Consider the following 44,496-nt stretch of genomic DNA (forward strand, 5'->3'; position numbering starts at 1 on the left):
ACAGGCTCGGGTGGCGCGTTGACAGATAGTGAATCGATCACGGTTAATGTCGCGCCCAAACCCGATGTGCCAACGTTAGTGTTGAATACGGCTCAAACCGCTTCCGTTGGAGGGAGCATATCAGCGGTTATTCCTTTGCTGGGCTTGGCTGCAGCGTTGACTGATCCATCAGAAACATTGTCAGTGGAAATCCGAAATATTCCCGCTTCGCTCGCGTTTGTGGATGCAGAAGGCAATTCTGTCGGTACAGGGCCTACGGGCGGTGTACTGACGATCACGCCTGCCGAGTTGGCACAGCTCTATGTGACAGGCAACGCCGCCGTTACAGCGTCTGTCGAAGTGGTTGCAATTTCAACTACCACCTTGGGTGAAATCGCGCAATCTTCACCCGTCACGTTGGCAATAAACGTGACCAATCCAGCTGATGGGCCGATATCGGCGCAAGATACCAGTGAAGAAAACATCGTGATTTCAGGCGAAGAGGGTGCAACGCTGCAAGGTGGTGCAAACGATGACACCTTGATTGGCGGTTTAGGCGAAGACATTCTCACCGGAGGGGCGGGCAACGATACCCTTTGGGGAGGAACACAAGGTGGCAGCGACAGTAACCTCGACAGGTTTACGTGGTCGAGCGCTGATTTGGGTTCGGTTGGTAATCCTGCTGTCGATACCATTGGAGACTTTAACCCTTCAACGGATGTGATCGATCTCAGTGCGGCATTGAGCGTCAATCATCTTGCGAATGTTGACGATCTCACACAACAGCTATCGCTGACAGAAACCAACGGAAACGCACAACTTAATGTGTTAAATAGTGGCGACGTGCTTCAGGAAATTGTGTTAACCGGCGTAAATTTGGACGCATTGGTTAATGGGTCATCTTCAGGTATGTCACAGTCAGATATGCTCACAGCAGTGATTAATAGCGGGGCGCTGTATCTAGGGGACAACGTCGGCACTAGCGCTGATGATAACCTTGTCACACAATCTTCGGGTGAAAGCCTGTTTGGAATGGACGGCAATGACACGCTGCAAGCGGGTCAGGGCAACGATATTCTTACTGGTGGTGAAGGGAATGACCTTTTTGTGTGGCTTGAAGCTTCACTCAGTTCGCCTGCCAATACCGACACAGTGACAGATTTGACCTTAGGTCAAGACAAGCTCGATTTAAGCCAATTACTGCCTGATTTTGGATCGTCACCGACCAGTAATGACCTGCTTCCTTACTTTGATCAAGCATCAGTTGAAAGCGATGGCACGATCAATCTTTCTGTGATTTCTGGTAGTGACACACAGAATATTGTTTTACAGAACATGGACATTTCTAGCTCTGGATTAGACCTCGTATCAGGAGCGCAAACCAGTGAGATAGTGTCTGCACTTTACGCGCAGCAAGTGTTCAAATTGGAATAGCATTGGTGGCAATTGGTTAAAATTGCTGCAAATAATTTCACCTATTGAGTCGATTGTTTTTATATTGAGACTATGCTGATAGAGAACCTTGTCTATTTGGCCTCTAAATGCATCGAGATTTGGCATGAGCACAGAACACAAAACATCAATCTTGACTGAAAGCGGTACCAATGAGCTTGAAATTATCGAATTTCGACTCGAGAAAACCTTGCCTGATGGCACAAAGAAAGTGTGTTACTACGGGATAAATGTCGCCAAGGTTCGCGAAGTCATTCGTGTTCCCGATACGACGGATTATCCAAACGCACAACCTAATGTCCTTGGCGTATTTTCGCTGCGCGGAAAGTTAATCCCTTTGGTTGATTTAGCTGGATGGCTAGGTGTACCGACGAAAGACGAAATCGACACCAAAGTCGTGATCGTGACGGATTTCAATCGCATGTCGAATGGTTTTCTCGTCGACAGTGTCAGCCGTATTCATCGAATATCTTGGGAAGAGGTGGAATCGCCTAGTTCTTTCTTAGAAGCGTCAGACCAAGATTGTGTGGTTGCCGTGGTTCGACAGGACAGCAACCTCATCATGATTTTGGATTTCGAGAAAATCATTGCTGATATCAACCCAGAGCTCAGCATGGAAAAATACGATGTCACGCAAGACAAGCGCGTGGTTATCGATGACGCCATGGTTGCCAAACGCGAAGCTAAGACCATCATGGTGGTTGATGATTCCGCATTTATCCGTCGCTTGATCGAAAATACTCTTCGTTCAGCGGGTTACAACGTGATCACCGCAAAAGACGGGCAAGAAGCGCTGGACTCGATGATCGAATTCGTCCGCTTGTGTACTGAAGAAAACTTGCCAATCACCGAGTTTGTTGATGGCGTGGTCAGTGATGTTGAAATGCCAAAAATGGATGGCATGTATCTCGTCAAAAAATTGCGGGAAATCGAAGAATACAAGGCCATGCCGATTGTCATGTTCTCTTCACTGATGAGTGATGATAACCGCAAGAAAGCGATGGACCTTGGCGCGAACGACACCATTACCAAACCTGAAATCGGACGTATGGTTGGTTTGATGGACAGTTTTGTTTTGAAAGAATGAATCTTCGCTCTGTCAAACACGCGCGATAAGACAATAAGTACGTACTGAAATGGCGAATGACGAGAAAAATCGATAATAAACAAAGAGAAAAGCGCCTTTCCAGGCGCTTTTTTTATTTCTGTTTGACTGATTACATGGTGTCAGTCGCGCTATGCTTCGCGATGAATTAGGGGTTAGCTAGCGGATTGAAAGGATATTTTCGGTAGGTGTAAAACACCATGGCGAAGAACACGAATGCGCTAGCAAGACGAATAACGACATCAAGCCCTGGCCACATCATTAAACCGCCTAAAGCAAAAGCAACGGCACGCAAAGGCCAATTAATCGGCCCTTCCAAATAGCCTTCTAGCCCTGCTACCAACGCCCATGTTCCAATTACCGCAAACAAGGTGACTTCAAATACTTGTTGAAGATCGCCAGAAACGAGCGGTGTGTAGGCCATTAAGAGTGGCACCAAGTAAAGCCCTTTGGCGATTTTCCACGCTTTGAAGCCTGTCGCCATGGGTGGGGTTTTGGCGATGGTTGCCGCGGCAAACGCAGTCAAACACACTGGCGGTGTAACGTTACTGTCTTGAGATAACCAGAAAATGATCAAGTGCGCTGCCAACAATGACATACCTACCGTTGCTGCACCTAAGCCTTGTTCGAGCAAAGTGTCTTTGAAGTCATCCGGTACTTTGCCAAGTAACTCAATAGCGGCCTCAAAAGACATGGGAGCGCCCAACGCGGCAAGCTGCTCTGGTGCAATCAGCATGAAAATGGTTTTCGCTTCTTCGGGTAACTGACCGGTGGTCAGAAGCGCCATTAATTGTTGTTCCGCAATCAAACCATAAATGGCAGGTGCAGAAAGGGTGCCAAGAACAATATACGAGGCCGTCACAGGTAAACCCATGCCGAGTATCAGCGATGCAAGTGCCACCAATACCAGCATCATAAACAAGCTACCGTTGGCCCAGTCGTTAATCATGATTGAGAAGGTATTGCCGATCCCTGTGGTGCTGATGACGTTCACCACCAAGCCAATGCCCGTCAGTAATACCGCTGTGGTGGCCATGTTTCGTGCGCCTTGCGCTAACGCATCAAAAATATCTGCAAGACCCATACGATTCGGAGAAAGCCAAGAAGCAACCACCACTGAAATGATCGAAATACCTGCCGCATAAGTTGGCGTGAAATCTTGAACTAAGAGCGCGACCAACACCACCAAGGGGATCAGATAATGCCAGCCTGAGGCCAGCACTGACAACATAGATTGGGTTTCCGTTTCGACATGATGTACGCCTGAACGCTTGGCTTCAACGCGCACAAAGAAAGCGACCGAGAGAAAGTAAATCAGCGCAGGTGCAAACGACACAGCAATGATTTCCACGTACGGTATTTGTGTGTAAGACGCCATAATAAAAGCGCCTGCACCCATCACCGGAGGCATCAATTGCCCACCCGTGGAAGCTGCTGCTTCAACCCCAGCGGCGAACTTTGGCGGAAACCCCGCTTTCTTCATGAGAGGTATGGTGATGACACCTGTTGATACTGTGTTTGCCACACTCGACCCTGATACAGAACCCATTAATCCTGAGCCGAGTACAGCGACGAAACCGGGACCCCCAATGATTTTCCCTGCCGCTGCACGGGAAATATTGATGATGTAGTCGCCTGCACCTGATTTTACTAAAAACGCGCCAAATAGAATGAACATGAAGACATAACTCCATGATATTCGGGATATGGGGCCAAACATGCCCTCTGAACTATAGAAAGCCCGGTACAGAACGGTCTCAGCCGACAAGCCGGGGAAGGCAAAAATGCCGTCAATCCAGCTTCCCCACCAAACCACGTAAGTCAGTGCCACCAAAATCAGGCAGGGGATAAACCAACCCATGGTGCGCCGGATAAGTTCTAGCGCGATCAAAATCGCAATGATTGAAAACACCCAATCAGAAGTCACAAAGGTAACGCCGCGTTCGTATAAGGCGTCTTCGCTAAAAATGATATAAATCAGGCAAGCAATTGCGGCGATAGCAACCCCAATGTCGATAGCCAATGCGAACTTACTTTTGCGCCATTTCGCTGCGGCTGGGTAGGTAAGGGCACACATGGCAGAAAAGCCCGCAAAGTGTGCAGCTGAAACCCAAAGTTCCGGCAAAGTGGCAAGTGTGTTAAACCAAATATGAACCAATGAAAGTAAAATGCCCAGCACGGTGACACATCGTGTCAGAAGCGGAAAATCGGTGCGCTGAGTGAGCTCAAATTGCGATAGAGAACTCTCGAGTTCTGATGAAGTGCTGGAGTCGGAAGAATGGTTAGTCATGTTCCCTCAAACGTGCTGATGATCTGCACGACGTCCTTTGGAGTGGAAGTGTGTTGAGCAATGCTGTGTTAACCCCAAGAGAATAGCGATACAAACTTAGGAGCAAAGCGATATAAACCTAGGTACAGAGCGTTAACGGCGATAAATCAAGGCGGTAAAGGCGCGCTGACCGAGAGGCCAGCGCGCAAGACTTAGTTTGCGATCAATTGCGCAGGAATAGTCAGCCCTTGTTCTTTGTAGTAACGCGCTGCACCAGGGTGGAGCGGCACAGGCAGGCCATCAATGGATTTTTGCAAAGACATGGCTTTGGTTGCTTTATGAATACCGTTCAAAAACGCGAGGTTTTCGTAAATGGTTTTCGTCAGCAAGTAAACGTCTTCATCACTGATGTCACTGCGAACAGCAAGGAAGTTAGGTTGTGCAATGGTTTCTACTGCTTTGGTTTGACCCGGATAGGTGTTCGGCTCAATCACGAAGCGTGTCCAAAGGTTATAATCACCATTAGCTTCTTTCATTTCTTCATCGGTGAAATTCAAGATAGTGATTTTGTCACCTATTGACGCATACGCGCGAGTGACTGCGCTTACTGGCACACCCGCTGGCGTGTTCATTCCATCCACCGTACCATTTTGCATCGCATCCGCACTTGCGCCGTAGCCAAGGTAAGCGAAATCCATTTTGTCGGTATTGATATCTAGGCCGCTCAGGATCTGTAAGCCTGAACCTTCTGTACCAGAGTTTTTCTTACCGATAGAGAACTTGTTGCCATCCATTGCTTTCATGTCAGCCATGGTGCCTGTTTTTGCCAAGTCGCTCAGGACCACGAAATGCTCGACGTTTTGCCACAGCATAGAGACAGAGCGCAGTTCTTTCTGTGGACCCGATTGCTTCAATTTACCTTCACCACCCCATGCCCAAGCACCATATAAGCCTTGAAGAATCGCAAACTGAGCTTCGTTTTCTCGCAGTAGCTTAATGTTCTCGCCTGAACCCGCAGAACTAATAGCAGAAAGAGAAAAGTCATATTTAGGGGCAAGTTTCACTTTGCTCAGTGTCGCCAATGCCACGCCAACAGGGTAATACGTGCCACCTGTTGATGCCGTTGCCAGAATGTAGTCGCGGTCTTCTGCTGCTGCACCGTTCATTCCGGTCAACATGATGGCAGTAGATAGCGAAAGCGTTTTAATCAATGCGTTGATTTTCATACAACTCTCCAATGTAAGAAGGTTCCTTGGTCAGTCTGGTTATCAGGTACGAAGACGGCGTAACATCGCATCTGAGAGTGGGAAATAAACACCGAAAGGATAGCCGAACTTGTAAAATATTTGTTAATCGCATTCGGTAAATATTGGCGTCCTCTCAGTTTTTCGTTCTAGGTGGCTGCTGCTTAAGACTTTAGTCGTACCTGTGCTTTGGCTTATGATAGCGACCTAGCAAAGAGGGAGTTGAGAATGGCAAAGCCGAATAAAAAGCTACCCACGCGTTCGGTGGACATTGTGTGCGGCAAGTGCAAAGCGTTACTGTTTAAATACAAGAAAGGCGGCAAAGGCGCGTTAGTGAAGTGTTTTAAAGAAAGAATTGTGGTCGATTACACAACCCGTCCATGTACATGTCCAAGCTGCGATATGGTGTTTGCGCGAGAAGCATTGGTGCGCGGAACGCCAGCCTACAAGATCATCGGCAGCAAAGCAGTGTTGAAGTAGTTAAGCAAAAGGGCAGAAGGAAATAGAGCGTAGGGCAAGATAGAGGTCGTTGGCACTGCGCAAGGGCAGTGCCAACAAAAAGCGTTTAGATACCAGCACGTTTAAACAGGCCAGCCATTAGCTTCGAGTTAGATTTCACACCCGTAGATTTAGACTTGAATTCACCTGCCAGACGCGTATCGCCAATTTCACGTGCGATATGTTGCATCGTCAAATACATGTCTTTCGCTGATTTCATACGGTTTGAATCGTTCAGCGGTGCCAGCAGCTTCACCATCTCTGCGCCAGACATTTTGTTGTCGATGGCGTGCGTTTCAATAGAAGAAAGCAGTTTATCTAAATCGACGGTTGCTTCTGAGCTTTCAACGCCTTCTTTCTTCATTGCTTTCAGATTACGGCGACGGATCTGCTTAATGATGAAAGATGGGCGGCTAATCATTTTGTAGCCCCAGAAGCCTGCTGCGATAACGAGAGCGATACCACCGACCACGTAGGGCCAGATAGGACCGGAAGATTCAGCAACAGTTTGGGCTGTAGTAACTACCTCAACGGCAGTAGAAGGTACATCAGACATCTTTTTACCTTAGGGTTCATATTGATTGGGCGTAGTGTCGCACTGTGGTACGAAAATACACTGTCGTGCTTCACATTAAAGGAAACATGCCCTGTTTTGGAAGTCCGTTTGTAGAATTTTTATGCGATCTGGATATTAACATACTGATAAGACGCGGTTTGCGTTAATTTTGAGTGAATAACGTGCGGTAAAAAATGCATGGATAAGGTTTCACAAAGGTTGCTTTTGGTGTTCAGTGAGTGATCAAAAAGCAGAGTCAAACGACTCTGCTTTGGGTTTGATGCGATAATGTTTAAAGAGCTACATTCCGCCAATACAGATGTATTTGGTGTTGAGGTACTCATCCAACCCTTGGTGAGCCCCTTCACGGCCAATGCCCGATTGTTTCACGCCACCAAAAGGTGCAACTTCCGTGGAAATAATCCCTTCATTGACTCCCACCATGCCGTAATCGAGCGCTTCTGCCACGGCGAAGATACGGTTGATGTCTTTGCTGAAGAAGTAGCTTGCCAATCCGTATTCGGTGTCATTCGCCATGTCGATCAAAGACGCGTCATCATGGAAACGGATCACGGGAGCAATAGGGCCAAAGATCTCTTCTTTAACAATGCTCATGTTGTGTTCGACGTGGGTTAATACGGTTGGTGCGAAAAATTGCCCACCGAGATCGTCGCCACCTGCGGTGATATTCGCCCCTTGTGCCACGGCATCGTTCACTAACGCTTGTACTTTCTTCTTGGCGTTGTCATCAATCAGTGGGCCAATGGTGATGCCATCATCAAGGCCGTTGCCGACACTCAGCTTGGAGACTTCAGCGGCAAACTTGGCGACAAACTCGTCATACACAGAATCGTGAACATAGAAGCGGTTGGCGCACACACACGTTTGACCCGCGTTGCGAAACTTCGATGCGAGTGCACCTTTCACAGCAGCATCAATGTCTGCGTCATCAAACACAATGAACGGCGCATTTCCGCCCAATTCCATTGAAACGCGTTTTACGCTTTCGGCGCTTTGGCGCATCAGAATTCGACCAACGTGGGTAGAGCCGGTAAAGGATATTTTTTGAATTTTTGGGCTGCTACAAAATAGCTCACCTACCATCACGGCATCGCTGCTGGTGACAATGGCTAACAGACCCTCGGGGAGTCCGGCTTGTCGTGCTAATTCAGCCACAGCATAGGCGCTTAATGGCGTTTGTGCGGCGGGCTTGCCAATAAAGCTGCATCCTGCCGCTAATGCTGGTGCTGCTTTTCGCGTGATCATTGCGATGGGGAAGTTCCAGGGCGTGATAGCAGCTGCGACACCGACCGGTTGGCGAATGGTCATAATGCGGCGGTCAGTCAATGGTGTTGGAATCGTTTCGCCATACGCACGCTTACCTTCTTCGGCAAACCATTGAACAAAAGACGCGCCATAGGCTACTTCACCGCGCGATTCAGCCAGCGGCTTACCTTGCTCAAGCGTCATAATACGCGCCAGGTCTTCTTGGTTATCCATGATGAGCTGATACCAGCGGGAGAGAATTTCAGCGCGCAGTTTCGCCGTGGTTTTCGCCCACGATTTCTGTGCAGTTTCGGCTTTTTCAATGACCTTTTCGATGGCTTCACGGTTGTGAGAAGGGACGTAGCCCAACACATCACCTGTCGCGGGGTTATGGACAGCTATCGCACTGTTCACGTTTTCGCACAGAGAAGAGAGTAGGGAGAGATTTTTTATCTGTTCCATCATTGGCTTCCATTGTTAAACCGAGGTTATAAATTCTAGCCTAACTGCGTCGCAGTATCGGTGCAATAACCAACGCGAGCCTAAAACTAAAACATACGAGGAAGGTGTAGATAATGTGAAGTGTGCAATATATCGAACGAATTGCATGTGAACGTGATGGTGCGATTGAGAACATCCGTGGCTGACGAGTATGGTGCGGGAGATCATCAAAACAAGGCCAGCGATGTCGCTGGCCTGATTAAATTGTTCACTTATGGTTTATTTGGCGACGTTGCCTGCCACATTCATGATGTCCCACGTTCTGGCAAACGGTGGTGCATAGGCAAAATCCATCATACCAAGCTGGCTGGTGGTGACGCCCATAGTGATAGCCACAGCCATTGCATCGATACGGTGTACCGCGCCTTTGTAACCAATCAACTGTGCGCCAAGAATGCGCTTGGTTTCCGCTTCGTAAATCAGCTTCATGTGCATATCCGACTGACCCGCACAATAATTGGTGTGGCATTTGTCTTTGATAGTGAGGGTCTTCACCATGAAGCCAGCATCCGTCGCTTCGCGCTCGGATAGTCCAGTACGGCCTGCTTCTAGCCCCAATACACGCACACAACTGGTGCCGAGTGAGCCTGGGAATTGCAATGGTTCGCCATCGATTTGCGCAATGTTGTCGCCCACCAAGCGGCCTAGCTTGTTTGCGCCAGTTGCGAGCGGGATGTATTGGTTACGTTGCGAAATCGAATTCCAGATAGCGGCGCAATCGCCTGCTGACCACACATCTGGCAAGGAGGTTTTTCCTTCACGATCAACCACGATGGCGCCGTTTGGCAGGGTTTCAATGCCTGTTTCTTGCAAGAATGCAGTGTTCGGTTTCACACCAGTACACACCACCACCAGATCCGTGGCGTATTCGCCTTTGTCTGTTATCACGCCAGATACTGCGGTATCACCTTTGATTGCCATCAGTGATTCTGACGTAAGAATTTCGACGCCCGCTTTTTCCAGCTCCGTTTGAATATGCACACTGATTTCTGCATCAAAGGCATCAGGGATTAAGCGCTCTGCGCGTTCAATCAAGCGAACCTGTTTACCTTGGTGGAGCATGGCTTCCGCCACTTCCAAACCGATAAAGCCAGAACCAATGATGGTGACGTGTTGGCAGTTAGCGTCTTGAATTGTTGCTTTTAGCGCTATGCCATCGTTCATCACGCGTAGCGTGTGTACGCCGTTTTTTTGTAGGCCTTCAACGGGAGGCAGCACTTCGCGAGCGCCAGTAGCTATCATTAATCTGTCGTAGTGCGTCACGAACACGTCGCCGTTATGCGAGATTTCGAGTTTTTTGACGTCAGCGTCGACCTTTGTGACGCGATGTCCCGTGTTCACCGTGATGCCACGCTCTGCGAACTGTGCTGGGGTGAATTCCGACATGTAACCGCTGTCACTAAATTCATCCGCCACGTAATAGGGCAGGCCACAAGCACCAAATGAGATGATTTCTGACGCTTCATAAACAATGATTTCAGCGCTTGGATTCACTCGACGAGCTTTGGCTGCAGCGCTCATTCCCGCGGCTTCACCGCCAATGATGATGATTTTCATGTTGCATTCCTCATGGGCATATTGCCCTGAAAACAGGAATTGGGAGCCAACGCTCCCAAAATATTATGTGACGACTAATGAGCCTATCGAGTTTATTACGCGGTAGCGTCTTCACCATCTAGGTTCAGTGGCTTGTCATCGTTGAATACCGCCATATCTGTTTGACCCATTAGTTTGCTGGTCACAGATCCTGCGGTGACAGAACCTGATACGTTAAGCGCGGTACGACCCATATCGATCAGCGGCTCGATAGAGATCAACAGACCTGCAAGCGCGACAGGGAAATCCAACGCGGAGAGAACAATCAATGCGGCAAACGTTGCGCCGCCACCAATGCCAGCGACACCGAACGAGCTAATGGTGATGATGGCAATCAGCGTGACGAGAAAGCCAATATCTAACGGGTTGATGCCCATGGTTGGCGCAATCATTACAGCAAGCATGGCGGGGTAGATACCCGCACAGCCATTTTGACCAATGGTTGAACCGAAAGAAGCGGCAAAGTTGGCGATACCATTTGGAATACCCAATGCTTTTTCTTGCGTTTGAACGTTCATCGGAATTGACGCTGCGCTGCTGCGTGATGTGAAAGCGAACGTCAGAAGAGGCATGATTTTCTTCAAGTGACGAATCGGGTTTAGGCCTAGCATCGCGATGATCGCTAAGTGAATCGCGAACATGGTAAACAGCGCACCGTATGAAGCCATAACAAAGCTTGCTAGGTTAACGATATCCGCGTAGTTAGAGCCTGAAATCACTTTGGTCATTAGCGCCAGAACACCGTAAGGCGTCAAACGCAGTACCAGTGTCACGATGCGCATAACGATAGCTTTTGCCACGCCAACGAAGCTCTCGAACGACGCAAAGACGTCTGGTTGCTTCTTCGCGATACCTGTTGCGGCTATGCCAATAAAGATAGAGAAGATAACGACTGCGATAGTGGACGTTTTACGCGAACCTGTCATATCTAGGAACGGGTTCGCAGGAAGGAATTCTAGGATCATGTTAGCGAAAGACAGGCTTTCTACGCGACCCAGATTGGTTTCTAGCGATTGACCGCGTGCGACTTCCGCCGCGCCAGCCGTTAGGCCTTCTGCAGTCAGACCAAACATCAACGACCAAGCAATACCCACAAGCGCGGCAATCATGGTGGTCACCACCAATACGCCAATGCTCATGCCACTAATCTTGCCGACAGACGAACCGCCTTTGAGCTTGAGGATGGCAGAAATGATCGACACCATCACGAGTGGGATGATGATCATTTGAAGCAGTTTCACGTAGCCTTTACCGACAATGTCGAAGTAGTCGATGCTAGTTTTAATAATGTCGGAGCCAGCACCGTAGTAAAGCTGTAATAAGCCACCAAATACGACACCTAAACCCAAACCAGCAAAAACACGTTTGGTAAAAGGTACATGCTTAGCTTGTAGTGTGTACAAAAAATAGATAAGTGCGGTGAATATCGTGAGGTTCAATATAACGCTTAAGGCCATTCTTAAATCCTTAATTTCAATAGCGGGCTAAATGTAAAATAAATTCGCCTTTTCTTCATATTCTTTATTCTCGAAAGAAGATGGAATACTCAGTGAGTGAATATCTTGCTGCTCTTCCGTCTATCCTCTGACGGTGTGCCAGTCTGAATAGCCCTTACGCTGGCTAAGGCCGCGATGATAGGGCAGTCATTCATGCATATAAAACAAAACTATATAACTAAAAGATATATGTTATAAAGTGAACAGGATTTGACTGTTTATAACTCAGATGTAATTTTATTATGAGCGATATTGTTATTGGGTTGTTTAAATAATTAATAATAAAAGTAACATTGTTGTTTGTCCGATTAATTAAATCCCCCTAACGGTTAACGTTGTTTTTTCTTTTAGTGATAATTTTGTTTCCTCATTATTTAAGAAAGAATATACGACGGTTTTCGATTGTTTTGCGTGACGACTATCGACAATTTTCCATCCGATATGTGCGTGCATTTATTTGCCTCTCTTCTTTCAATGATTATCGTTTGTTTTTTCACCGCTCTCACTTTCAGTCTCACATTAAATATCAATTAAATCATTTGGTTAATGCTTGTTGAGGGTTTTGGTTTTAACCCTATGTGTACGAAGAAAGATTACCGAATTGCGTGGTGTATCACTTACAAAATCCAATGTGATCAAGATCACCTAAACTTGCAATGTTGGGGGTGGGTTTTGAGCTAAATTGTTACTTACACCTTGCATAAAGTCGGGTGATCAGACGGCAGCTATCGATAGGCTGACGGCGAATCTATTGGTAAATAATAAAAATAATTTCGTGAGTGGCGGTGACAGTTAGAGGGTACATCTATGAAAAATTTGCGTTTATCGGCGTTAGCCGTTGTGCTAGTAAGTTCCATCACAGCATGCCAATCCACATCAGAACCTGCTCAGATAGCCAGTGAAACCAATGGGGTTTCACAACAAAGCCAAAATACGCTTCAAATCTACGAAAAAGCGAAATCGGATTACGCCCGTTGGCTAGCCAAAATGGAAGAGAGCAAGGAACTTCGGTTATACAGTAAGGATGCCGTTGAGGATTTGTTTGACGCGTGGGAAGACGCGGTTGATGTCTACGAAGATTTTGATTCAAACCCAGCCAAAGCGACAGAAAGCTACTCCGTATTTTCTTCGGGTACTTATGCGCAAACTTTTGATAAACGTATGGTTAAAGTCGCGACGCTCCATGCGGAGTTATTGACCTTAAAAGAAACCGCAGACAGTTTACTGGCGGAAGCCATCGCAGAAATGGCCTATCTTGACATGATTAACGCAGAGGCCGTGTTTGCGTCGCGTTACAGCCGAATTGCCAGAGATTATCGTGCGTTGTTTGAGTATGTGGCTGATAACGATCTCGATGATGCTCAAGTCAAACAAGTGCAGTTTTTAGATAAGGCGAAAGCGTTAGAAGTGGCCGTGGCACTACAAATCAATGTGGTCCCCTTGAATAATGAACTCGTTCTGCTGCGTAGAGAGGGCTTCAAATCTGTTGCGCCCATTAGCTATACCAAAGCCGGAGCGACGTTAGAGCAAGCTGAAGCCGTGGTAACGGCCGATCCGCGAGACATATCGGCAATTGAAAAAGCGGTGTTGGCGGTGAAGTTTGAGATTGGTCATCTCAAGCATATTGGCTTGGAAGTGAAGCGGTTTAGGAATATCGATGACGGAAAATTTGAACCGTTGATTTTGGATCTCGAAAATCAGCTTCATCGTATTGCTCAAGCGTTTGAAAAAATTGATCTTCGTGATAAGCCGATCAAACAACAAACTGATGCGCTGGCGAGTAAGGCAGAAGCGTTAGCGCAGACATTGAACAATACAGCTGACGTCGACCCTGAATTGAAGCAGTTGATGGCGAAGCTTGAGTCGGTCAATACAAATCTGTCTTTAGCGGAGCAAGACAAGGAAACCTTGTCTGCACAAGTCACCACCCTTGAAGCAAAGAAGGCGTCAGATGAAAGCTTGATTGATGACTTACGCATGGTGATCGACACTATCAAGCCTAAAGATGCTAACGCAGCCGCTGCGAATGATCCCGTTTCTGCGCCGAGCAACGGTACTGACACATCGCGTACAGAGAAACCTAAAGTGTGAGTGTCAGCTCGATGGTAGAAGTAAAACAAACAAGCAAACCTAAAAAGTAAAAGTAAAAGTAAAAGTAAAAGTAAAAGTAAAAGTATAAAGCACGAAGCAAAAAACAAGAAAGCGCCCATTGCGGCGCTTTCTCGCTTCTTAGGAGCAGGTCATGCGCGGAGGTTATGGTCAGATATTTAAACCATCGGCCTCAAGCAACAAGATAATAGTGATGATTCGCTTTCTTCGCCAAAACACCGTCGTTCATCATATCTTCAAACAAAGTATCCACATCGTCCGTTGGCAGTAAGAAGTGTCTACACACCGCTTTTTTCGAGCAAGTTATCACGCCGTTTTTAACGGCCAATTCTACTCGTTGTGCCAAGGTTAAGTCAGCGTCATCTTGCTGCTTATCATTATCACTGTCTGCGTTGACTACGCTGTCGATAGCTGGCTTGTGCTCTAGATAACCCAAAGGTTTACTGATGGTTTCTGGTGTAATGTCAATTTCAGCGTGGTGCTGATAAAAACGACGGAAACGTGTTTCTTCACCAATCACACCAACGAAAAATGCGGCGAACAAATCAAGCAAAATAGACAAGAACACCACTAAGCCAAACTGAGCGGTTTGCTGCGAAACTTGAAACGCATTCGCAAGGCTATCAATCAAACCAATTGCGGACCCTTGCGCGACAGGAGGCAGCGAATCACGCTCTTCCGCCAAGAGGATCTGTTCTTCACGCAGGGTGTTGTTTTGTGCCTGAATGCGGCTAACGCCCGTCGCGATACGCTCCATTTGTATGTACTTTTCTGCCGCCAAGTTATTCAAGTCAATTTGCTTTTCAATGGCGTCGATCTGGCGGTTATATGCGTCGACTTTGGCTTGCTCAATCGCGATAACGCTTTGCGCTTTGTTGGTAGCACTATTAATGCCACCAATACTGCCGCCGATCGAAATGGCGGCCAATACGAGGTAAAACACCAACGCGGTGAAAGACCCCATGTAGTTACGATGGGCACGACGTTCGCCAAATTCGTACCAAGCGTAGAATTTTCCAGCCTCAAAAATGATCGCCAACGTACCGAACAATGCTTTCATCATCGGGCTGTCATCAATCGAAAGGAAAAGCAGTAGTGAAAATACCGTTGAAGTGACCACGGCTGCGCCAGTAAAGCTGTAGACGCTGATCATGGCGAAAGGGCCTTTAGGGTAGCGATACCCGAGCATAGTTTTGTAGTGCATAGTTATCTTTCAAGTCACGGTATGAAGGGCGGGGAGGATACCGCATTGACGCTGCACCTTCCGCAACTGTGACCTAACTAACAGTTTGACTGCTTGTTTCACCACCAAATCGTTAGTGTTTTATACGATTTGTGGCGCGCAATGGTAGATGTGACACTGCGTCTGGGCTAGTAACCTTGCTCAGATTGGATCGCCCAAAGGTGTGCGGCAACTAAGGCACGCCAGGGCGAAAACGCGTTAAGCCATACCTGTGTTTCCTTTTCCGACGGTTTTTCTTCGCTGTTGAGCAAGCGTTGTAGGTTTCGGCGTACCGCCACATCGCCATGCAATGAACCATCCAGCCAGCCGAATCCCCGCAACAAGGTATAGCTGACTGTCCATGGCCCCACGCCTTTTATTGCCAGTAGTTCACGCGCGACAACCTCAGGATCTGCGGTCAACGACAAATCTAGTTCGTTGTTCTCTAGCATTTGGGCAACGCGCTGGATAGTGGTTGCTTTGCTGTTGGAAAATCCGCAACGGCGATAGGTGTCAATTTCCGTGTTAGCAAGTGTCGCCGCATCGGGTGAACACCAAATACCGCTGCTGTGTCCTCGTCCGGTTGCTTCAATAAGTCGTCGACGAATGGAAACGGCAGCTTCCACGCTGATTAACTGTCCGGTGATTGCCCATGTAATGGCTTCAAAGGGTGTTGTTGTTTGTGGAATTCGCAAACCACGATGGTGTTTCAGCAAACGCGAAATTTCAGGGTGGGTTTGATAGTGCGCTTCAAACGCGTCGATGTCTTGATTCAGGCCTAGCATGTGAGTAAGCAGAGCGGCTAGTCCGTCATGATCTAGTGAGGACGCGTAGCTATCCGCGTCTATTTGGAGGGTTGCAGTATCGTTGTTCAAAGAGAGGCTAAGACAACAAGGAATTCCATTAATCAGCATACCTTTCCGGATCAGGTTACCTTCCACTTTTTCTGCAAGCTCGGTTTTATCTCGCTTGTGAAATGCAAGAAAATCACTGTGTCTAAAGTTACTTGGTAGTGACGTTGTCACGCTTAGGGTGGTGGTCATGAGCTTAACTCCTAGAGCAGGGTGAAAACAGCCTAAACCGGGCAATGATACAAGGCGAGATAATTCAACCTAACGCACTATAACTGAATGTAATTTATTTGATCTCTACAAGCTCGATCACAGAAAGCGGCAAAGACGAGTTGCCAGGCACTGAGTCAGGATTGAGGGGCTTTCCCGTCATCGTTAGATCTATCAGTTTCATTGAGTTAACGTAATAATCACGGCTAACTTCTTATTATTGATGATAAAATAATTTTTTTGACTGTTATTATTTCCGAATTCTTAACAAGCATCTAGAGGTTGCTTGGGTATGTTACGACACGGAGGTTGACGATGAATTATTTCTTACTGGCATTAAAAAACTTTGCGGTATTTTCTGGTAGAGCAAGAAGGAAAGAGTACTGGATGTTTATCCTGTTCTATCTGATTTTCTCTATTGTTCTTACCATTGTTGATCAAATACTGGGGAGTGCGTTCCTCTCTTTAATATTCTCGTTGGCTTTGCTTATCCCAAGTATCAGTCTTACAGCCAGAAGGCTTCATGATACGGGTCGAAGTGGTTGGTGGCAGTTGATTGCATTGATTCCTTTAGTTGGCGCCATTGTCATGATTGTTTTTCTCGTGCAGGACAGCAAAGAGGACAATGAACACGGTGTAAACCCAAAAGGTAGTACTGAAGCAGGCATTACTGCTTATGAAGCAGGCATTACTGCTTAACAAGCCGATCTATTCCTGACAATTACAAACACTGTCGTTGCTTTTCATATGGCTTTGGCAGTGTTTTTTGTATCAAATGGATTTGTCTAACAGGTGTTTGTGATATGTGGAAAATATTACTGATTGGTTTGATGGCAGTGTATATCTCGGGTTGTGATTTTCCGACGGAATCCATGGATAAGAAGTTCGGTGAGCAAAATTTTAATTCTGCGATATCTTTGATTGAGTTGCATAAAGTGCGTAACGGTAGCTATCCACAACGTCTTGATGACCTGGAGTTTCTCGGAGATTGGGATGCTATTTGGCTTTCATCTGTTGATTACAAAAAAACAAAAACTGGGTATAACTTATTTGTTACTAAAGGCTGGATGTCAGAGCCTGAACTAGAATTATCGGTGAGGTTTAAGCAAGGCTTAGGCATCGAAGAATCAAACATTATCTGGGTCAACGATTAACTCCAACAGATCATGTGGGCTCATCTCTTCAATTATTTCATGCCAATATAACGCCTTTCTGGTCGGCCAACACTGCCGTAATTCACCTGAGCTTCCAGTTCTAAAGTGCTAACCATATATTCAAGATAACGACGGGCAGTAGTGCGGCTTGCGCCAATCAAGGTGCCAACTTCTTCGGCGTTGAGTGGTTCTTCAGAATCCGCAAATACTGCTCGAATTTTATCCAGCGTGATGACATCAATACCTTTGGGGAGTCGGAAGGAGTGGGTATGGGTTGTGCTATCTGTTGTCGGTGCAGATGTCATGCGCTGCGGCAGAAGGGTGTCGACATCCGTTTGTGCCAATGACTCCATGGCACGAAGCTTCTCTAAGTGCGCCGCGTATTGTGCTATCACTTCTTGCAGGCGCTCAAATACCAAAGGCTTGAGAATGTAGTAGAAAACGCCACTGCGCAGCGCGTCTCGCAATGTATCGACCTCTTTGGCGGCAGTGATCAAAATGACATCCGTGGCGCTGTTGTTCGCACGCAGCTTTCTCAGCAAATCTAGCCCAGTACCGTTAGGGAAATGGTTATCGAGCAGCAGTAATTCGGGTTTAAAAACGTCCACAAGGTCTGCCGCATCTTCCAATGTGTGGGCGATGCCAACCAGTTCTACACCGTCTATGCGGTCTAAAAAGCGTTTTTGTATTTCTGCAATCTGAATATCGTCTTCAGCGATAACGACGCGGATGTTTTGGGCCATAGGTACAACTCATTCCTTGTTGGTCTTTCTTATTCCTGTGTACTTAAGTCTAGCTGGCGTTGGGTGTTACATACTCAAACGAATCCTGGATCTTGATGTTACTCGGGTCTTGCTTTGGGAATGTACACCGTGAATCGACTGCCGACAGTATCTGCGGGCTCAAGCAATATCGTGCCACCCAATTTCTGTAACAGTTTTTCGACGAGATGAAGCCCAAAGCCGTGGCCCTCACCTTCTTTGCTGGTGACGCCCTTACGGAAAATGTTCTCTTGGTCTTTTTCCGCAATGCCAGCGCCTTCGTCTTCAATTTCAAAAATCAGGTCGTTACCTAAGTCAGTCATTGATAGTCGGACGTCGAATTTACGGTTTCTGAGTGTGGCTTCAAGGGCATTGTCTATTAGATTACCAATGATACTCACCAATTCTTCACGCGGTATGTGATCGGGGATCTCCTTCATACTGCTTTCTGCGTCAATATCGAGGTTCAAACCCAGTTCCTTGGCGCGATTGTATTTGCCCAGCATACAGCCTGCGAGGATAGGGTCGGGTACGGCCTCCACCAACAATTGAATGAGGGCTTGATGGCTTTGACTTTCTTGTCCGATCAGCGCTAACGCTTCATCTGTGGCGCCAAGTTGAATGAGTCCGGCAATGGTGTGGAGCTTGTTGGAATACTCGTGAGATTGGCTGCGTAGCGTATCGGCATATTGCTCGAGTTGGCTGAGCTTTTTACTGATAGCATCTAGTTCATCTTTACGACGGAAGCTCGATACCACTCCCGTAATTTGCCCGTTTTGTAACAACGGTAGCCGGTTCACAATCAAGTTTCTGTCTTGTAGCCACACGTCTTTATCTATTTGCGGTTCGCCGGTTCGTAACACGTCCATCAAGCGGCTGTCTGGTAATACTTCTTCGATTGGACGTCCTGTCAGTTTGGTGTTGGCGTCCAGCCCGAGTGTATCAACAGCGGCACGGTTGAAGGTGGTAATGTTTCCTTGTCCATTCACGGCAATAATGCCTTCGCGAATTGATTCCAGCGTCGCGTTTTGCTCTTGGAAAAGGCGCCCAATCTGCTCAGGTTCTAATCCGAATATGGCTTTTTTGAAATGAGAGGCGAACCAAAGCCCGGTGAGCACGCTGAGCCCAAAACTGAGCAAAATGACAAGGTATAACGTGTCGCGATAGCGGTTGATCGTATCTTCCACTGACGAGAGCATAAAGCCGACGGAGATAATGCCTACCACGTTTTCGTTGCTGCTATCAAAGATCGGCGCTTTCCCGCGCACCGAAGCCCCAAGGCTGCCTGTGGCTTTTTGAATATAGGGCTTACCGTACACCAGAGCGGGTTCGTTGTAATCGCCTTCATCATCGTACATCGGTTTGCCGACACGCTTCCATGAGGGGTGCGCGAGGCGAATGCCGTTTCTGTCACCAATGACCACAAACCTCGCATCGTTCACTGATGCCAAATCGATAGATATCGGTTGCAACCATTCACTATCACGACTTTCTACGGCTTCAACCACATCGGGCATGGAGGCAATGGTTTTTGCCACGTGCAGCGCGCGTAGGCCAATTTGTTCATCGAGCGATTGGCTTAAATAGACAAGGGCAAAAAAGCCAATAAAGCCCGTTTGTAGAATGGCCATCATGCCGAGAATGAGCATCATGCGGGTTTTGAGTTTTAGCGAACGTAGTGAAAGCATCGGCTTGAAGGTGTCCTTAGTACAACGATGGTGCGTCGCTTTAGCGTGTTGTTTTTAGCTTGGCGCGAATCGCTATTATCTATCCTATTGAAATAGTGATTCTTTGTGGTCTGTCACGCAAGTGAACAATATGAACAAAATGTTTTTAATAGTTTAAAAAAACATTAAATCCACAAGGTTTCCAATATCGGCTCCAGCCAATACGTTGAAGGGGTAGGACAACAATAATTATCTCGTCCAAAGGACGGAACGACACGAGGAAATACCTATGATTTCACAAATGTTCGGTAAAAAGCGCTCCTTCATCGCAGCCCTTGCGCTGACATCTGCACTGAGTGCGGGTATGGCCAATGCGGCAGTTGAAGAGATTCACTTTCTGATCCCAGGTGGAGCAGGCGGTGGTTGGGATGGTACAGCGCGTGGTACTGGCGAAGCTTTGTCAAAATCGGGTTTGGTTGAAACCGTTTCATTCGAAAACATGTCAGGTGGCGGCGGTGGTAAAGCCATTGCGCATCTTATCGAAGTTGACGGCCAAGCCGACAACACACTGATGGTGAACTCGACCCCTATTGTTATCCGCTCTTTGTCGAAAGTGTTCCCTCAGTCTTTCCGCGATCTTAAGCCGATTGCTGCAACAGTGGGTGACTATGCAGCATTTGTCGTGCCCACCAGCTCAAAGTATCAAACATTCCAACAGTTAATGGATGACTACAAAGCTAACCCTCGTTCAGTGGCGGTTGCTGGCGGCTCAGCGCGCGGCAGTATGGACCACTTAGTCGCAGCCATGGCATTTAAAGCCGCTGGCGGTGATCCGAAACGTGTGAAATATGTGGCTTACGATGCAGGTGGCAAAGCGATGGCGGGCATCTTGTCCGGTGAAGCTCACGTGCTGTCCACCGGTTTCAGTGAAGCACTGGCGCTCAAAAACGCAGGTGAAGTTCGCATTCTGGCAATGACAGGCGATGAGCGTTCTGCCGCGGCAGCAGATGTACCAACGTTGAAAGAGCTGGGTTATGACGCGAGCTTTATTAACTGGCGTGGATTCTTTGGTTCGCCAGGTTTGTCTGATGCAAAAGCAGACGAGTACGCAGCGGTACTGGAAAAAATGTACAGCACCGATGAATGGACAGTGGTTCGTGACCGCAATGGTTGGACTGAAGTGTTCAAGCCTCGTGCAGAGTTCACGACTTTCCTAGAAGGCCAAGAGCAACAAGTTGGCGACCTAATGCGTGAGCTGGGCTTCCTTCAATAATATGAATATTAACGGGTCGAGAATATCGACCCGTACTTAGACGTTTAAGACGGGCTCGCCCGTCTGTTGTTACATCCAAGGAGTTTTTCATGGTTGTCACTAAAGACCATATCGGTGGTCTCATTTTTCTCAGTCTTTCAGTGGCCTATGGTTATTACGCTCGCCACATCCCAATGTTGCCGGGCGATGAATACGAACCGTTTAACGCACAAACGCTGCCTATTGTTCTTTCTTATATGGGCGGCCTGCTAGGTGTGCTTATGCTAGGCACGGCACGTCGTGATACGGCAAGTAAGCTGTCTTTTGCAGGCCTCGATTTCCTGCTTGTATCTAAATTGCTTCTGCTCATCGTTGCGTTTGCATTCGCACTGGAATGGATTGGTTTCGCACTTTCTACCGTTTTCTTTTTGGTGGTCGGTTACTGGATCTTAGGTGAACGACGACCTAAAACACTCTTCATTGCTTCCGTGCCGTTTGCCGTTGGCATCTGGTTTATTCTCGCCAAGCTGCTGGATATCTATCTCGCGCCGGGTCGCTTGTTCATGATGATCTTTGGGGGCCAATAATTATGTGGGACGGAATCACAACAGGGTTAAGCACCGCGATCATGCCCTTCAACATCATGATGGTGGTGGTGGGCTGTTTTGCCGGTACGTTCATTGGCATGCTGCCGGGCTTAGGCCCAATCTCAGCGGTGGCGCTGATGATCCCTATTACTTATAGCTTGGACCCAGCGTCTGGCATCATTTTGATGGCTGGTGTGTACTACGGTGCGGTTTTTGGCGGTTCGACATCGTCGATTCTGATCAATGCACCGGGTTGTTCAAGCACCGTTGTTACCGCATTTGATGGCTACCCAATGGCGCAAAAACGCCAAGCGGGTAAAGCATTGGCGCTGGCAGCGTACTCTTCATTCACTGGCGGTACGATCGGCGCCATCATTCTGCTGTTTGCAGCGCCTGCGTTAGCAACGGTGTCACTCAGTTTCCAGTCTGCCGATTACTTCGCGTTGATGGTACTGGGTTTGACCGCTGTGTCAGCCTTTGCTGGAAAAGGGCAGGTACTGAAAGCGATGGCCATGACCGTGTTCGGTTTGATGATTGCGACCGTAGGTACGGATGTTATCTCTGGTGCGCCGCGTTTTACGTTTGGCAACCTCGATTTGGTTGACGGTGTGAGCTTCCTCTTGCTGGCCATGGCGACATTTGCACTTGCAGAAGTGGTGATGACGGTACTTAAAGGTCAACACAAAGAAGAAGAGCCAGACATGGACATGGCGTCGCTGGGTAGCATGAAACTCAGCAAGGAAGAAATTAAAGAAGTCGCACCAACTGTCGCGCGCTCTTCTATCTTCGGCTTTATTGTCGGTGTGTTACCGGGCGCGGGGGCGACCATTGCGTCATTTCTTGCCTATGGCCTTGAACGTAACCTTGCACCAAAGCGTTTGAAAGAGCAGTTTGGTAAAGGGGCATTGCGCGGATTAGCAGCGCCGGAGTCGGCCAACAATGCCGCTTCTACAGGGTCTTTTGTGCCATTGCTCACGCTGGGTATTCCGGGTTCAGGTACAACAGCCATCATGCTGGGTGCGTTGATCGCCTATGGCATACAGCCAGGGCCACGTCTTTTCATTGATAATCCAGACGTGTTTTGGTCGGTGATCATTTCGATGTATTTCGGTAACTTGGTTTTGTTGATATTGAACTTGCCGTTGATTCCGTATATTTCGCGTTTGCTTGTTATTCCGCGTCCTATCTTGATACCTCTGATTTTGTTTTTCTCAATCACAGGCGTGTATCTGGTGAGTTTTAACACCTTTGATATCAATATGATGGTACTGATTACTGTTGTCGCGATATTCCTCAGGCTGTTGGATTTCCCCATGGCACCCATGCTGCTCGGTTTCATTCTGGGCGGGATCATGGAAAACAACCTCAGTCGGTCAATGACCATTTCTGATGGTAGCCTGAGCTTCCTGTGGGAACGTCCAATGACATTGAGCATTATCAGTATTTCAATCTTTGTGCTGATATTGCCATTGATTCGAGTGGTGCTTGAAAAAATGGGCTTCGGCGCAAAGGCTTCGGAAACTAAGGTTCAAGTCGATCGTAACGATGGTTAATTTCGGAGAGTAGGCGATACGTTTCTCTACAATGCCATCTCTTAGATGGCATTTTTATTTGATCGATTATGTACAGTGTTTTATTGTTATGGGTGTTGCGTGACAAAGAAGAAGCGGTCATTGTCTAAGCATCGTGGATGTGTGACAATTTTTGACATTGCCGTGTGATTTGACCTGATTGCACTAAGCCGAAAGAACACACTCAGGGCAGCAAGGTTGCTGTTGACGAAACATGAAAGAGGATATCTAGATGAAGCGAATCCAGTGGTTTGTCTTATCAGCACTTTTGAGCCTTCCTTTGGCCGTAAATGCCGAAGAAAGTAGTTGGGACAAAGCGAAAGAATCTGCCGCAGAAGCGTGGGATTCTGCAAAAGAAGCCGGCGGAAGCGCATGGGATGCCACCAAAGAAAAAAGTGGTGAGTTACTTGATAAAGCCGAAGAAGGCAGCAGCAGTCTTTGGGACAGTACCAAAGAAAAAAGTGCAGATGTTTGGGATAAAACCAAAGAAAAAAGCGGTGAACTTGCAGAAGAAGCCAAGAAAAAAGCGGATGAAGTTCTCACCCCTGAAGACAAAGAGCCCGCTCCAATCCCAGCCCCCGCACCAGTGAAACCGCTCGACCCTGACAATGCACCAGATCTTAACCAGTCCGCGTAACGTCCTCTGAATCTAACAGCCTCGCATTCAACGTGATCTGTCTGCTCTTACACATTCCCTGACAGATCGCGTTAGCATTCTCATCGTTTCTTGTCTTGTGATTGAATTCAAAGTTGCAATAAAACATAGCGTTATATTGGATGATAGAATTGAGAAATTGTTCTCATGACGTGATGGTGTGGTTGTTTTCGATGAATGTAGAGAATCTTATGGAAGAAAGAAGTAAAGCATATCTATTGAAATATCTCAGCGCGCTACCATCCGGAGTGGCAGATAAATACGCGTCATTTAGTGCAGACTATTTCTGTGCTGATGAGTACAACGCGAATGTTTGTGCTGACTTGATTTTGCGGGGAGAAAAGCAAGCCTCCTGCGGAATGGAATATTGGCATAGCAACAAAGGTGAACCGATGCCAGAAGTTGGTCACCTTCAAGTAGTGACGCGATGGGATGGCACACCAATATGCATTGTAGAGATTACCTCGGTCTCTACGTGTAAATACTCTGACGTGACGGCTGAGTTCGCTGCCGCAGAGGGAGAGGGCGACAAAACGTTAGCATGGTGGCGTGAAGCTCACTGGCAGTTTTTCTCGCTTGAGTGCCAAGAGTTGGACATTAAACCCAGCGAAGACATGATGTTGGTATTGGAGCGATTTAAGGTTGTTTACGCCTAAAAATTCATCAGATTTTCCGCATTCATAGGTATGGAGACATTATGATTAAGCGTGTTGGTAACACTGTGATTCAAGACGTTCACCGAGCAACGTGTCATTGCGGTGGCGTAGAGTTGGCGCTTTCTCTTCCTAACGGCATTGATAAGCCGCGACGTTGTGATTGTTCAATATGCCGACGCAAAGGGGCGATTGTTGCATCGGTTAAACTTGATGGTATTCGTATCGTGAAAGGTGAAGCCTTGCTCAAGCTTTATCAATTCAACACCCAAACCGCAAAGCACTACTTCTGCTCAGAATGCGGGATTTATACGCACCACCAGCGTCGTTCTGATCCAACTGAATATGGTTTCAATGTGGGATGCCTTGAAGGGGTTAATCCATTTGATTTGGGCGACGTAGTGACGAATGACGGTGTAAATCACCCGGCGGACAAACCAGGCTAAATATTTTTCAGATCAAAAAGGGTGCGAATACATCGCACCCTTTTTGCTCACTCACTTCTCATTCACCTTTCAATCATGTATTACTCGCGCTTCGTTCGTTCGATCGTATTATACGTCTTTGGCTGGCGGGAGGCTCTGACCTGATTGCATATGAAGATGTACATCTTGTTGTGGAAAAGGAATGGAAATACCTTCTTTATCAAATCGCACTTTTACTTCTCGGGTTATATCCCAGTAAACGTCCCAGTAATCATCGGTTTTGACCCAAGGGCGAACGATGAAATCGACCGATGAGCTATTCAAAACATGAAGCTTGATCATAGGCTCTGGTGCACGAAGCACAGAAGGGTGGTTGTTCACAATGTCGTTTAGCACTTCTTCAACGTGTGGAATACTGTCGCTATAACTCACACCAAATACCATGTCTACCCGACGCACCCGTTCATGCGTCACGTTCTTAATCACATCGCCCCAAATTTTACTATTCGGCACAATGATAATTTGGTTATCAAATGTTTTGATCGTGGTATTCACTAAACTCATGTGGCTGACCTTGCCTTCCACACCGCCAGCAGCGACAAAGTCACCCACATCGAACGGGCGGTAAATAAGTAGCATCATGCCCGCCGCGAAGTTGGATAAGGTGTCTTGCAATGCGAAACCAACAATCACACCCGCAATACCGAAACCAGTGAGTATGGGTGTTAAGTTCAGGCCGATTTGAGACAGAGCGATCAGGATACCAATAAACCAAACCGCTTTACCGGACATGGAAATGAAAAATTCCTGCATGAGCTGCGAGAATTTGAGGTTCTTTGAAACGACGGCGCGCTTAACGACTTTTCGGGTGAGTTTCGCTATCTGCCGCGCAATCAATAAGATGATCAAAAATACGATGAGTTGGAAGATGTGCTGCGGTGCATTTTCTACAAACCAGTCCCATAACTTGCTCGACCACGTTTTGACTATGGACAGCAGCACGTCGCTGCTGAGCAGGTCTTGGGTCACGTTACCCGTCACTTCAAAAAATAGGCGTTTGTATTCTGCAGTGGGTATCCCAACATTGTCCGCCAACTCAATCATGACTTTTAGGCTGCTGGTGGTGATGTCCATTCTTCGCTGGGACATGAGCTTAGAAAGTTGAATGCTGGCTTTCTCAGCTTCAGGCGCCACTTTAAGTTGAGCGTCGTCTGCACTCAGTTGCTGTCTGAGGTATTCGACATTCGCGGCGAGTTGTTCGGCTCTTTGTGTAATGACCTTGGTGAGGTTTTGCTCTTCTTGGGGCTTGAGGGCATCGAGCTTCTTGAGCCATTGAATATTCTGTGATGTTTCTTCGTACATGCTGTCGAGGTATTTACGAGATTCCTCATACTCTGCAAGTAAGGCAAACTTGTCTTCATTTTTGGCGTTATTAAGCTTTTCAGATAACTCAGCAGCACGTTGTGTCAGGTATTTAACCCCATCGTTGGCGTAGGTCTGCTGCTGTCTGATTTGTTCAATAAGAAAAGGCGTATCGATTGACCCACTTTTGACGCCATTGGCGATCAAGTCTCTCAACTGCTCGTTTTTTTGAAACATCTGTAGTTGCAGCGCGAGCTTATCATCACCGCTCACTTGTTTTTGTAGGGTAACCAGCGTGGTGAGTTCTTTATGCAGGGTGTTGATTTGGTCTTGGGCGTTTGCAGCGCGGGTTTCGCTCGCAGTTGCTGGTGCTTCAGTGCTTGCTAAGGCAGGTTGAGTGAATGCAAAAAGAATCACGAACAGCGTTGCAGCAACAGAAAGGGGGACGCGTAAGTTCATTGAAACGGCTCCATCGATTCAAGGCGATTAGGTGAGAAGTATGGCATTTTGTATGCCGACTGGCATTGAATCTCCCTCTCATATTTGATTAGTTTGGATATTTGGAGCGTGATCTTGATTTGATAACGTCGCAAGGGCGCTGGGATCAAAAATCAAAGCGTCTAATCGAGAGCCATCTTCATTTTTTGTTCGCAATAGCCTGATAGCCTTATGAAACATGATTGTTATATCAGCCATGTTTCATCACCATGCACAGTTCGCGGTCGTGCTTTTTCAAAACCAATGGAAGGCAGTAAGATGCGACGAATTATTTTTAACCAAAAAGGTGGCGTGGGTAAATCAAGTATTACGGTCAATTTAGCAGCCCTCAGTGCTGCAAGTGGTAAGAAAACCCTGCTGATTGATTTAGATATTCAGGGAAACAGCAGTCACTATTTGGGCATTGATATCAACGGCAAAAATGACAGAAGCGTGGCTGATCTGTTTGATCAAACCGTTTCATGGTTTTCGGTTTCAACGCCTATCAAACAATTCCCTCAACCTACAGCGTATGAAAACCTCGATATTATTCCGTCTAGTCCACGCCTTGCGGCACTTGAGCCTGAGCTTGAACGTCGCTATAAAATATACAAACTGCGCGAAGCCTTGGACGAACTAGAAAGCGAATACGAACGCATTTACATTGATACACCGCCGAATCTCAACTTCTATAGCAAAGCGGGCTTGATTGCCGCCCACAACTTGCTGATCCCTTTTGATTGCGACACCTTTTCACATCAGGCATTACTGACCTTGATGGATAACCTCGCAGAGCTTCGTAACGATCACAATCGTAAACTGGCGCTTGAAGGGGTCGTGGTCAATATGTTCAACGCACAGGCTAAGTTTCCGGCTTTAATCATCGAGAACGTGCGTGAACTGGGTTTGCCATTACTTGAACCGTTTATTCCGCAATCGGTGAAAATGAAAGAATCCCATTATCATCAAAAACCGCTGGTTCATTTTGCACCTCAGCATAAGTTGTCAAAAAGTTTCGCGGAGTTATACGCCAAGCTAGAAGCGCCCATTGAAGAAACGACAACTGAAGAAACGGCCATTTGAGTCATAACCCGTAGAAGTATGTTATCTGTTTTACGAAGTGGATAAGCAAACGGGTATCTCAAGTGATGGATTGACGTAACCTTTGACAAAGTTACATTATGGCGTAACATTTGATTATGTTACTTAATGGTGTAACTCGAGGGTGAGATGAAAAAGCACTATGCAGGGGTGATCACTGGAGACATTGTGGGCTCGACAGACATGAGCGAGTCCACCCGTCAGGCTTGTTTGGCCGCCTTAAAACGCTGCTTTGAAGATTTTGGCGAGCGCGATGTTAGCGGCGAAACGGTTGGCGAGATATATCGTGGCGATGCATTCCAGCTCTACACCAATACCCCAGAACGCGTGTTCGACATGGCGATGACCATTCGCATTGCGCTCAAAAGCATTGATGGTTCTGCTGACGCGAGGTTGTCACTGTCTGTGGCGCCAGCAACGCAAAGAGAACTTCCGGTCAGAATGGCCAATAATTCCGATGCGTTTATATTGTCAGGCCGACGCTTGGATACCATGAAAAGCCAACGCTTGGCATTCACGGCGGATGAGATTGATTTTGCCAGTGACGTGAACTTGGTGGTTTCCCTTCTTGACGATCACATCACGCAACTGACCACTAAGATGGCAGTAGCATTGTCTGTTTGGATGAAAAATCCAACAGCCCAGCACACGGTTCTTGCACAAAAGCTCGGTATAACTCGAAGCGCATTCACAAGAATCATAAACCGAGCCCACTACGCGCGTATTGAAGAAACCAGTAAGTGGTATGCTGATAGACTTTCACGTTATCAGTGTGCTACGGAGGGGTAGGTATGGTATTAACACTGCTACTGGTGTTAGTTGTTGTTCACGTATGTGTTGAGTTCTATCTCTTTCCCGTCATCGCTCGGCGTGCGCGCCACGTTTACCTTTCCGTGCTCATTGAAAGCGTCCTTTCGCTTGTCGTCTTGTACCTACTTAACATTCCCTTGCTTTGGTCTTTATTGGGTGCGCTGTTCATTGGGCTATCTAGTGTCGCCATTTCAGTTTGGTTCCGCGCGAGCCCAACCGGACTTCGCTATTTGGTGGTTAAACAGCTGTTACATCTTCTTGTTCTGCTTATTGTTGTGCTGTTTGTTGTCGAATCTGAAGAAAGGGTGGCGGCAAAAATCGTGCTTGATCAAACCGATTGGTGGATGTTGTTTTGCTGGGGAACGGCGTATTTATTGGCAATGAAACCATCCTCCGCGGCGATTGCGTTGCTCTTGCAAAACTGGACCGAGGAAGTAACAAGCACGGAGTCGAGTGGAACCAATAAGCCACTTAAAGATGCGGGTGCGTACATTGGCTATTTTGAGCGCATTCTTATCGTGACCTTTGTTTTATGGGGGCAGTTACCAGGTGTGGCATTGGTGTTAGCAGCAAAATCGGTATTTCGTTTTGGCGATCTAAAAGATCACGGAAGCCGAATGTTTACCGAATATGTCATGTTGGGAACATTCGCCAGTGCACTGTTTGGTATAGGTTGTGGGTTACTCGGCGGGTACTTAAGCAAGTTCTAACGACATGACGAATTGAATGCAGATTGCGTTATTGTTTTCTTTCTCTTTCTGCTCTTCAGAAGTAATACGTTAGCGTGATTTCGCCGTAGCTGTCAGGTTCTAGCCCATAAAAAAAATCGTTGGCTGACATGGCGGATAGATCAAAAAACGACGCTGCTAGGTCAATGTTTTGAGTGAGGCGGCGGGTCAACGTGATTTCGATAATATTGCTGCCATGATCGAGGTCGTGAAGAACGGAAAGGCTGATTTCAGTGGAATCAACGTCATTCAGCGAGGTGTGCACTGCCAGCAATACATCATGTTGGTAGAGTGAAAGCAGATCTTCGCCCAATGTGTTATCACTGTACTCTGCGACCCACCTGAGATCTGCACCGCTATCAAAGACACTAAACACGCTATATTCGCCAGCGATGACATACTGAGTGGTTTCATCAAAGTCGCCGCGAAGAGTAGGGGCATCAGACACATTCAGCACTTCAAATTTAGTCAGCAAATTGCCCATGACCCGCTGCACTTCCATTCCGATTTGTGTTCCTACCGTATAAATGGGTGCAAATTCCCCGGCCTCCACCACAAACGCGGGCTCTCGGTTAATCCCATGGAAGCCCAATAACGCGATATCCATGTCGTTAAAAGAATACGCGTACCGTGCAGCGAATCCTGGGTAATAGGCGTGTTGACTATCGCGCCATTGAACGTTCTCGCCATCAATATCAAAACCAGCAGAAAGGCGTTCAGAATACTCACGAAAACGTCGTTTGGGCGTATAAGGCAGATAGTAAAATGTTGCTAATCCTTCGCCGACATAGCCGGAAATGTTCACCATTGATTGGCCGAGTGATTGGTCTCCGCTAAAGTCGGTGCCGAGATCTTTTTGATTGAGTATGTTAAGGATCTGCGCGCCTTCACTTGCCCCCCAAAAGACAATGTCATATCCCGCGGTAATTTCTACTTGGTCAACGTATGTATTGAAACGGCTTTTGAAAGGGTCAATAAATACGCTTTGATTGTCATGGTTTCGTGCGCGTAACGCCGGCTCTAGTATCAGCGTTGTGTCTTGCAATACATCGAAATCAAAGCGAGGAACAACGTCAATGCCGGTTTGGTTGGAAGGTAAACCATCACGGGACTCCCAAAAATGCCGATAACCCAACAAGATCTCTCCTGTTGGTGACTGCGCCCAACTCACACTGATGTTTAACGCCGAAATAAGGATGAAACAGAACGAGATAAGGTGGCTGACTCGCGCTAATTGTTGCTTCTCAATATTGAGCGATTGCGTGAAAACCATCCTAGCCCACCTGACATATCTATAATTCCTGATATATTGAATAATAAGCTGTATGACATCAAAAGTGAAACCCACAGGAGGAGAAATGTATGTCCAGTATTGTCTCAGGGCTGATTAATTTTGGTTATAACCGCACCTTTTTAGAGCCAGTTTGGACCGTCTTTCTACTTGTACTTCTTTCGATTGCTGTGATTGATCCACAGCAGTTGTCGGCCTCGCTGCTGTTTATGGGCGACACGTTTGTGTTGATTGTTCCCTTCATTTTGGCTTCATCATTGATATATGCCTATGTAACGGCAACACAAGCAGACAGCCTGATCGCAGATGCGCTTCAGGGACGACCAAGCGTCGTGATCCTCACCGCGGCGATGTTTGGTGCATTGTCGCCGTTCTGTTCTTGTGGTGTCATTCCTCTGATTGCAGCAATGCTTGCGATGGGTGTGCCACTCGCGCCAGTAATGGCCTTTTGGATTGCCAGCCCCATTATTGATCCCGTTATGTATCTTTTGACTGCTGGGATTGTCAGTTGGGAATTCGCGACGATGAAGGCGTTGGGCGCAATCGTATTGGGATTGGTTGCAGGCTGGTCCGTGTATCTGGCGCAAAAGGCAGGCTATCTCGTTAATCCTTTAAAACCTTCCGTGACGGGGGATACGACAACCCTAAGCCACGTGGATAAACCTGTTTGGCGATTCTGGGAAGAAGCGCCGCGTAAAGCGGTATTTATTGAAAAGACCACCAATATCATGACGCTTCTATTGAAATGGCTAGCACTGGCCTTTTTGCTCGAAAGTTTGCTGGTGGTCTATGTGCCTACAGAGTGGGTGACGTCTTCATTTGGTGGAGATACACAAACGCCTATCTTATGGGCGGCGATCATCGGGGTTCCCGCTTACATCAATGGGTATGTCGCTGTCCCGCTTATCGCAGAGCTGATTAACAAAGGCATGCAACCGGGAGCTGGCATGGCGTTCTTGATAGCGGGTGGCATAACATCCATTCCAGCCATGATTGCCGTCGTCGCCGTGGCGCGTATTCAAGTGGTGATATTTTATGTTAGCTTCGCACTTATTGGCTCGTTTGCTTGGGGGCTCATTTACCAATTATGGGTTTAGGTAGCGCTTAAGCAATGAATATTGACTTGGCCACGTTTCTGGCATCATTTGTGGTTCCCACACTGACGACATTGGTTTTCTTTGTGCTTTCAGCGGCACTGAGCCTGCTGTTCGCCGTGATATATGTTCTGTGTGGGAGAAGCCATTCTCTCTTACTTCGTATGACGTCCAACGTTTTGATTGAGGTATCCCGCGGTGTCCCGACGGTGGTATTCGTCCTTTTGATGGGGAACGTAGGGCTGTCCCCCTATTTTTCTGGACTGGATATTGAAGGGGTGATCCCTGGGGTTGCATGGGGATTTAGTGTGGCTGCGACCTTTATTATTGTGGGTCTTGCTTTTTCAAGCTCAGGGCATTTAGCAAAAATCATCGAAGCCGCGATTTCAACCATTAAGCAAGATACCCTCGAGTATATGGCGACGCTTCAACTCGGCACATGGGTGAAAATAAAACTGGTTTTTCTTGAGTGCGCGCCAGCACTTGTACCCACGGTGTCGGCTAGACTCGTCCATCATCTGCACAACACAGCGTTTATTTCGATGTTTCCCATTACCGGTATTTTTGCAGCGATGAGAACGGGCGTGGTAGAAACGGCGCTGGTGATCCCCTACTTAGTGTTTGCGACGATACTTTTTGTACTGCTTGGTTCCGGCGTACACATCACAGGGAATTTGCTCGCTAAGCGGCTACGGCGTCGATCTGACGTCGATCCCACCCTCAGTTTGACTGGTTAAAACCTTTTTGCAGGCTGGTGACCAATTCACTCACCATATCGCTTTCTCCGCCACAGCAATGTTCGAGTAAAAAGGTGAGAAGTACACCGATCGTCTCCATATTGACGAAATAGCGGATCATTCGGCCTTCACGTTTTCGGCGAACCAACTTGGCATTGTGCAGAATAGAAAGGTTGGTGGACATGGTATTTTGTCGAATGTTCAGACTATCAGCCACCTCTCCCGATGATAGGCCTTTTTCCCCAGCTTTAATTAACAGCCTGAATACATCCAGTCTTGTCTCTTGAGCCAATGCGGCGAATATTTTTGCGGATTCTTCAGAATTCATAGTTATAGATATTGCTGTAAAAAATAAACAGACCGTGAGCAGGCGTCACAAGTTACATCCACTTTCACGAAAGCTGTAAACCTTAGCTTTATCAACACATCGGACGTGTGGCTAAGTGAATACTAGCATGCTCATGCTAAAAACACACAGTTTCACAAACCATTGAACCAACGGGGCATTCTCATTGTTCTTATAATTGATATCAATATATCTGTATATCTAGATATAATGAATATACAAGTATCTAAACATGGTACTTAATGAACTAAACAGTGAGTAGGGGCTTCGGTGTATGGAAGGTGGCTTTGACATAGCTCAGAAGATGTTATTTGGTCTGCCTCATGCGCAACCTGGCGGCCTCGTTCTGACATGGTGTCTATTTATTACCACGATAAGCATGTCTGTTCCGCTGTCATATTTGCTGGTTTGTGCTTGCAATAAGCGTCATCGATTCGTGGTTACGTCCGATACAAGTTTTGCCTTGCTGAGAGCCATACCGCCGCTGGTGATTATCTTTACCATCGACTTCTTCTTGCCACTAGAGACGTTCGTGAAGGGCATTCTAGCGTTAACACTCTATTCCATGTCACACCTTGTGCCGATTTTTTCTAAGTACATTCATATGTACCCCGAAAATTTAGAGCGGGTCGAAAACGTGCTCAAACTGGGGCTGCTCGCACGGTATGCACGTCTGAGAGCTCACTGGGTTTTTAAAAAGAGCTTTCCTGCAATTCATACGCATTTTGTCTCACTTTTCAAAGACACAAGTATTGTCATTTTGATCGGGTTGCTTGAGCTGAGCGCGCTGACCAACCTGCTTGCGAGTCGTGCTTATCAATTGTCAGATTGGATGACCATCTTTGGCATTTGCTCTGCGCTTTATTTCATCAACGTGCAGTTTTTAAACCTTATCGGCGAAAGACTGCGCCTCACGGTTTTTCGGACATCACACCGAATGACTCGAAGCATCAACTAAGGAGAGTTTATGTTCCCCAGAATTGTTTTCGCTATCTGCACATTGCTAACCCTTGTTTTTACTCCTGTTCACGCTGAGGAAACTGGCTCAGTTATCGATAAAGTAAAAGAGCGAGGCGAGGTCGTTGTAGGTATCCGCCAGGATAATCCTCCACACTCTTTCATCAACGAAAAAGGCGATTGGGTGGGGTTTGACGTCGATATTGCAAATGCCGTAGCCGATAAGCTTGGCGTCAAAATGAAACGGATCCCCGTTGATGAAATCACGCGGATAACCTATCTGCAAAATGGGAAGATCGATATCGCGGCGGCATCCATGAGTCATACATGGAAACGTGATGACGCTGTGGATTTCTCGCAAACCTACTTTTGGTCAGCTCAGACGTTTTTAGTGAGGACAGATGGGGCGAAATCGCTTGATGACTTGGTGGGTAAAAAAGTAGGTATGAACCGAGGCAGTCATTCAATTAGTAACTGGAAACATTGGCTAGAGAAAAACGGACATCAGGTCAATGAAGAAGACATCATCGAATTCGGAAACAAGCAAATTGCGATGAATGCGGTACTTGCTGGGAAAATTGATGGTTGGGCAGAAGATGCAGAAGTGCTTGTCAGCTATGCCAATCCTAATCCGGCACTCACGGTATTGAACGGAGAAGCGATTGGCATGAAACAAGATGGTCTCGGCGTGATTCAGAACGACAGCAAAATGCGTGACGCCGTGAATCGGGCTCTACAGGAAATCGAATCAAGCGGGGAGTACCTCACAATATATAACCGTTGGTTTGGACCTGACAGTGAAACCCCTATGCCGCTGGAAAATCGCATTGAGGTCTGGCCGCAAGGTTAGATCGGGAGAATATGAATGTTTTCACGTCAGTCGATACCTGTGCCAAATCTTTCTCAGCCAGCGCTATGCATTGAAGAAGCGAAGGTTAGCGTGACGTCTTCTGCTGCACCGCGGTTTTTTGGTGATTGGTTTTCAAACTCGCCAATTCAAGAATCGGTGTCAGTGCTTAATGGCGTCAATCTGACTGTGCCGACAGGCGCGTGGTACATGCTGGTTGGCCCCAGTGGTTGCGGTAAGTCGACCCTGCTGAGTGTGTTGAACAACTTAACGCCGCTCAGTGGTGGGCGGGCTCTCAAGTTTGGTGTGCCAGTCGATTGCTGGTGTAAAAAATGGGAGTGTTGCCCGGGTACCCGAACCGGAACGGTTTTTCAGACACCTGCGTTATTTGATCAGCTTACTGCCATTGAAAACGTGTGCATGGGATTTGAATGTCGTGAGAAAAGTACGCTTCACGATAAACAACAAAAAGCGCTATCTGTGATGGAAGAACTGGATGTTGCGCAGTTTGCAAACCGATTCCCCACAGAACTTTCTGGCGGACAGCAGCAGCGGGTATCCATTGCACGAGCGTTGGTCGGAGACCCAGATTTGTTGTTGATGGATGAACCGCTTTCAGCACTAGACGATGCCAATGCACAGAAAGTGAATCAACTCCTCCTCGCAAGACAGCAGTCTGGCACCACGATACTCATGGCGTCTCATCGTCTAGATGGCTGCTTGGAAGCCTGCACCGCCAGAGTCGACATGAACGGCGGCGTTATCACGGAAATTCAACCGTGTAATCACATGCCTTCAGCAATAAAGAGCGCAGATGCTGTTGCTCAACACCTCGTCATCACAAGGAATCAAAGTGTATGGAATTGAAATCGAAAGATACCCGGTTGTTCGATGTGCAACTGACCTACCAAACAGATTACTTATTCAAGAACGTCGCCAGCGAGCATGGCAACCCTGCAGGGGAGCCTTACATGAGCGACGAACCTGATCCCGTGGGAACGAACAGCGGCCCATCAACGCCGGCGCTGCTCGGCAGTGCAGTTGGACATTGTCTGTCTGCGTCGCTCTTAGAGCATATGCGCTTTCACGGCGCAAAAACCGACGAAGGATGTATCGTCACTGACGCGCAAGTGACTGTGCACAAAGGCGAAGAAGGGTATCCCCGCATCCGCGAAATCAACGTGACGATAAAGGCAAACGATGGCGGTGGTCTGAGCACTCAGAACCGAGCATCCATTGATCGGAACTTTAAGAAGCACTGCACGGTATCCGCTTCTTTATCGCCGGCTTTCCCTATCAACGTCACCGTCCAGTGGACATGAAGGAGAAAAGACGTGTCAAACCTTATGAATGAAACGCAACGCCTTGAAAGTCAGGCGTACAAAGACTTGCTGGCCTATGTCATATCCAACACCATTTCCGGCGAAATTATGGCCGTCAATAACTACACCACCATGGTGCCGCTGATTGATGATGTTGATGAAAAAATCCATGTCGTTAAGCAGGCGAGGGACGAGGGGGGGCATATCAATGCACTGTCGAAGCTCGGCAAACACATTGATTTTCCAACCATGAAAACCATGGTGGAGCCACAGTGGAAAGAGATCGGTCGCTTTGTGAAAGAGCGTGCCAGTGTCGGAGATTTAACCTCTTGCATCATTGCGCAGGACATCATGGTCGAAACCTTCGCGACGGTGGCTTATACCGCGCTGCAGCGCAACACGGATAAGTACACCAGCAGCTTGGCGGCGAGTATTCTCGTCGAAGAAATGGCTCACCTACAACATGGCGTGGATGAGATACAGCGCATGCTCGATAACGATGAAGAAGACGTACATCGCGCATTTGCATTGGCGCATAAGGCGGTGATGCCAGCCATGATGAGCATGGTGAATTACAACTGCTTTAGCTTGTGCGATCAGCTCAGTATTAAATGCTCCACCGTTTCGTTGGGCGTTATTGAGCAAGACCTCGATCAATTGCGCATTGATGCCATCGATACCTACATGGAAAAAATCGATCGTATTGGCTTTGATCCAAATCGTGTGGCGCCGCTACTTTCCTCGCTGGTGGATGATGATTCATCCAAATGGCAACCCAAAGACAAAGCAGATATTTCAGGAAACCGCTGTTGTCACTAAGGTGGCAGCCGGGTGAAACATAATGTTTTGCCCGGCCTTAACAAGGAAGGATGCCAATGCGAATTCTCGTGCTCGGTGCGAATGGCTATATTGGACGGTTAGTGGCGGCCGCCATATTGATGGATGCCAGACACCAAATTGTGATTGCGTCCCGAGATCCGGCGACGTTTGATGAACTGCAAGCTGACATTGTAAAACTTGCGCGTGAAACGCTTGAAGCCTCAGGGGCAATACTGCCTTTGAGTGATGAAGAGATTGCTGCCCTGTTCGACACCGTTTGCTTTAACGATGACCTCTTTGACTCACCAGAGATCGAAGGTGTTGATACCGTGATAAATTGCATCGGATCCGTGGAATACTTCAACGAAGAAAACCTCAATGCAGTGAATGTGGCGCTCACGGGCTGGATACTTGAGCAGTCTAAAGTGAAAGGAATAGACAGGCATGTATACATTTCGACCGCTTTTGCGCCCGCAGTCAGTGATGGCTTTATTGAAGAGCGGATTTATGGTGACGAGGGCGATGACCCCACCATGTATACCCGCACAAAGCGCAAAGCCGAACGCTTGGTGTCAGAGTCTGGGTTAGATTATCTCATCATCCGCCCTTCGGTGGTGATAGGCGACAGTCGAACAGGGAGCTATGCAGGAAAGCGCTACGGCATCTATCAGCTTTGGGATGGCGCAAAACGTTTACTGCCAAACAATATTGATTTGATGCGGCTTGCCTGTCCTGATGCCCAGATGAACTTTGTCCATCAAGACGCGTTCATCTCCGTCATGCGTTACGCATTGTCCCAGCCGTTCAAAGGCAAGATCATTAATGTGGTGTCTGATTCATCACAAGCGCCCACCATGAAAGATTTGTGGTCACTATTGTTTGACGAAATCGGTCAACCCAACACATTGGAATGGGCTCCAGATAATGATTCACTCGATTATCAGGGTCTTTCTCCGCGTGTTCGTGCTTTCAATGCGTTTTGTCGTACCAACCTTGAAATAGCGAGTCGAAATTGGACGTTCGACCGCTCCGCCATCAATGCCATGAAAGCAGATGGTGTGTCTTTTTCTGATGCATTACTACCCAGTATTCGAATCTGCCAAAAGCAATTCATGACATTGTATGACGAGAAAAAAGGACGGGTGTTTAATGAGTGAGCACAAAAATAAGCCACTGGGCATTGAAAAACGGCTGATTTGCTTGGTTTCATACGTGCTTTCTCATACCAAAACCACCTTGATTGTCGTGTTGGGCGCGATATTTTTGTTGGCGGGAGGTCTCGCTAAACTGGAGGTTAATAATTCCGCTCGGGTTTTTCTCGCTGTCGGTTCACCAGAAAAAATTGCACTGGATGAGCTTGAGGCGAATTACTCCAAAGATGAAAATGTCATGTTTGTGTTGGTTCCGCCGGAAGGTGAGTCAACTACCAGCCCAAAAACACTGACATTGATACGTGAACTGACGGATGAACTTTGGTTGTCGCCTTACGCCCGCAAAGTGACATCACTGGTGAACTTTATCGATCCCATCGCCGATGCGGATGGCGGCGGCATGATTGTCGATGACCTCATTTTATCTGGCGAAGAACAAAGCCCCGAGACGCAACAAACGCTGGCACGTTTTTTTGAACAACGCCCAGATGTGGTAGGAAATCTGATTGCCAAAGATGGCAATGCAGCAACGGTGTTTTTGACTGTCGCCATGTTGAGTGACGATTTACAGGCTGTGAAAACCGTGGCTCTTCATGCCCGTGAGCTTCAGGCTGCGTATCTAGAGCGATACCCTGACTACCAGATTTACCTCACCGGACTGGTCATGCTCGACTATGCCCTGAATGAAGCAAGCGATGCGGATTCTGGCTCTTTGGTTCCCGCGATGATATTGCTGGTGTTGATACTCATTGGTGCCTTGTTCCGTGCGTTGATTCCTTCGCTGACTGTGCTGATGGTGATCCTGCTGAGTATTCTTGGCGCGGTGGGTGCGGTGGCATGGATGGGGTTCCAGTTAAACACCGCGTCGGGCGCAGCACCGTTGATTATATTGGTGTTGGCGGTCGCGAACGCTGTCCACATTATTGCGAAAACCTACCAACTACGACACGTGATGCCTAAAGTTGATCCACATAAAGTGGTGCTTGCGGCTATGGCTTACAACGTGGTTCCACTGTCGTTGACTAACTTAACGACGTTTGTTGGGTTTATGAGCCTTAACTTTTCAGATGTCGAACCGTTTGGCGAACTCGGCACCATTGCCGCGCTGGGGGTGTTAACGAGCCTCGTGGTCAACCTGACGTTGACACCACTCGTTCTACTCGCATGGCTACGTCGCCGCAACAAACCATTGCCAGCACTGCCTAAGATTCATTTTGGGAAGATGGCCAAGCGTGTGTGCAACAATGCCAGCTGGATTCTGTTTGTGTTTTCAACCTTAGCGGTGACCGCACTACTGGGCTTGCAGCTCATCACGTTCAATGACAATTTTGTAAAGTACTTTGATGACAGAAACAGTTTCCGTGTTCAGACTGACTTGGTTCAAGATCATTGGGGCGGAATGGGGCTAATCGAGTATTCCTTCGATGCGCCTGAAGGCAAAACAGTGGCTGATCCGGATTACTTAAGACAAGTGGCCGCGTTTGCTGATTGGCTTCGAGAACAGCCACATGTGAATGCCGTGATAGCCTTGCCAGACCACCTAGCGCGGTTGCATCAGGCGTTTAACAATACACCGTCAGCCGAGCTGCCAGACGACCCGTATCTTAGTTCTCAACTTCTAACAACCTACGAAATATCAGCGCCTTATGGGCATAGCCTGAGTGATCGCGTTACGCCGGATTATGCCTCGTCTAGATTGTCGATCATGACAGACAACCTTTCATCTGCTGACACTATCGCTATTGAGCAGGCGGCAGAGGATTGGATGCAACAAAATGCGCCACTCCTCTCGGGTCAGGCAGGCACTGGCCTATCATTGGCCTTTGCGTATGTGTCAGAGCGCAACAGTGTGTCGATGCTTTTGGGTAACCTCACAACCATTGTCACCATTTCAATCTTACTTTCACTCGCTTGGCGGTCTTGGACAATGGGGCTATTTAGCTTAGTGCCGAACTTGCTGCCGATCCTCATTGTGCTTGGAATGTGGGGTTACTTTGTGGGTGAGATTAATCTCGCTGTCTCTGTTGTTGGTGCAATGGTCATGGGTATCGTTGTGGATGATACCGTCTATATCCTTACCAAATATCAGGACTCGCGACGGCAGGGAAACTCCGTCGAACAAGCTATCGTCGATGTATATTCCGGTGTGGGACTGGCACTTATGGTTACCACCCTTGTCATTGCGTTGGGCTTTGCGGTAATGGCAACGTCTAGCTTTGCCATTAATGCCAATCTTGGTTTGTTAGCATTGGGTGTGGTGATCACCGCTCTGCTGTACGATTTTCTGTTTGTTCCCGCACTGCTGATCACAGCAGACCGCATGTTGCGACAACACACTGTTCAGGAGGTTTGATATGCGAAGGTTTACCCCCTTGATGCTTTCGGTGACGCTGCTTCTAATGTCTCCCAATCTATTGGCCAATGATGCCGAGAAGGGAAGGGAAATAGCAGAAAAGATGGATCAGTCCTATAGCGGTTATGGCACCTCAAGTGCTGATGGCGAAATGATCTTATATCTCGGTAATCGCGAAGTTAAGCGGTCGTTTCGTAGTCTGACGCTTGAAGATCTGGGTAACACGCCGAGCGAATATAATGTACTGGTGTTTGAGTCACCTGGCGACATGCGAGGCATTGCATTGCTCACTCATGCCAGAACTGAGCCTGACGATGATCACCAGTGGCTTTATTTGCCCGCCGCGTCGCGTACCAAACGTATTTCCAGTTCGAATGTCTCTGGCAAGTTTGTCTCGTCAGAATTTTCCTATGAGGATCTCGCCAAACAGGAATTGGATGAATATACCTATAAATGGCTCAAAACAGAGCCATGCCCTGACAGCGAACTGACCTGTGAAGTCATCGAAAGCTATCCAATGAATAAAAATTCCGGATACAGCAAGCGAGTGATCTGGGTGGACACGGAACACAACCGAGCTCAAAAAGTCATCTTCCATAATCGCCGTGGTGTCCATGAAAAAACGTTACTGTTGTCTGACTATATCTTGCCCGACAAGGGTCGCTGGCGACCGCTCAATTTGGATATGACCAATGAACTTAACGGGAGAAGAACCGTCATGGTTTGGTCGAATTACCAATTTGGTGAACCATTGAATAAGAACGATTTTAGAAGCCAACGTTTGCAGGCCTTGTCGAGATAAGTGAAAGAGGGGAGCTTCAGGCTTTGAAAAAATGAAATGAAACGGGCTCAGTAATGAGCCCGTTTTCTTTAATCGTATTTCGACTTCTTTTTAACAGACGTTGCCGTGAGAGCATCAAGGCAACGTGGGTTAAGAATGGTTAGAGAGCGACTTTCTCGAGCTGACGTTGCTTCCAAATTGACGCACCGATACCGATTGTCAACGACGCCAAAATGACACCCAGTGACACAGGCGTCGCGATAGCAAATGGCGTTTCAATCAACAGCATCTTCGTACCAATAAAGCACAGCATAAACGCCAACGTATGGTGTAGATACGCGAACTTGTTCAGCATGCCGCCAAGCACGAAATACAGCGAGCGCAAGCCAAGCAAAGCAAACACGTTAGCTGCCAACACCAAGTACGGCTCTTGCGTTACCGCAAAGATAGCAGGGATAGAATCAAGCGCGAACATCACGTCTGTCATCGCAATCACCATCACAACCACCAGCATTGGGGTTGCCAAAATGCCGAGCGTATCGCGAGTAAACAGCTTGTTGCCGTCGTAATCAGGGCTCACGCGCAAGAAGCGTTTCACCAGTCTTACCGCAAAGCTGTCAGAAAACGATTCGTTTTCTTCGCCATGCTGACGCCACATTTGTACGCCCGTCCAGATCAAGAAGAAACCGAACAGGTAAAGCACGACGTGGAATTGTGCGATAAGCGGAGCGCCCAGTGAAATCATAAGGCCACGCAGCACTAATGCACCGACGATACCTAGCATCAAGATGCGAGGGACGTGATTTTCTGGCACTTTGAATTGCGCAAAGATCAGGGCAAATACAAACAAGTTATCGACGCTGAGAGATTTCTCCAGCAGATAACCCGTGATAAACGAGGTCGCGGCGTCACCGTTTGTCAGTTCACTGGTTGGTGCCATGTGGGGCCAAAATAGATAAATAGCACCCGCGAAAGCAAACGCAAGAGAGAACCAGAACACACTCCACATTGCTGCGCTGCGAAAACTGATTTTTCCACGTGTGATCAATAAGTCGATGCCAAGCATCAACAAGGTAAGCACTAATAGGCCTTCATAGCCTGAAAAAAGTTCACTTAGGAACATGACACCTCCGGTGCGCGGAGGAAATAGGGGTACGGGAATACCTAACCAACCGCGCAGCTATAAGCAAAATAAGCGAATAAATGGCGTTGGTCTCGTCAAAGCACAGCATGGCTATGTTCTCGCGTGCCGGTAGCGGAAGCTACGTGATGACGACAGTGCGACGGAATGACTACTCCCCAAAACGGCGCGATGATAGTGCTTTTTAAGGCAATTGGAAACAAGAATATGTGGCTTAGATTAATATAATTGCAGATTGAGAGCATGTGAGCCAGTGACACTTCCTTCTGTCGGATTGTTTATGAAGTGAAAGGCAATGCTGTTGCATTTACTATGGTTCAAGATACACCGAGATCTGCTTCATACTGTTCTATGCAGGTTTCGCTTGATGCACTGAAATCTAGGGTTGGAAACGTGCTGCCGTCGAAAAGGGTTAGAATCTAGCTCGTTTATGCCCCTTTTTGAGCGAGAGTAGAAACTCATCAAAATTCCGCGCCACTGAATTTCCCATGTCTCAGCGGCTCTTCTCAGCTAATGACCGATAGCGTATCTGTCGTGTTTTAAGTACTGGTTAGATACGCAGCCCTGATGGTGACGGTGCATAATCTTCAATTACACCGATTTGTCTTTCTTTAACAGGGTAACTTTTGGAACTTGGATCTTAGTTTTATAAAACATAACGTTACGCTTGATGGTAGAATAGCAGTTTGTTGTTGTTGGACTAAATGGTGTGTTTAAACACACCATTTTTGGGTCTAATACACTGTTATATTTAAGGGGAAGTTTATGAGTACGGTTGATAAAGTATTAGATGTCACTTTATCTTATATTCAAGAAAATGATTGGTGTGGTGCTTGCTATGCGACTGCAGCAATCAATCATATATTGCTTAATGAGTTAGAAATACAGTCAGAACTTTGTATTGGTGTTTTTAAAGCTGAAATAACAAATATTGAGGGGGTTTCACCATGTTACGATCATGCATGGGTTGAGATTGATGAAAACATATATGATGTTGCTATCACTAAAGGACTTAATATTAACTTTGGCGATGAGTATTTACCAGCAGCAGGAGTAAGAGGAGAATGTTCCAAATACTTTAGATATGGCATTAATATGAATCTAGACCATGAAGTCGGTGAGATGGTACACCCTCTCTCTAAATTTATGCAAACTACTCCGTGCTTTGATAGCTCTATAGATTACTGGGATATTGTTGAAATTCTCGGGAGTCGTATAGGACTTAATTTAAAAAAAGAAGAGTTGGTCTCTAGGTATGAAGATTTTGAATGGACTTTAGTATCTGGTAGATAAATATAACAAATGCATCAACACGATTTGCTACATTCGGCATTGTCAGTTTGCCTTTAGTTTCAGTGATTAAGGCGTTAAAATTCAGGTAAATCTGTATCGTAGCAAACGTGTTATGCAGGCGTTATATGCTTGAAAGTATTAGAAATTAATAAGGAGATTGACGTGATCATTAATCATATTTCTTTTGGTACAAAAGACGTAGTAGCGGCAGTGGCATTTTATGATGCAGTATTTGAAACTCTATCAATAAAACGCACCCATTATATTGATGGAATTGCAGCAGCTTATGGTGATAGTTTTGAATTTTGGATTGGTTGTCCTTGTGAAAATAGTCCGACTAATGGTAATGGCTCTCATGTCGCTTTTAATGCCCCAAATACTGAAGCAGTTGATAATTTCTATAAGGTAGCAATTGAAAATGGAGCTACTTGTTCTGGTAAGCCTAATCTAAGACCTGAATATGGTGAAGGTTATTATGCAGCTTATGTTCTGGATTTAGATGGCAACAAAATCGAAGCTGTTTTTAATCAATTTTAGAACGCATATAACAAATAAGAATAAGTGTCGCGCAGCCGACACTTTATTCGGGTGTTGAACAAGCCCGACGCCTCTTTATTGAGTAAATTGCTCGGATGAGCATAGGATGGATCTACGCCCGCCACTTTTGTCAGGACGCACGTAGCCATGAACTTAATAGATAACCATTAACTTCAATGATTTACGTTAGTGGTGCGTGTGTTTCTCTGTTCGTTCTCCTCTGAGCCAGTGACGGCCATTCTCCTTATTCTGTTTGCCTTTCGGCTATCT

41 protein-coding genes (1 of these 41 cut by a window edge) are annotated in these 44,496 nt (G+C 47.1%); 27 read left to right on the top strand and 14 right to left on the bottom strand.

Annotation, left to right across the window (positions count from 1 at the left end):
- On the top strand, nucleotides 1–1,413 hold the 3' portion of the coding sequence (locus ACED36_RS12265; RefSeq protein WP_371733326.1) for a retention module-containing protein. It extends 8,895 nt beyond the left edge of the window; the window shows 1,413 of its 10,308 coding nt (coding positions 8,896–10,308); its start codon lies beyond the left edge, outside the window; it ends in the stop codon at nucleotides 1,411–1,413.
- A gap of 124 nt (nucleotides 1,414–1,537) precedes the next feature.
- Entirely contained in the window at nucleotides 1,538–2,518 is a 981-nt protein-coding gene (locus ACED36_RS12270; RefSeq protein WP_016958221.1) for a chemotaxis protein, read from the top strand.
- Nucleotides 2,519–2,684: 166 nt separating this feature from the next.
- On the opposite strand, the gene ACED36_RS12275 is transcribed toward ACED36_RS12270, so the two are convergent.
- Both ACED36_RS12275 and ACED36_RS12280 read right to left on the bottom strand, forming a co-directional pair.
- Nucleotides 2,685–4,826, bottom strand: a complete 2,142-nt coding sequence (locus tag ACED36_RS12275; protein ID WP_371733327.1) for a TRAP transporter permease — start codon at nucleotides 4,824–4,826, stop codon at nucleotides 2,685–2,687.
- A 191-nt stretch (nucleotides 4,827–5,017) separates the two neighbouring features.
- Nucleotides 5,018–6,031 carry a TAXI family TRAP transporter solute-binding subunit gene (locus ACED36_RS12280; protein WP_017003980.1) on the bottom strand — a complete coding sequence of 338 codons (1,014 nt, stop codon included), beginning with the start codon at nucleotides 6,029–6,031 and terminating at the stop codon, nucleotides 5,018–5,020.
- A gap of 246 nt (nucleotides 6,032–6,277) precedes the next feature.
- On the opposite strand from ACED36_RS12280, the gene ACED36_RS12285 reads away from it, so the two are divergent.
- Entirely contained in the window at nucleotides 6,278–6,529 is a 252-nt protein-coding gene (locus tag ACED36_RS12285; protein WP_017005371.1) for a hypothetical protein, read from the top strand.
- Between the two features lie 85 nt (nucleotides 6,530–6,614).
- Here the strand turns inward: ACED36_RS12285 and ACED36_RS12290 are convergent, their stop codons facing one another.
- The 4 genes from ACED36_RS12290 to ACED36_RS12305 form a co-directional block, all read right to left on the bottom strand.
- The gene (locus ACED36_RS12290; protein ID WP_016958217.1) at nucleotides 6,615–7,103 is read right to left on the bottom strand and encodes a hypothetical protein; all 489 of its coding nucleotides are present in this window, start codon (nucleotides 7,101–7,103) and stop codon (nucleotides 6,615–6,617) included.
- 300 nt (nucleotides 7,104–7,403) lie between these two features.
- Nucleotides 7,404–8,831 carry an NAD-dependent succinate-semialdehyde dehydrogenase gene (locus tag ACED36_RS12295; protein ID WP_371733346.1) on the bottom strand — a complete coding sequence of 476 codons (1,428 nt, stop codon included), beginning with the start codon at nucleotides 8,829–8,831 and terminating at the stop codon, nucleotides 7,404–7,406.
- Nucleotides 8,832–9,089: 258 nt separating this feature from the next.
- Complete coding sequence (locus ACED36_RS12300; RefSeq protein WP_371733328.1) at nucleotides 9,090–10,427, bottom strand: CoA-disulfide reductase; 1,338 nt, start codon at nucleotides 10,425–10,427, stop codon at nucleotides 9,090–9,092.
- A 95-nt stretch (nucleotides 10,428–10,522) separates the two neighbouring features.
- On the bottom strand, nucleotides 10,523–11,923 hold the full coding sequence (locus tag ACED36_RS12305) for an L-cystine transporter (RefSeq protein WP_016958214.1): 1,401 nt from the start codon (nucleotides 11,921–11,923) through the stop codon (nucleotides 10,523–10,525).
- An 846-nt stretch (nucleotides 11,924–12,769) separates the two neighbouring features.
- Here ACED36_RS12305 and ACED36_RS12310 point away from each other — a divergent pair.
- A complete protein-coding gene (locus ACED36_RS12310; RefSeq protein ID WP_371733329.1) occupies nucleotides 12,770–14,053 on the top strand; it encodes a hypothetical protein in 1,284 nt (427 codons plus the stop codon).
- Nucleotides 14,054–14,243: 190 nt separating this feature from the next.
- Here the strand turns inward: ACED36_RS12310 and ACED36_RS12315 are convergent, their stop codons facing one another.
- Nucleotides 14,244–15,275 carry a Preprotein translocase subunit SecY gene (locus tag ACED36_RS12315; protein WP_371733330.1) on the bottom strand — a complete coding sequence of 344 codons (1,032 nt, stop codon included), beginning with the start codon at nucleotides 15,273–15,275 and terminating at the stop codon, nucleotides 14,244–14,246.
- A gap of 167 nt (nucleotides 15,276–15,442) precedes the next feature.
- Nucleotides 15,443–16,336: a DNA-3-methyladenine glycosylase gene (locus tag ACED36_RS12320; protein ID WP_016958211.1), complete on the bottom strand. Its 894-nt coding sequence runs from the start codon at nucleotides 16,334–16,336 to the stop codon at nucleotides 15,443–15,445.
- 333 nt (nucleotides 16,337–16,669) lie between these two features.
- Between ACED36_RS12320 and ACED36_RS12325 the strand changes: the two genes are divergently transcribed.
- Together ACED36_RS12325 and ACED36_RS12330 are read left to right on the top strand one after the other, a co-directional pair.
- On the top strand, nucleotides 16,670–17,053 hold the full coding sequence (locus ACED36_RS12325; RefSeq protein WP_371733331.1) for a DUF805 domain-containing protein: 384 nt from the start codon (nucleotides 16,670–16,672) through the stop codon (nucleotides 17,051–17,053).
- A gap of 104 nt (nucleotides 17,054–17,157) precedes the next feature.
- On the top strand, nucleotides 17,158–17,508 hold the full coding sequence (locus ACED36_RS12330) for a hypothetical protein (RefSeq protein WP_017003971.1): 351 nt from the start codon (nucleotides 17,158–17,160) through the stop codon (nucleotides 17,506–17,508).
- A gap of 32 nt (nucleotides 17,509–17,540) precedes the next feature.
- Here the strand turns inward: ACED36_RS12330 and ACED36_RS12335 are convergent, their stop codons facing one another.
- On the bottom strand, nucleotides 17,541–18,251 hold the full coding sequence (locus tag ACED36_RS12335) for a response regulator (RefSeq protein WP_371733332.1): 711 nt from the start codon (nucleotides 18,249–18,251) through the stop codon (nucleotides 17,541–17,543).
- Between the two features lie 98 nt (nucleotides 18,252–18,349).
- A complete protein-coding gene (locus tag ACED36_RS12340) occupies nucleotides 18,350–19,957 on the bottom strand; it encodes a sensor histidine kinase (protein WP_017003968.1) in 1,608 nt (535 codons plus the stop codon).
- A gap of 280 nt (nucleotides 19,958–20,237) precedes the next feature.
- Between ACED36_RS12340 and ACED36_RS12345 the strand changes: the two genes are divergently transcribed.
- The 6 genes from ACED36_RS12345 (at nucleotide 20,238) to ACED36_RS12370 (ending at nucleotide 25,100) form a co-directional block, all read left to right on the top strand.
- Nucleotides 20,238–21,209, top strand: coding sequence for a tripartite tricarboxylate transporter substrate binding protein (locus ACED36_RS12345; RefSeq protein WP_371733347.1), 972 nt, complete (start codon nucleotides 20,238–20,240; stop codon nucleotides 21,207–21,209).
- A gap of 89 nt (nucleotides 21,210–21,298) precedes the next feature.
- Nucleotides 21,299–21,775: a tripartite tricarboxylate transporter TctB family protein gene (locus ACED36_RS12350; RefSeq protein WP_016958205.1), complete on the top strand. Its 477-nt coding sequence runs from the start codon at nucleotides 21,299–21,301 to the stop codon at nucleotides 21,773–21,775.
- Between the two features lie 2 nt (nucleotides 21,776–21,777).
- Nucleotides 21,778–23,328, top strand: coding sequence for a tripartite tricarboxylate transporter permease (locus ACED36_RS12355; RefSeq protein WP_371733333.1), 1,551 nt, complete (start codon nucleotides 21,778–21,780; stop codon nucleotides 23,326–23,328).
- A 250-nt stretch (nucleotides 23,329–23,578) separates the two neighbouring features.
- Nucleotides 23,579–23,983 (top strand): hypothetical protein, encoded by a 405-nt coding sequence (locus ACED36_RS12360; RefSeq protein ID WP_016958203.1) that lies wholly within the window; start codon nucleotides 23,579–23,581, stop codon nucleotides 23,981–23,983.
- 209 nt (nucleotides 23,984–24,192) lie between these two features.
- Nucleotides 24,193–24,657 (top strand): ASCH domain-containing protein, encoded by a 465-nt coding sequence (locus ACED36_RS12365; protein WP_026023940.1) that lies wholly within the window; start codon nucleotides 24,193–24,195, stop codon nucleotides 24,655–24,657.
- A 41-nt stretch (nucleotides 24,658–24,698) separates the two neighbouring features.
- The gene (locus ACED36_RS12370; RefSeq protein ID WP_016958201.1) at nucleotides 24,699–25,100 is read left to right on the top strand and encodes a GFA family protein; all 402 of its coding nucleotides are present in this window, start codon (nucleotides 24,699–24,701) and stop codon (nucleotides 25,098–25,100) included.
- A 108-nt stretch (nucleotides 25,101–25,208) separates the two neighbouring features.
- Here ACED36_RS12370 and ACED36_RS12375 read toward each other — a convergent pair whose 3' ends face one another.
- Entirely contained in the window at nucleotides 25,209–26,900 is a 1,692-nt protein-coding gene (locus tag ACED36_RS12375) for a mechanosensitive ion channel domain-containing protein (RefSeq protein ID WP_016958200.1), read from the bottom strand.
- Nucleotides 26,901–27,197: 297 nt separating this feature from the next.
- Here ACED36_RS12375 and ACED36_RS12380 point away from each other — a divergent pair, with 297 nt between their 5' ends.
- The 3 genes from ACED36_RS12380 (at nucleotide 27,198) to ACED36_RS12390 (ending at nucleotide 29,539) form a co-directional block, all read left to right on the top strand.
- Complete coding sequence (locus tag ACED36_RS12380) at nucleotides 27,198–28,001, top strand: ParA family protein (protein ID WP_371733334.1); 804 nt, start codon at nucleotides 27,198–27,200, stop codon at nucleotides 27,999–28,001.
- A 147-nt stretch (nucleotides 28,002–28,148) separates the two neighbouring features.
- Complete coding sequence (locus ACED36_RS12385) at nucleotides 28,149–28,808, top strand: hypothetical protein (protein WP_017003964.1); 660 nt, start codon at nucleotides 28,149–28,151, stop codon at nucleotides 28,806–28,808.
- A 2-nt stretch (nucleotides 28,809–28,810) separates the two neighbouring features.
- Nucleotides 28,811–29,539, top strand: coding sequence for a DUF3307 domain-containing protein (locus tag ACED36_RS12390; protein ID WP_371733335.1), 729 nt, complete (start codon nucleotides 28,811–28,813; stop codon nucleotides 29,537–29,539).
- A gap of 55 nt (nucleotides 29,540–29,594) precedes the next feature.
- Here ACED36_RS12390 and ACED36_RS12395 read toward each other — a convergent pair whose 3' ends face one another.
- Entirely contained in the window at nucleotides 29,595–30,830 is a 1,236-nt protein-coding gene (locus ACED36_RS12395; RefSeq protein ID WP_371733336.1) for a hypothetical protein, read from the bottom strand.
- 89 nt (nucleotides 30,831–30,919) lie between these two features.
- Between ACED36_RS12395 and ACED36_RS12400 the strand changes: the two genes are divergently transcribed.
- Nucleotides 30,920–31,945 (top strand): permease, encoded by a 1,026-nt coding sequence (locus ACED36_RS12400; RefSeq protein ID WP_371733337.1) that lies wholly within the window; start codon nucleotides 30,920–30,922, stop codon nucleotides 31,943–31,945.
- Between the two features lie 14 nt (nucleotides 31,946–31,959).
- Nucleotides 31,960–32,679: a hypothetical protein gene (locus tag ACED36_RS12405; RefSeq protein ID WP_016958193.1), complete on the top strand. Its 720-nt coding sequence runs from the start codon at nucleotides 31,960–31,962 to the stop codon at nucleotides 32,677–32,679.
- On the opposite strand, the gene ACED36_RS12410 is transcribed toward ACED36_RS12405, so the two are convergent.
- Nucleotides 32,663–33,007, bottom strand: a complete 345-nt coding sequence (locus ACED36_RS12410) for a helix-turn-helix transcriptional regulator (protein ID WP_016958192.1) — start codon at nucleotides 33,005–33,007, stop codon at nucleotides 32,663–32,665. The two genes, ACED36_RS12405 and ACED36_RS12410, sit on opposite strands and share 17 nt — an antisense overlap.
- A gap of 292 nt (nucleotides 33,008–33,299) precedes the next feature.
- Between ACED36_RS12410 and ACED36_RS12415 the strand changes: the two genes are divergently transcribed.
- From ACED36_RS12415 to ACED36_RS12450, 8 genes are all read left to right on the top strand, one after another.
- Nucleotides 33,300–33,983 carry a hypothetical protein gene (locus ACED36_RS12415; RefSeq protein WP_016958191.1) on the top strand — a complete coding sequence of 228 codons (684 nt, stop codon included), beginning with the start codon at nucleotides 33,300–33,302 and terminating at the stop codon, nucleotides 33,981–33,983.
- Between the two features lie 9 nt (nucleotides 33,984–33,992).
- Entirely contained in the window at nucleotides 33,993–34,832 is an 840-nt protein-coding gene (locus ACED36_RS12420) for a transporter substrate-binding domain-containing protein (protein ID WP_016958190.1), read from the top strand.
- Between the two features lie 15 nt (nucleotides 34,833–34,847).
- A complete protein-coding gene (locus ACED36_RS12425) occupies nucleotides 34,848–35,696 on the top strand; it encodes an ATP-binding cassette domain-containing protein (RefSeq protein ID WP_371733338.1) in 849 nt (282 codons plus the stop codon).
- A gap of 104 nt (nucleotides 35,697–35,800) precedes the next feature.
- On the top strand, nucleotides 35,801–36,151 hold the full coding sequence (locus ACED36_RS12430; RefSeq protein WP_241819172.1) for an OsmC family protein: 351 nt from the start codon (nucleotides 35,801–35,803) through the stop codon (nucleotides 36,149–36,151).
- 12 nt (nucleotides 36,152–36,163) lie between these two features.
- Nucleotides 36,164–36,970 carry a ferritin-like domain-containing protein gene (locus ACED36_RS12435; protein ID WP_016958187.1) on the top strand — a complete coding sequence of 269 codons (807 nt, stop codon included), beginning with the start codon at nucleotides 36,164–36,166 and terminating at the stop codon, nucleotides 36,968–36,970.
- Between the two features lie 56 nt (nucleotides 36,971–37,026).
- The gene (locus tag ACED36_RS12440) at nucleotides 37,027–38,127 is read left to right on the top strand and encodes an NAD-dependent epimerase/dehydratase family protein (RefSeq protein ID WP_371733339.1); all 1,101 of its coding nucleotides are present in this window, start codon (nucleotides 37,027–37,029) and stop codon (nucleotides 38,125–38,127) included.
- Nucleotides 38,120–40,474: an RND family transporter gene (locus tag ACED36_RS12445; RefSeq protein ID WP_371733340.1), complete on the top strand. Its 2,355-nt coding sequence runs from the start codon at nucleotides 38,120–38,122 to the stop codon at nucleotides 40,472–40,474. Before ACED36_RS12440 ends, ACED36_RS12445 begins: the two co-directional genes overlap by 8 nt.
- Nucleotide 40,475: 1 nt before the next feature.
- On the top strand, nucleotides 40,476–41,276 hold the full coding sequence (locus tag ACED36_RS12450; RefSeq protein ID WP_371733341.1) for an outer membrane lipoprotein-sorting protein: 801 nt from the start codon (nucleotides 40,476–40,478) through the stop codon (nucleotides 41,274–41,276).
- Nucleotides 41,277–41,415: 139 nt separating this feature from the next.
- Here the strand turns inward: ACED36_RS12450 and ACED36_RS12455 are convergent, their stop codons facing one another.
- Nucleotides 41,416–42,378: a TerC/Alx family metal homeostasis membrane protein gene (locus tag ACED36_RS12455; RefSeq protein WP_371733342.1), complete on the bottom strand. Its 963-nt coding sequence runs from the start codon at nucleotides 42,376–42,378 to the stop codon at nucleotides 41,416–41,418.
- A 783-nt stretch (nucleotides 42,379–43,161) separates the two neighbouring features.
- Between ACED36_RS12455 and ACED36_RS12460 the strand changes: the two genes are divergently transcribed.
- A complete protein-coding gene (locus tag ACED36_RS12460) occupies nucleotides 43,162–43,689 on the top strand; it encodes a hypothetical protein (protein WP_371733343.1) in 528 nt (175 codons plus the stop codon).
- A 162-nt stretch (nucleotides 43,690–43,851) separates the two neighbouring features.
- Nucleotides 43,852–44,226 carry a VOC family protein gene (locus ACED36_RS12465; protein WP_371733344.1) on the top strand — a complete coding sequence of 125 codons (375 nt, stop codon included), beginning with the start codon at nucleotides 43,852–43,854 and terminating at the stop codon, nucleotides 44,224–44,226.
- Nucleotides 44,227–44,496: the final 270 nt, after the last annotated feature.

This window comes from Enterovibrio sp. FF113, assembly GCF_041439165.1.
Lineage (GTDB): Bacteria > Pseudomonadota > Gammaproteobacteria > Enterobacterales > Vibrionaceae > Enterovibrio > Enterovibrio norvegicus_A.

Excerpts from the sequence above, each read along its gene's own strand:
- ACED36_RS12405 (WP_016958193.1), top strand. The coding sequence starts at position 31,960 with ATGAATATTGACTTGGCCACGTTTCTGGCATCATTTGTGGTTCCCACA.
- ACED36_RS12415 (WP_016958191.1), top strand. The coding sequence starts at position 33,300 with ATGGAAGGTGGCTTTGACATAGCTCAGAAGATGTTATTTGGTCTGCCT.
- ACED36_RS12285 (WP_017005371.1), top strand. The coding sequence starts at position 6,278 with ATGGCAAAGCCGAATAAAAAGCTACCCACGCGTTCGGTGGACATTGTG.
- ACED36_RS12390 (WP_371733335.1), top strand. The coding sequence starts at position 28,811 with ATGGTATTAACACTGCTACTGGTGTTAGTTGTTGTTCACGTATGTGTT.
- ACED36_RS12330 (WP_017003971.1), top strand. The coding sequence starts at position 17,158 with ATGTGGAAAATATTACTGATTGGTTTGATGGCAGTGTATATCTCGGGT.
- ACED36_RS12420 (WP_016958190.1), top strand. The coding sequence starts at position 33,993 with ATGTTCCCCAGAATTGTTTTCGCTATCTGCACATTGCTAACCCTTGTT.
- ACED36_RS12450 (WP_371733341.1), top strand. The coding sequence starts at position 40,476 with ATGCGAAGGTTTACCCCCTTGATGCTTTCGGTGACGCTGCTTCTAATG.
- ACED36_RS12310 (WP_371733329.1), top strand. The coding sequence starts at position 12,770 with ATGAAAAATTTGCGTTTATCGGCGTTAGCCGTTGTGCTAGTAAGTTCC.
- ACED36_RS12395 (WP_371733336.1), bottom strand. The coding sequence starts at position 30,830 with ATGGTTTTCACGCAATCGCTCAATATTGAGAAGCAACAATTAGCGCGA.
- ACED36_RS12365 (WP_026023940.1), top strand. The coding sequence starts at position 24,193 with ATGGAAGAAAGAAGTAAAGCATATCTATTGAAATATCTCAGCGCGCTA.
- ACED36_RS12270 (WP_016958221.1), top strand. The coding sequence starts at position 1,538 with ATGAGCACAGAACACAAAACATCAATCTTGACTGAAAGCGGTACCAAT.
- ACED36_RS12355 (WP_371733333.1), top strand. The coding sequence starts at position 21,778 with ATGTGGGACGGAATCACAACAGGGTTAAGCACCGCGATCATGCCCTTC.
- ACED36_RS12430 (WP_241819172.1), top strand. The coding sequence starts at position 35,801 with ATGAGCGACGAACCTGATCCCGTGGGAACGAACAGCGGCCCATCAACG.
- ACED36_RS12320 (WP_016958211.1), bottom strand. The coding sequence starts at position 16,336 with ATGACCACCACCCTAAGCGTGACAACGTCACTACCAAGTAACTTTAGA.
- ACED36_RS12425 (WP_371733338.1), top strand. The coding sequence starts at position 34,848 with ATGTTTTCACGTCAGTCGATACCTGTGCCAAATCTTTCTCAGCCAGCG.
- ACED36_RS12400 (WP_371733337.1), top strand. The coding sequence starts at position 30,920 with ATGTCCAGTATTGTCTCAGGGCTGATTAATTTTGGTTATAACCGCACC.
- ACED36_RS12460 (WP_371733343.1), top strand. The coding sequence starts at position 43,162 with ATGAGTACGGTTGATAAAGTATTAGATGTCACTTTATCTTATATTCAA.
- ACED36_RS12445 (WP_371733340.1), top strand. The coding sequence starts at position 38,120 with ATGAGTGAGCACAAAAATAAGCCACTGGGCATTGAAAAACGGCTGATT.
- ACED36_RS12455 (WP_371733342.1), bottom strand. The coding sequence starts at position 42,378 with ATGTTCCTAAGTGAACTTTTTTCAGGCTATGAAGGCCTATTAGTGCTT.
- ACED36_RS12315 (WP_371733330.1), bottom strand. The coding sequence starts at position 15,275 with ATGCACTACAAAACTATGCTCGGGTATCGCTACCCTAAAGGCCCTTTC.
- ACED36_RS12350 (WP_016958205.1), top strand. The coding sequence starts at position 21,299 with ATGGTTGTCACTAAAGACCATATCGGTGGTCTCATTTTTCTCAGTCTT.
- ACED36_RS12305 (WP_016958214.1), bottom strand. The coding sequence starts at position 11,923 with ATGGCCTTAAGCGTTATATTGAACCTCACGATATTCACCGCACTTATC.
- ACED36_RS12290 (WP_016958217.1), bottom strand. The coding sequence starts at position 7,103 with ATGTCTGATGTACCTTCTACTGCCGTTGAGGTAGTTACTACAGCCCAA.
- ACED36_RS12370 (WP_016958201.1), top strand. The coding sequence starts at position 24,699 with ATGATTAAGCGTGTTGGTAACACTGTGATTCAAGACGTTCACCGAGCA.
- ACED36_RS12440 (WP_371733339.1), top strand. The coding sequence starts at position 37,027 with ATGCGAATTCTCGTGCTCGGTGCGAATGGCTATATTGGACGGTTAGTG.
- ACED36_RS12275 (WP_371733327.1), bottom strand. The coding sequence starts at position 4,826 with ATGACTAACCATTCTTCCGACTCCAGCACTTCATCAGAACTCGAGAGT.
- ACED36_RS12300 (WP_371733328.1), bottom strand. The coding sequence starts at position 10,427 with ATGAAAATCATCATCATTGGCGGTGAAGCCGCGGGAATGAGCGCTGCA.
- ACED36_RS12345 (WP_371733347.1), top strand. The coding sequence starts at position 20,238 with ATGTTCGGTAAAAAGCGCTCCTTCATCGCAGCCCTTGCGCTGACATCT.
- ACED36_RS12325 (WP_371733331.1), top strand. The coding sequence starts at position 16,670 with ATGAATTATTTCTTACTGGCATTAAAAAACTTTGCGGTATTTTCTGGT.
- ACED36_RS12335 (WP_371733332.1), bottom strand. The coding sequence starts at position 18,251 with ATGGCCCAAAACATCCGCGTCGTTATCGCTGAAGACGATATTCAGATT.
- ACED36_RS12375 (WP_016958200.1), bottom strand. The coding sequence starts at position 26,900 with ATGAACTTACGCGTCCCCCTTTCTGTTGCTGCAACGCTGTTCGTGATT.
- ACED36_RS12340 (WP_017003968.1), bottom strand. The coding sequence starts at position 19,957 with ATGCTTTCACTACGTTCGCTAAAACTCAAAACCCGCATGATGCTCATT.
- ACED36_RS12360 (WP_016958203.1), top strand. The coding sequence starts at position 23,579 with ATGAAGCGAATCCAGTGGTTTGTCTTATCAGCACTTTTGAGCCTTCCT.
- ACED36_RS12380 (WP_371733334.1), top strand. The coding sequence starts at position 27,198 with ATGCGACGAATTATTTTTAACCAAAAAGGTGGCGTGGGTAAATCAAGT.
- ACED36_RS12410 (WP_016958192.1), bottom strand. The coding sequence starts at position 33,007 with ATGAATTCTGAAGAATCCGCAAAAATATTCGCCGCATTGGCTCAAGAG.
- ACED36_RS12280 (WP_017003980.1), bottom strand. The coding sequence starts at position 6,031 with ATGAAAATCAACGCATTGATTAAAACGCTTTCGCTATCTACTGCCATC.
- ACED36_RS12295 (WP_371733346.1), bottom strand. The coding sequence starts at position 8,831 with ATGGAACAGATAAAAAATCTCTCCCTACTCTCTTCTCTGTGCGAAAAC.
- ACED36_RS12385 (WP_017003964.1), top strand. The coding sequence starts at position 28,149 with ATGAAAAAGCACTATGCAGGGGTGATCACTGGAGACATTGTGGGCTCG.